The 57,245-nt window shown below is 55.5% G+C and carries 54 protein-coding genes and 3 pseudogenes (2 of these 57 cut by a window edge); 29 read left to right on the top strand and 28 right to left on the bottom strand.

Going from position 1 to position 57,245, the window contains the following annotated elements:
• The 6 genes from scpA to CTR2_RS13870 all read left to right on the top strand — a co-directional run.
• A protein-coding gene (gene scpA / locus CTR2_RS13895) for a methylmalonyl-CoA mutase (protein ID WP_087083303.1) crosses the window boundary here: on the top strand, positions 1–918 show its 3' portion. Its footprint begins 1,257 nt before the window's first position; 918 of the gene's 2,175 nt are visible here — the last part of the coding sequence; its start codon lies off the left edge, out of view; the stop codon is at positions 916–918.
• 37 nt (positions 919–955) lie between these two features.
• Positions 956–1,960 (top strand): methylmalonyl Co-A mutase-associated GTPase MeaB, encoded by a 1,005-nt coding sequence (gene meaB, locus CTR2_RS13890; protein WP_176391644.1) that lies wholly within the window; start codon positions 956–958, stop codon positions 1,958–1,960.
• An 80-nt stretch (positions 1,961–2,040) separates the two neighbouring features.
• The gene (locus tag CTR2_RS13885; RefSeq protein ID WP_003065036.1) at positions 2,041–3,576 is read left to right on the top strand and encodes an acyl-CoA carboxylase subunit beta; all 1,536 of its coding nucleotides are present in this window, start codon (positions 2,041–2,043) and stop codon (positions 3,574–3,576) included.
• 27 nt (positions 3,577–3,603) lie between these two features.
• Positions 3,604–5,652 carry an acetyl-CoA carboxylase biotin carboxylase subunit gene (locus CTR2_RS13880; RefSeq protein ID WP_087083307.1) on the top strand — a complete coding sequence of 683 codons (2,049 nt, stop codon included), beginning with the start codon at positions 3,604–3,606 and terminating at the stop codon, positions 5,650–5,652.
• Between the two features lie 145 nt (positions 5,653–5,797).
• Positions 5,798–6,610: a YdcF family protein gene (locus CTR2_RS13875; RefSeq protein ID WP_087083309.1), complete on the top strand. Its 813-nt coding sequence runs from the start codon at positions 5,798–5,800 to the stop codon at positions 6,608–6,610.
• A 69-nt stretch (positions 6,611–6,679) separates the two neighbouring features.
• Complete coding sequence (locus tag CTR2_RS13870; protein WP_012838377.1) at positions 6,680–7,144, top strand: VOC family protein; 465 nt, start codon at positions 6,680–6,682, stop codon at positions 7,142–7,144.
• A gap of 53 nt (positions 7,145–7,197) precedes the next feature.
• Here CTR2_RS13870 and CTR2_RS13865 read toward each other — a convergent pair whose 3' ends face one another.
• On the bottom strand, positions 7,198–8,298 hold the full coding sequence (locus CTR2_RS13865) for an OmpP1/FadL family transporter (RefSeq protein ID WP_254913336.1): 1,101 nt from the start codon (positions 8,296–8,298) through the stop codon (positions 7,198–7,200).
• Between the two features lie 187 nt (positions 8,299–8,485).
• Between CTR2_RS13865 and CTR2_RS13860 the strand changes: the two genes are divergently transcribed.
• On the top strand, positions 8,486–9,406 hold the full coding sequence (locus CTR2_RS13860) for an alpha/beta hydrolase (protein WP_087083311.1): 921 nt from the start codon (positions 8,486–8,488) through the stop codon (positions 9,404–9,406).
• On the opposite strand, the gene CTR2_RS13855 is transcribed toward CTR2_RS13860, so the two are convergent.
• Positions 9,376–10,482 (bottom strand): site-specific integrase, encoded by a 1,107-nt coding sequence (locus tag CTR2_RS13855; protein ID WP_087083313.1) that lies wholly within the window; start codon positions 10,480–10,482, stop codon positions 9,376–9,378. The genes CTR2_RS13860 and CTR2_RS13855 overlap by 31 nt on opposite strands.
• Before the next feature lie 455 nt (positions 10,483–10,937).
• Here CTR2_RS13855 and CTR2_RS13850 point away from each other — a divergent pair, with 455 nt between their 5' ends.
• From CTR2_RS13850 to CTR2_RS13835, 4 genes and pseudogenes are all read left to right on the top strand, one after another.
• Entirely contained in the window at positions 10,938–11,921 is a 984-nt protein-coding gene (locus CTR2_RS13850; protein WP_087083315.1) for a DNA-binding protein, read from the top strand.
• A 379-nt stretch (positions 11,922–12,300) separates the two neighbouring features.
• On the top strand, positions 12,301–13,986 hold the full coding sequence (aspT, locus tag CTR2_RS13845) for an aspartate-alanine antiporter (protein ID WP_176391645.1): 1,686 nt from the start codon (positions 12,301–12,303) through the stop codon (positions 13,984–13,986).
• Between the two features lie 44 nt (positions 13,987–14,030).
• Positions 14,031–15,632: an aspartate 4-decarboxylase gene (gene aspD / locus CTR2_RS13840; RefSeq protein ID WP_087083320.1), complete on the top strand. Its 1,602-nt coding sequence runs from the start codon at positions 14,031–14,033 to the stop codon at positions 15,630–15,632.
• 130 nt (positions 15,633–15,762) lie between these two features.
• Positions 15,763–15,927: pseudogene (locus CTR2_RS13835) on the top strand (IS481 family transposase); the annotation flags it as partial.
• Positions 15,928–16,123: 196 nt separating this feature from the next.
• On the opposite strand, the gene CTR2_RS13830 reads toward CTR2_RS13835, so the two are convergent.
• The 4 genes from CTR2_RS13830 to CTR2_RS13815 form a co-directional block, all read right to left on the bottom strand.
• A complete protein-coding gene (locus tag CTR2_RS13830; RefSeq protein ID WP_087083324.1) occupies positions 16,124–17,350 on the bottom strand; it encodes an MFS transporter in 1,227 nt (408 codons plus the stop codon).
• A 40-nt stretch (positions 17,351–17,390) separates the two neighbouring features.
• Entirely contained in the window at positions 17,391–18,899 is a 1,509-nt protein-coding gene (locus CTR2_RS13825) for an aldehyde dehydrogenase (protein WP_087083326.1), read from the bottom strand.
• A 228-nt stretch (positions 18,900–19,127) separates the two neighbouring features.
• Positions 19,128–20,282: an iron-containing alcohol dehydrogenase gene (locus tag CTR2_RS13820; RefSeq protein ID WP_254913337.1), complete on the bottom strand. Its 1,155-nt coding sequence runs from the start codon at positions 20,280–20,282 to the stop codon at positions 19,128–19,130.
• Between the two features lie 52 nt (positions 20,283–20,334).
• Positions 20,335–21,300 carry a Bug family tripartite tricarboxylate transporter substrate binding protein gene (locus CTR2_RS13815; protein ID WP_087083328.1) on the bottom strand — a complete coding sequence of 322 codons (966 nt, stop codon included), beginning with the start codon at positions 21,298–21,300 and terminating at the stop codon, positions 20,335–20,337.
• Between the two features lie 169 nt (positions 21,301–21,469).
• On the opposite strand from CTR2_RS13815, the gene CTR2_RS13810 reads away from it, so the two are divergent.
• Positions 21,470–22,432, top strand: a complete 963-nt coding sequence (locus tag CTR2_RS13810; protein ID WP_176391646.1) for a LysR family transcriptional regulator — start codon at positions 21,470–21,472, stop codon at positions 22,430–22,432.
• On the opposite strand, the pseudogene CTR2_RS27560 reads toward CTR2_RS13810, so the two are convergent.
• Positions 22,429–22,561, bottom strand: a pseudogene (locus tag CTR2_RS27560) (IS3 family transposase); the annotation flags it as partial. The gene CTR2_RS13810 and the pseudogene CTR2_RS27560 sit on opposite strands and share 4 nt — an antisense overlap.
• A 320-nt stretch (positions 22,562–22,881) precedes the next feature.
• Between CTR2_RS27560 and CTR2_RS13805 the strand changes: the two are divergent.
• From CTR2_RS13805 to CTR2_RS13745, 13 genes are all read left to right on the top strand, one after another.
• Positions 22,882–23,004 carry a hypothetical protein gene (locus CTR2_RS13805; RefSeq protein ID WP_254913338.1) on the top strand — a complete coding sequence of 41 codons (123 nt, stop codon included), beginning with the start codon at positions 22,882–22,884 and terminating at the stop codon, positions 23,002–23,004.
• A gap of 210 nt (positions 23,005–23,214) precedes the next feature.
• Complete coding sequence (locus tag CTR2_RS13800; RefSeq protein ID WP_087083333.1) at positions 23,215–24,108, top strand: ParA family protein; 894 nt, start codon at positions 23,215–23,217, stop codon at positions 24,106–24,108.
• A gap of 15 nt (positions 24,109–24,123) precedes the next feature.
• Positions 24,124–25,812 carry a hypothetical protein gene (locus CTR2_RS13795; protein ID WP_254913339.1) on the top strand — a complete coding sequence of 563 codons (1,689 nt, stop codon included), beginning with the start codon at positions 24,124–24,126 and terminating at the stop codon, positions 25,810–25,812.
• A gap of 16 nt (positions 25,813–25,828) precedes the next feature.
• Entirely contained in the window at positions 25,829–26,452 is a 624-nt protein-coding gene (locus CTR2_RS13790; protein ID WP_087083337.1) for an STY4526/YPO1902 family pathogenicity island replication protein, read from the top strand.
• A 49-nt stretch (positions 26,453–26,501) separates the two neighbouring features.
• Positions 26,502–26,948: a hypothetical protein gene (locus CTR2_RS13785; RefSeq protein ID WP_087083339.1), complete on the top strand. Its 447-nt coding sequence runs from the start codon at positions 26,502–26,504 to the stop codon at positions 26,946–26,948.
• Positions 26,949–26,960: 12 nt separating this feature from the next.
• The gene (locus CTR2_RS13780; protein ID WP_087083341.1) at positions 26,961–28,718 is read left to right on the top strand and encodes a hypothetical protein; all 1,758 of its coding nucleotides are present in this window, start codon (positions 26,961–26,963) and stop codon (positions 28,716–28,718) included.
• 161 nt (positions 28,719–28,879) lie between these two features.
• On the top strand, positions 28,880–29,332 hold the full coding sequence (locus tag CTR2_RS13775) for a hypothetical protein (protein ID WP_003054949.1): 453 nt from the start codon (positions 28,880–28,882) through the stop codon (positions 29,330–29,332).
• Positions 29,333–29,360: 28 nt separating this feature from the next.
• A complete protein-coding gene (locus tag CTR2_RS13770) occupies positions 29,361–30,485 on the top strand; it encodes a PFL_4669 family integrating conjugative element protein (RefSeq protein WP_254913340.1) in 1,125 nt (374 codons plus the stop codon).
• Complete coding sequence (locus tag CTR2_RS13765) at positions 30,439–31,050, top strand: hypothetical protein (protein WP_254913341.1); 612 nt, start codon at positions 30,439–30,441, stop codon at positions 31,048–31,050. Before CTR2_RS13770 ends, CTR2_RS13765 begins: the two co-directional genes overlap by 47 nt.
• Positions 31,051–31,116: 66 nt before the next feature.
• Positions 31,117–31,563, top strand: coding sequence for a single-stranded DNA-binding protein (locus CTR2_RS13760; RefSeq protein WP_087083347.1), 447 nt, complete (start codon positions 31,117–31,119; stop codon positions 31,561–31,563).
• A gap of 27 nt (positions 31,564–31,590) precedes the next feature.
• Positions 31,591–31,917 (top strand): hypothetical protein, encoded by a 327-nt coding sequence (locus CTR2_RS13755; protein WP_087083349.1) that lies wholly within the window; start codon positions 31,591–31,593, stop codon positions 31,915–31,917.
• 54 nt (positions 31,918–31,971) lie between these two features.
• The gene (locus CTR2_RS13750) at positions 31,972–32,256 is read left to right on the top strand and encodes a hypothetical protein (RefSeq protein WP_254913342.1); all 285 of its coding nucleotides are present in this window, start codon (positions 31,972–31,974) and stop codon (positions 32,254–32,256) included.
• Positions 32,257–32,405: 149 nt separating this feature from the next.
• Positions 32,406–34,256: a DEAD/DEAH box helicase gene (locus CTR2_RS13745; RefSeq protein WP_087083353.1), complete on the top strand. Its 1,851-nt coding sequence runs from the start codon at positions 32,406–32,408 to the stop codon at positions 34,254–34,256.
• Positions 34,257–34,319: 63 nt separating this feature from the next.
• Here CTR2_RS13745 and CTR2_RS13740 read toward each other — a convergent pair whose 3' ends face one another.
• A complete protein-coding gene (locus tag CTR2_RS13740) occupies positions 34,320–34,616 on the bottom strand; it encodes an H-NS histone family protein (protein ID WP_003065080.1) in 297 nt (98 codons plus the stop codon).
• A 252-nt stretch (positions 34,617–34,868) separates the two neighbouring features.
• Between CTR2_RS13740 and CTR2_RS13735 the strand changes: the two genes are divergently transcribed.
• Positions 34,869–35,306, top strand: a complete 438-nt coding sequence (locus tag CTR2_RS13735) for a hypothetical protein (RefSeq protein WP_087083355.1) — start codon at positions 34,869–34,871, stop codon at positions 35,304–35,306.
• A 222-nt stretch (positions 35,307–35,528) separates the two neighbouring features.
• Here CTR2_RS13735 and CTR2_RS27555 read toward each other — a convergent pair whose 3' ends face one another.
• The 11 genes from CTR2_RS27555 to CTR2_RS13685 are packed head-to-tail and all read right to left on the bottom strand — an operon-like array spanning position 35,529 to position 46,046.
• The gene (locus CTR2_RS27555; protein ID WP_087083358.1) at positions 35,529–35,834 is read right to left on the bottom strand and encodes a DUF202 domain-containing protein; all 306 of its coding nucleotides are present in this window, start codon (positions 35,832–35,834) and stop codon (positions 35,529–35,531) included.
• Between the two features lies 1 nt (position 35,835).
• Entirely contained in the window at positions 35,836–36,183 is a 348-nt protein-coding gene (locus CTR2_RS13730; RefSeq protein WP_087083360.1) for a YidH family protein, read from the bottom strand.
• A 40-nt stretch (positions 36,184–36,223) separates the two neighbouring features.
• The gene (locus tag CTR2_RS13725; RefSeq protein WP_087083362.1) at positions 36,224–37,717 is read right to left on the bottom strand and encodes an aldehyde dehydrogenase (NADP(+)); all 1,494 of its coding nucleotides are present in this window, start codon (positions 37,715–37,717) and stop codon (positions 36,224–36,226) included.
• Between the two features lie 2 nt (positions 37,718–37,719).
• The gene (locus CTR2_RS13720; protein ID WP_087083364.1) at positions 37,720–38,655 is read right to left on the bottom strand and encodes a YncE family protein; all 936 of its coding nucleotides are present in this window, start codon (positions 38,653–38,655) and stop codon (positions 37,720–37,722) included.
• 2 nt (positions 38,656–38,657) lie between these two features.
• On the bottom strand, positions 38,658–39,575 hold the full coding sequence (locus CTR2_RS13715; protein ID WP_310220480.1) for an SMP-30/gluconolactonase/LRE family protein: 918 nt from the start codon (positions 39,573–39,575) through the stop codon (positions 38,658–38,660).
• A gap of 9 nt (positions 39,576–39,584) precedes the next feature.
• A complete protein-coding gene (locus tag CTR2_RS13710) occupies positions 39,585–40,334 on the bottom strand; it encodes a cytochrome b561 domain-containing protein (protein WP_254913343.1) in 750 nt (249 codons plus the stop codon).
• Between the two features lie 12 nt (positions 40,335–40,346).
• Positions 40,347–41,801, bottom strand: a complete 1,455-nt coding sequence (locus CTR2_RS13705) for a sulfatase family protein (RefSeq protein ID WP_087083368.1) — start codon at positions 41,799–41,801, stop codon at positions 40,347–40,349.
• Complete coding sequence (locus CTR2_RS13700) at positions 41,801–42,784, bottom strand: Bug family tripartite tricarboxylate transporter substrate binding protein (RefSeq protein ID WP_254913344.1); 984 nt, start codon at positions 42,782–42,784, stop codon at positions 41,801–41,803. The genes CTR2_RS13705 and CTR2_RS13700 overlap by 1 nt, the downstream gene beginning before the upstream one ends.
• Before the next feature lie 47 nt (positions 42,785–42,831).
• Positions 42,832–43,755, bottom strand: coding sequence for a dihydrodipicolinate synthase family protein (locus CTR2_RS13695; RefSeq protein ID WP_087083370.1), 924 nt, complete (start codon positions 43,753–43,755; stop codon positions 42,832–42,834).
• A gap of 11 nt (positions 43,756–43,766) precedes the next feature.
• Positions 43,767–44,939 (bottom strand): L-rhamnonate dehydratase, encoded by a 1,173-nt coding sequence (locus CTR2_RS13690; protein WP_087083372.1) that lies wholly within the window; start codon positions 44,937–44,939, stop codon positions 43,767–43,769.
• Positions 44,940–44,999: 60 nt separating this feature from the next.
• Entirely contained in the window at positions 45,000–46,046 is a 1,047-nt protein-coding gene (locus CTR2_RS13685; protein WP_087083374.1) for a 4-hydroxythreonine-4-phosphate dehydrogenase PdxA, read from the bottom strand.
• Between the two features lie 151 nt (positions 46,047–46,197).
• On the opposite strand from CTR2_RS13685, the gene CTR2_RS13680 reads away from it, so the two are divergent.
• Entirely contained in the window at positions 46,198–47,157 is a 960-nt protein-coding gene (locus CTR2_RS13680) for a LysR family transcriptional regulator (RefSeq protein WP_087083376.1), read from the top strand.
• A gap of 718 nt (positions 47,158–47,875) precedes the next feature.
• Here the strand turns inward: CTR2_RS13680 and CTR2_RS13675 are convergent.
• Positions 47,876–48,966 (bottom strand): IS3 family transposase gene (locus tag CTR2_RS13675; protein WP_140401035.1). Its coding sequence is split into 2 segments (ribosomal slippage): positions 47,876–48,708 and positions 48,708–48,966, totalling 1,092 coding nucleotides; the frame shifts between segments, so codons are not numbered across the junction.
• A 278-nt stretch (positions 48,967–49,244) separates the two neighbouring features.
• Between CTR2_RS13675 and CTR2_RS13670 the strand changes: the two are divergent.
• A pseudogene (locus CTR2_RS13670) lies at positions 49,245–49,499 on the top strand (IS3 family transposase); the annotation flags it as partial.
• Between the two features lie 121 nt (positions 49,500–49,620).
• Here the strand turns inward: CTR2_RS13670 and CTR2_RS13665 are convergent.
• The 4 genes from CTR2_RS13665 to CTR2_RS13650 form a co-directional block, all read right to left on the bottom strand.
• Positions 49,621–50,523, bottom strand: a complete 903-nt coding sequence (locus tag CTR2_RS13665) for an amidohydrolase family protein (protein WP_087083380.1) — start codon at positions 50,521–50,523, stop codon at positions 49,621–49,623.
• A gap of 200 nt (positions 50,524–50,723) precedes the next feature.
• Positions 50,724–51,251, bottom strand: coding sequence for a carboxymuconolactone decarboxylase family protein (locus CTR2_RS13660; RefSeq protein ID WP_176391647.1), 528 nt, complete (start codon positions 51,249–51,251; stop codon positions 50,724–50,726).
• On the bottom strand, positions 51,248–52,213 hold the full coding sequence (locus CTR2_RS13655; RefSeq protein WP_087084599.1) for a Bug family tripartite tricarboxylate transporter substrate binding protein: 966 nt from the start codon (positions 52,211–52,213) through the stop codon (positions 51,248–51,250). The genes CTR2_RS13660 and CTR2_RS13655 overlap by 4 nt, the downstream gene beginning before the upstream one ends.
• Positions 52,214–52,240: 27 nt before the next feature.
• Positions 52,241–53,038 carry an SDR family NAD(P)-dependent oxidoreductase gene (locus CTR2_RS13650; protein ID WP_087083382.1) on the bottom strand — a complete coding sequence of 266 codons (798 nt, stop codon included), beginning with the start codon at positions 53,036–53,038 and terminating at the stop codon, positions 52,241–52,243.
• A 123-nt stretch (positions 53,039–53,161) separates the two neighbouring features.
• Here CTR2_RS13650 and CTR2_RS13645 point away from each other — a divergent pair, with 123 nt between their 5' ends.
• Positions 53,162–54,061 carry a LysR family transcriptional regulator gene (locus CTR2_RS13645; protein ID WP_087083384.1) on the top strand — a complete coding sequence of 300 codons (900 nt, stop codon included), beginning with the start codon at positions 53,162–53,164 and terminating at the stop codon, positions 54,059–54,061.
• Between the two features lie 21 nt (positions 54,062–54,082).
• Here CTR2_RS13645 and CTR2_RS13640 read toward each other — a convergent pair whose 3' ends face one another.
• The 4 genes in view from CTR2_RS13640 to CTR2_RS13625 are tightly spaced (at most 43 nt apart) and all read right to left on the bottom strand, a layout consistent with a single transcriptional unit that may run on beyond the window.
• Positions 54,083–54,688, bottom strand: a complete 606-nt coding sequence (locus tag CTR2_RS13640) for a hypothetical protein (RefSeq protein WP_087083386.1) — start codon at positions 54,686–54,688, stop codon at positions 54,083–54,085.
• A 43-nt stretch (positions 54,689–54,731) separates the two neighbouring features.
• A complete protein-coding gene (locus CTR2_RS13635; RefSeq protein ID WP_087083388.1) occupies positions 54,732–55,724 on the bottom strand; it encodes a tripartite tricarboxylate transporter substrate binding protein in 993 nt (330 codons plus the stop codon).
• Between the two features lie 21 nt (positions 55,725–55,745).
• Positions 55,746–56,729, bottom strand: coding sequence for a Bug family tripartite tricarboxylate transporter substrate binding protein (locus CTR2_RS13630; protein WP_087083390.1), 984 nt, complete (start codon positions 56,727–56,729; stop codon positions 55,746–55,748).
• Between the two features lie 22 nt (positions 56,730–56,751).
• Positions 56,752–57,245: the end of a tripartite tricarboxylate transporter substrate binding protein gene (locus tag CTR2_RS13625; protein ID WP_254913346.1), read on the bottom strand. It continues 496 nt past the right edge of the window; 494 of the gene's 990 nt are visible here — the last part of the coding sequence; the start codon falls outside the window, past its right edge; it ends in the stop codon at positions 56,752–56,754.

Raw genomic sequence — 57,245 nt, 5'->3', positions numbered from 1 at the left:
AAGGCCTGGGCCATCATCGAGGAAGTCGATGCCATGGGCGGCATGACTGCGGCCGTGGACAGCGGCTGGGCCAAACTCAAGATCGAAGCCGCCGCCGCCGAGAAGCAGGCGCGCATCGATTCGGGCAAGGAAGTCATCGTCGGCGTCAACAAGTACAAGCTGGCCAAGGAAGACCCGGTCGACATTCTGGAAGTGGACAATGTCAAGGTGCGTGACAGCCAGATTGCGCGGCTCAAGAATATCAAGGCCAAGCGCGATGCAACCCAAGTGGAAGCTGCGTTGGCTGCCATCACGGCAGCGGCAGAGTCCGGCGATGGCAATCTGCTGGACCTGTCCATCAAGGCCGTGCGCCTGCGTGCCACTGTAGGTGAAGTTTCCGACGCGATGGAAAAGGCGTTTGGTCGCCATCGCGCCGATACCCAGAAGGTGACCGGTGTGTATGCTGCCGCTTATGACTCAGCCGAAGGCTGGGACAAGCTCAAGGAAGAGATCAACACCGCTTCGCAGGCCATGGGCCGACGCCCCCGCGTGATGATCGCCAAGCTGGGTCAGGACGGCCACGACCGCGGTGCCAAGGTGGTCGCCACCGCCTTTGCCGACCTGGGCTTTGACGTGGACATGGGGCCGCTGTTCCAGACCCCCGAAGAATGCGCGCGCCAGGCCATCGAGAACGATGTGCACGCTGTGGGTGTCTCCACTCTGGCTGCCGGTCACAAAACCCTGGTTCCGGCCATCATTGCCGAGCTCAAGAAGCAGGGCGCGGACGACATCATCGTCTTCGTGGGCGGTGTGATTCCCGCCCAGGACTATGATTTCCTCTACAACGCGGGCGTCAAGGGCGTATACGGCCCCGGCACTCCCATTCCCGCCAGCGCCAAGGATGTGCTGGAGCAGATCAAGAAGGCCAACGGTCTTTGATCGGCCGGCAAGCATCGATAGCAAAGGCGATCGCGACGTGACACCTGAGCAAATGCAAGACGGCATCCTGCGCGGCAACCCTGCCGTGCAGCGCCGGGCCATGGCCAAGGCCATTACCTTGCTTGAATCCTCCCGGACCGACCACCGTGAACAGGCAGACGGCCTGCTCACCGCTCTGCTGCCGCATACGGGCAAGGCATTTCGCCTTGGCATCAGTGGTGTGCCGGGCGTCGGCAAATCCACTTTCATCGAAGCCCTGGGCCTGTACCTGATAGAGCAGGGTCTGCGTGTGGCCGTGCTGGCGATCGATCCGTCCAGTACCGTCTCGGGCGGCTCCATCCTCGGTGACAAGACCCGCATGGAGCAACTGTCCATGCGGCTGGAGGCCTATATCCGCCCAAGTCCCAGCAGCGGTACGCTGGGCGGCGTGGCCGAAAAGACGCGCGAGGCCATGCTGGTCTGCGAAGCCGCCGGTTATGACGTGGTCATCGTCGAGACCGTTGGCGTGGGCCAGAGCGAGATCGCCGTGCACGGCATGACGGACATGTTCTGCGTGCTCCAACTGCCCAATGCGGGCGACGACCTGCAGGCCATCAAGAAGGGCGTGATGGAACTGGCCGATCTGGTGGTCATCAACAAGGCCGACATCGACCCCCATGCCGCCACGCGTGCCCAGGCCCAGATCACATCGAGCCTGCGCCTGCTGGGTATGCACGGTAACCCCGATCATGCCAACACCGGCGCGCTATGGCAGCCGCGGGTGCTGCAGATCAGTGCCTTGCTGGGGCAGGGGGTGGAGGGTTTCTGGGCTGCAGTCAGCAGCTTCAGGGAGCTGCAAACCGCGAACGGCCGCCTGACCCTGCGTCGCGAGAAGCAGGCCCTGGCCTGGATGTGGGAGCGCATCGACTTCGGTCTCAAGCAGGCGTTTCGCCAGCATCCGCAGGTCAAGGCCATGCTCCCCGTCCTTCAGGACGATGTGGCAGCGGGTCGTATCGCCGCCAGTACCGCAGCAAGAAATCTGCTTCTAGCCCAAATGCAGTAGGCGCTAGCAGCTCTTATTACCATAGCATCGCAGCATCACCATTGCGAGACAAGCAACCCAAATCACGTTAGAGGACAAGCATGCAAGACGATATCCTGAAGCAGCTGGAAGCCAAGCGAGAACTCGCTCGGTTGGGTGGGGGACAAAAGCGCATCGATGCGCAGCACAAGAAAGGCAAGCTGACGGCGCGCGAGCGTATCGAGCTGCTGCTGGACGACGGCACTTTTGAAGAGTGGGACATGTTCGTGGAGCACCGCTGCACGGACTTCGGCATGGAAAACACCAAGATCCCCGGCGACGGCGTGGTCACCGGCTACGGCATGATCAACGGTCGTCTGGTCTTTGTGTTCAGCCAGGACTTCACGGTGTTCGGCGGCGCGCTGTCCGAAACCCATGCCGAGAAGATCTGCAAGGTGATGGACCAGGCCATGAAGGTCGGCGCTCCCGTCATCGGCCTCAACGACTCGGGTGGTGCGCGTATCCAGGAAGGCGTTGCCTCTCTGGGTGGCTATGCCGATGTGTTCCAGAAGAATGTGCTGGCTTCGGGCGTGGTGCCTCAGATCTCCATGATCATGGGCCCCAGTGCCGGCGGCGCCGTGTACTCGCCAGCCATGACCGACTTCATCTTCATGGTCAAGGACAGCTCCTATATGTTCGTGACCGGTCCCGAAGTCGTGAAGACCGTGACCCACGAGGAAGTCACGGCCGAAGAGCTGGGCGGGGCCATCACCCACACCACCAAGAGCGGCGTGGCCGACATGGCTTTCGACAACGACGTGGAAGCACTGATGATGCTGCGTCGCCTCTATAACTACCTGCCCTTGAACAACAAGGAAAAGGCTCCCGTGCGCGAAACCACAGACCCCGTGGGCCGCGCCGACATGTCGCTGGATACGCTGGTGCCTGAAAACGCCAACAAGCCCTACGACATGAAGGAGCTGATTCTCAAGACCGTGGACGATGGCGATTTCTTCGAACTGCAGCCTGAGTACGCCAAGAACATCATCATCGGTTTTGCCCGCATGGCCGGTCAGACCGTGGGCGTCGTGGCCAATCAGCCCCTGGTGCTGGCCGGCTGCCTGGACATCAAGTCCTCCATCAAGGCGGCGCGCTTCGTGCGCTTTTGCGATGCCTTCAACATCCCCGTGGTTACCTTCGTGGACGTACCCGGTTTCATGCCTGGCACTTCGCAGGAGTACGGCGGCATCATCAAGCACGGCGCCAAGCTTCTGTATGCGTATGCCGAAGCCACGGTGCCGAAGATCACCGTCATCACCCGCAAGGCCTATGGCGGCGCCTACGACGTGATGGCCTCCAAGCATTTGCGTGGTGACGTCAACCTGGCCTGGCCCCATGCGGAAATCGCCGTGATGGGCGCCAAGGGCGCGGTGGAGATCATCTTCCGCGAAGACAAGAACGATCCCGTCAAGCTGGCTGCACGCGAAGCGGAGTACAAGGAGCGCTTTGCCAACCCCTTTGTGGCCGGCGCCCGTGGCTTTATCGACGATGTGATCCAGCCGCACGAAACGCGCAAGCGCATCTGCCGCTCGCTGGAAATGCTCAAGAACAAGCAGCTGGACAACCCCTGGCGCAAGCACGGGAACATCCCCCTGTAAGAACAAGAAGAACCAGGAGATATATCCATGTTTACCAAGATTCTGATTGCCAACCGCGGCGAGATCGCCTGCCGAGTCATCGCCACCGCCCGCAAGATGGGCATCCAGACCGTGGCGGTCTATTCCGACGCCGACAAGGACGCACGCCATGTCAAGCTGGCCGACGAGGCCGTGCGCCTGGGCCCTGCACCCAGCCGCGAGTCCTATCTGCTGGGCGAAAAAATCATTGAAGCCTGCAAGCAGACCGGCGCACAGGCAGTGCACCCCGGCTACGGTTTCCTGTCGGAAAACGAGGGCTTTGCAAGGCGCTGCGAAGAAGAGGGCATTGCCTTCATCGGCCCCAAGTCGCATTCCATTGCGGCCATGGGCGACAAGATCGCTTCCAAGAAGCTGGCCGGCGAAGCCCAGGTCAATACCATCCCCGGCTACAACGACGCCATCGCGGGCCCCGAGCAGGCCGTGGAAATTGCCAAGGGCATTGGCTACCCGGTGATGATCAAGGCCTCGGCCGGTGGTGGCGGCAAGGGTTTGCGCGTGGCCTTCAACGACAAGGAAGCCTTTGAAGGTTTTGCCTCGTGCCAGAACGAAGCGCGCAACAGCTTTGGCGACGACCGCATCTTCATCGAGAAGTTCGTGCAGGAGCCACGCCATATCGAAATCCAGATTCTGGGCGACAGCCACGGCAATGTGGTTTACCTGAACGAGCGCGAATGCTCGATCCAGCGTCGTCACCAGAAGGTGATCGAGGAAGCGCCTTCGCCCTTCATCAGTGACGAAACCCGCAAGGCCATGGGCGAGCAAGCCGTGGCCCTGGCCAAGGCTGTCAAGTACCAGAGCGCCGGCACCGTGGAGTTCGTGGTCGGCAAGGACCAGGACTTCTACTTCCTGGAGATGAATACCCGTCTGCAGGTGGAGCACCCGGTGACCGAATGCATCACCGGCCTCGATCTGGTCGAGCAGATGATTCGTGTGGCCGCCGGTGAAAAGCTGGCTTTTACCCAAGCGGATGTGAGGCGCGACGGCTGGGCCATCGAGTGCCGTATCAACGCCGAAGACCCGTTCCGCAATTTCCTGCCTTCGACCGGTCGTCTGGTGCGCTTTGCACCGCCCGAGCAGACCATGTGGCAGTCCGATACCGAGCACCTGAACGGCGTGCGTGTGGATACCGGCGTCTATGACGGCGGCGAGATCCCCATGTACTACGACTCGATGATTGCCAAGCTCATCGTGCATGGCAAGGATCGCAACGACGCCATCGCCAAGGCCCGTGAAGCGCTCAACGGCTTTGCCATCCGCGGCATCAGCTCCAACATCCCGTTCCAGGCAGCTCTGCTGGCACACCCGGACTTTGTCTCGGGCAAGTTCAACACCGGCTTCATCGCCCAGCACTATGCCGACGGCTTCCATGCCGAGGACGTGCCCCACGATGATCCCGACTTCCTGGTGGCTTTGGCCCTGTTCCGCAATCGCCGCTATCGTGCGCGTGCATCGACCATCACCGGCCAGATGCAGGGCCACCAGGTGCAGGTGGGCGAGAAGTACACCGCCGTGGTTCTGGGGGCTGAAGGCAAGAATCAGTATGTGACTGGCGAAGTGACCGACTTCGACGCCCAGGCGCGCGTTTGCAAGGTAGTGATCGGCGACAAGGCCTACGAGTTCCGCAGCAATGCCGATATTCGCGACCTGGTGGTTCGCGGCGTCTGCAATGGCAAGGCTTTCACGTGCCAGATCGAGCGCGGCAACGGCAAGAACCCGCTGGCTCTGCGTGTCATCCACAACGGCACGCAAGCAGATGTGCTGGTGCTCTCGCCCAAGGGCGCCGAGATGCACAAGCTCATGCCTTACAAGGCTCCGCCAGATTTGTCCAAATTCCTGCTCTCGCCCATGCCCGGCCTGTTGGTCGACGTGGCAGTGCAGCCCGGCCAGAAGGTGCAGGCCGGCGAGAAGCTGGCCGTCATCGAAGCCATGAAGATGGAGAACATCCTGTTCGCAGCCCAGGATGGTGTGGTCAGCAAGATCAGCGCCGCCAAGGGAGACTCGCTGGCGGTGGACGACATCATTCTGGAATTCGAGTAATGAGAGCTTTTCGGGGCCTCTGTTCAGAACCGATCTGGTCTGAGCATAAGGCCCCGAAGCAAAAGCCCGCACGGCTTTGGCTCTGCGGGCTTTCCAATTTTCAATAAGATCGGCTCTATCCTTTATCCAGACTCAGATCGCAGCTATGACATTGAAAGCAGATGCAACGATTTCCCACCCTGCCAGATTGGCGCGTACGCTGCTGGCTCTGTTGGGGACGCTGCTGCTTGTCGATGCTCTGGTACTGATGGGCATGGGGCATTTCAATGTCGGCGTGGTGTTGCCCGCCATGCTGGGTATCGCGGCCTTGTGGCTGAGCTGGAAATGGCGGTCGGTGCAACACTGGCGTTCGATCAGACCCTTGCATAAAAGGCTCTGGTCGTTGGGTTGGGCTGGCTTTACGCTGTGGCTGATCAGCCTTTTCTGGTTCTGGAGCCACCTTTTCGGTCTGGGTCTTGCGCCGCAGCAAGTGCCGCCCGTGCAATCCATCGTGGTGCTGGGCAGCGGCACGCTCGATGGTCACCCCAGGCCGGTTCTGGCTACGCGACTGGATACGGCAGCAGAACTGGCCAAGCTGCAGCCCCAGGCCTTGGTCGCTGTTTGTGGCGGTGTCGATTGGGGTGAGAAAGAGTCTGAGGCCGAGGTCATGGCTCGCTATCTGCAGCAGCGTCACGGTATTGCTGCGCAGCGGCTGGTGCTGGAAAAGCTCAGTACCAGTACCGAGCTGAACCTCAAACTCAGCCGGCCCTTGCTGGCCGAGCGCGGCGTGGCCGCGGATGCACCCATGGCCATGGTCAGCAGCGACTTTCACCTGATGCGTGCCATGAACATTGCAAAGCGGCAGGATCTGCCTCAGGTCTATCCCGTGGCAGCTCCGACCCCTCTGGCCACGCGTTTCAATTCCTGGCTGCGCGAATACTTTGCCATGGCCAGCAGCTGGTTGCTGGGCGAGGTCTGATATTTCAATAAAAACCGGCTCTGGCGCTTATCAGTATTGCGTCTTAAGCTATCAATCAAGGAGTTATTCATGAGCAATCGTCCTTTCAAGGTTCTGGGCATTCAGCAAGTCGCCATCGGCGGCACCGATAAACAGCGCATGAAAAAGCTGTGGGTGGACATGCTGGGTCTGGAGCAGACCGGCACCTTTCAGAGCGAGCGCGAAAACGTGGACGAGGACATTCTGGCCATGGGGCGGGGCGCGATGAAGGTGGAAGTGGACATCATGCAGCCCATGGATATCGAGAAAAAGCCCGCCGTGCACGCCACGCCGCTGAACCACATCGGCCTGTGGATCGACGACCTGCCCAAGGCCGTTGAATGGCTGACGGCCAATGGCGTGCGATTTGCTCCCGGCGGTATCCGCAAGGGAGCGGCGGGCTATGACATCACTTTCCTGCACCCCAAGAGCAATGACGAGTTTCCGATTGCCGGCGAAGGCGTGCTGATTGAGCTGGTACAGGCCCCGGCCGAGGTGATCGCGGCGCTAGGCTGAGTGTTCCGGGCGCCGGCTGCCAGATTGCAGCAGCGTGATAGCTGCGATTGTTCTTAGAACTGATAGCCGAGCCTGATCCCGAACGCTGTGGCGGACTCGGCATCAAAATTCGCCAGGGTTGTGCCGCCGCTGGAAATATCTACCGAGCCCAGACGCTGGTAGCTCAGCCAGGGCGTGAGCTTGAACTGCCCTTGCTGATAGCTCACCCCCACTGTGTAGCCAAGGCGACCATTGGTGGGGCGCAATGGCGACAGCGCGGCCTTGTCGTTGTGCCTGTCATAAGCTATGGCGACAAAGCCGGACCAGTTCGCAGCCAACTTCTGTCCAAGACCCAGCGTGTAGGTGGTGGTGTCCTCCATGTCTGCCAGGCTGTGGCCTGGGAGTACCGCCGCCAGGGTCTGCGGATACAGCCTGAATTGCGACCAGTTGGTCCAGCGAATCTGTCCAAAGAGCAGGGTACCTGGCGCGATGCCTGTCTGAATATCGAGGTTGAAGCTCTGCGGAGCTGTCGATGCCGTGCTTGTTTCGCCCGGCCATAGGTTTTCACGGGTAGCGATCTTGTGCTTGATGGCTGAGTAATAGGTCGCAGCAACGCGCAAAGCCATATCGGGGCGCTCATAGCTCATGCCCAGCAAGTAGCCAGGCTCGGTACTGGGTCTGAAATCCACCCGGTACCCATTGAGCGCTCCAAACACCATTCCCCCCAGAGCCACATGTCCTTCGGTGCGCTGCAGGCGTAGCCCACCATGAACAGCCCAGTGCTCATCCAAGCGGTAGCGCATGGCCCCCATGAGCTCATGGCTGCTCACGCGGGCCTGAGTGCCGCCAAAAAGAGGCGATTGCAGAGGGCTGTAAGCAATGTCAAGGCCAAAAGGCTTGCTCAACATGAGCAGCACCGAGGTGCGTGGATTCACATCCTGCTTGTATGCAAAGCCCCATTGGGTGTAATCGTCGGCGACCTGACCGGTGGACTTGCCCAAGGCATCCGTGCCCTGGATCCGGGGCCGAACCGTATAGGTCTCCACGGAAAGATAGCGGCCGTTTTCAAACAAAGGCCCAAGGTCTTGGCCAGTTCTATCAAGGCCGCCGGCCTGGGCGCAGAGGCCCCACATCATGGCTGCGCAGCCAGCCCCCATTTTTGCTTTTCTCAACACCTGCTCCAACGCTCTGATTCCAGTTGCATGAATGTAATTTAATGTGTCTAAGTGACAGGCGTATAGGTCTAATTGGAGGATGCAGGCTCGTGCAGTTGACGCTTTCGGGGCTCCAAAGAGCTACCAGCGTGGCTTATGCTGTGCGCTGCGAGTGATCGCCGCCCGAAGCCCAAAGCCGCGCAGAAAAATGCATCCCATCTCGACCGTCCTCACGACTGCTTACTACGACCGCCAATACAACGCCCGTGCCAGCGTGCAGGATCCGCTTGCGTATCTGGCGCGCTACACGCAGGAAAGCCTGGCTGCGTTTGCATTGCCTGGTGCAGTTCGCAACCAGCGCTACAGCCCCAGGGCCGTGGATGTTCTGGATATCTATCTGCCCGCAACTCAGGCAGGAAAAGCACAAGCGGCGCCTGTTTTCATCTTCATTCATGGCGGCTACTGGAAGGCCTTGAGCAAGGATGATTCGGCATTCATGGCACCCGCGCTGACGCGGGAGGGGGCTATCGTCGTGGTTCCTGACTACGATCTGGCTCCGGCCGCCACGCTGGATCATATCGTCGAGCAGATGCGCCAAGCCTATGCCTGGGTGGTGCGCAATATTGCCATCTACGGCGGTGATGCCCACAATATCTGTGTCTGCGGAAGCTCGGCCGGTGGACATCTGGCAGCCATGTTGCTGGCCAAGGAGTGGCTGCAAGACTATGACCTGCCAGCGCAGGCCGTGCCTCGGTCGGTATTGACCTTGAGCGGTCTGTTTGACCTGCAGCCGCTGCTGACAACCCATATCAACGGCTGGATGCAGCTGGACGATGCTGCAGCCATACGCAACAGCCCGCGCTTTCTACTTCCCGATGCGAGTACGCATGGTCAGTGTCAGCTGCGCGTGAGCTGTGGCGAGTTTGAAAGCCATGAATTCAAGCGCCAGTCGCGCGAATACTTGGCTGCGTGGCAGGCGCGTTGTCTGCCGGGGCAATGGGTGGAGGCGCCGGCTACCAACCACTTTGATTTGCCGCTGCAACTGGCCGATCCGCAATCTGCCATTCATCAGACTGCGCTGCAGTTGATGGGGCTTGATCAGTCCTCGTCCAGCATACGCGCCGCCTGATTGTTGAGCGCCGAGTCGGCCCGGAAGTAGCCGAGTACCGTGTTCACGCTATGGTGCCCGGTCAATGCCATGGTGTCAGCCAGCGGCAGATTGCGTCTGCCGGCCTCGGTCACAAATCCCGAGCGCAGCGAGTGTGCCGAAAAGTCTCCTTCCACACCGGCCAGTGCACAGCGTTCCTTGACGATGTTGCGCACAGCAGCGGGAGTCAGTGGCTCTGCCACATGGCCTCCTTTGCGGATGCGCCTGAAGATAGGACCTTCGGTGATGCTTGCTGCGTCCAGCCATGCTCTCAGGGCGATGGCTGCGCGTCCGGTGACGGGCTTGTGATTCTCGGGGGCATCGGTGCCGCTCTGGTTGGTCTTGCTATGGCTCAGGGTGTAGATGAACTCGCCACCTGCCACGGCGCGCAGGAAGCGCATATCAGCAGCGGCCACTTCGGAGCGGCGCCGCCCGCCGCTGGCCCAGGCAAACAGCAGCAGCGCCCGGTCGCGCAGGCCGCGCAAGCTATCGTCACAGCTGGCCAGCAGCGCCTCCAGCACGTCTCGCGTCAGCGCCTCTTTTTTCTGGGGCAGATCACCGCGTCTTGCATAGGCCTTGCGCGTACGTGACATCAACTCCCTGACCGCCCCATCCTGACAGGGGTTGGACATGGCATGCACCTGATGTGCCTTGGACATCACGGCCATGCGGTGCACCAGCGTGTTGTGTGAAGGTGCCCCTTTTTTACCCTTGTAGCCGGCAGCTACCAAGGCTTCATCGATTTCGGGAGGCATCTCATGAAGCAGGCCGGTACCACTCTGCCTCTGGGCATGGTCAATGATGAACTGCAGCACCGTGGAAACCTGCAGCGGCAGTTGCATGGGCTGGCCCAGACGCAGCAGATGCCAGGCCGCCCAGTAACGCATGGCACTTTGATAGCTGTTGCGCGTGTTGCGGGATTCGCCTTCATGCATCAGTTCCTTGATGGCTTCATGCGCTTCGGGTGCCAGGGCGGCTGGTGGCATATCCCGCATCTGTAGGCGGTTGGCATCAAAGGCCGCTGGAGCAGGGAAGGGCGAGGGCTTGCGTGAATCCATGACGCTATTTTCGCCCTGACTTTGCACGCCAGCTGAAATCAATGTGCCGGCAAAAGGAGGCCCAGCACTGCGGCCCCTGCTGTCCTTACTCACGCGTCCTTACTCAAGAGTCCTTATTCACGCCCTGTCAGGCGGGCGCAACTCTGTTGAGAGCCTGCGAGCTGATGGCAGGCATCGCGTACATCAATGGCAGCTATCAGGCACAGCGCGCCCTCATGCCAGCCTGATCACAGGCTTGGCAGAACCACCAGTATGCAAGCCAGCGAAATTGCTCTTGCTTGAACTCAGAACGGACTTCATCCGAAAAAAAGGGGTTGAAAACGGGTTAATGTACGTTGTCATCTGTATGAAAATTTCATACGTAATATTTAATACATAAGATGTATTGTGTATTACGTATTTGTAATATAGATAACGATAACAATCACTTATCGTTATTTATTTGAAGAATAGGTATGAATACAAGCAAAACTACGTCTAGAGGTGTGCAGGAGTCCGATGTCTGGGCTGCAGCGGATGCTTTGATTGCTCAGGGACTGCGTCCGACCATAGAGCGGGTGCGCCAGCAGATCGGGCGAGGCTCTCCCAATACGGTCAGCCCTATGCTGGAGACTTGGTTTGCCACGCTGGGCCGTCGTCTGGGCGTGGCAGGAGAGCAGGACCCTTCCGTGTTGCAATCGGTGCCAGACCCTGTGCAGCGCCTTGCCGAAGAGCTCTGGAATACGGCGCAGGAAGAGGCGAAAGCCGCAGCCAGCAAGGCTTTGGATCTTCGCGAACAGGCTTTGAAAGCTGCGGAGCAGGCATTTGTGGCGCAACAGGAGCAACTCGCGCAGCGCCAGGCCACCATGGAAGCGCAAAAAGATGCGCTGAATCAGGCCCTGCAGGCAGCTCAAAATCACGCCCAAGACTTGGCCCGGCGTCTTGACGAAATGCAGCAGACGCTACAGGAACGTGATCAGCGCCTGGAAGAACTACGTGATGAGCTGAGCAATGCCGTACGCCAGCGTGAGTTGCAGCAGCAAAAGCACAGCGAGGAAATTCAGTCGGCCGCCGCCGAGCGCCAGCGCATGGCCGAGCAGTACGCGGGCAACGAGCGCCATATGCTCAACGAGGTCGATCGTGCGCGGCAGGAACTCACTGCAGCGCGAAAAAGCCTGCAGGACCAGGAGCGCAAGGCAGAGTCTCGCTATCAAGAGCTGCAGACTCGCTTTGAACAATCCGAGCAGGAGATCCTGAATCTGCATGCCCAGTTGCAGACCGCTCAGAACACGGCTGCATTGGCACAGGAGCGTGCAGCCGATCTCAAGAGCCTGCTGGAGGCGCAGCAAAGACTGGCGGCTGCAGCCAATACAGCTGATCCAAATGTGGCTCAACCCCTGGCGCGTCGAAGCAATCTGGCGGCAACCCGGCGCTCCATTAACCGGCGAACCTTGCGCTAACCGGTAGCTGGCTCCTGGTCTGCGATCCCGCTCAGTCTCGGCGCCACAGACTTGACCGCCGGCTTCTGCCGGCGGCTTGTCAATATTGGCGGTCAATGCCAAGCCTAATTGAAGAGTCCTGAGTATTTTGAAAAGAATAATCGGCAACGTCCTACATTTCGATACGCATTTGTCTTTAATAGTGGGTGGAAATAGAAGAAGACAAGAAACTATCCAGCTAATGGACGTGGCATCAGTTTTGAGATAGGCGATCTCGATCCACGCTTCCCAGTAGCAAACCGCTTTCTCCTGAGTTCAAGCATTTCCAATGCCTCCCTCTTTTGGGGGCTAGGGCGGGCTTTCCGTTGCTTGATCCTTTTATCCGGAAGTCGAGGTGGCCGTGGAATTACTCAAAAGCATCTTTCACCAATCACCGGAAGCCGCACTTTTCGCGTCTCTGGCTCTGGGGTACTGGGTCGGCAAGTTCCGCTTCGGGTCATTCCAGTTAGGTGGTGTGGCTGGTTCGCTATTGGCAGCGGTGTTGATCAGCCAGATCGGCATTCAGATCGATTCAGGCATCAAGGCTGTGCTTTTCGCCTTGTTCATATACGCCGTAGGCTTCGAAAGCGGCCCGCAGTTCTTCAATTCTTTGGGGCGTCATTCGGTCAAGGAAATCATGATGGCCGTCGTGGTGGCCTTGTCCGGCTTGATCACGGTGGTGGTGATTGCCCGGATATTCGGGCTGGACAAAGGCCTAGCTGCAGGCCTTGCCGCCGGCGGACTGACGCAGTCGGCAATCATTGGGACGGCTGGCTCTGCCATTGAGAAACTCGGACTCTCGGGTGAAGAGGTGCAGCGCATGCAGGCCAATGTTGCCATCGGCTATGCGGTCACCTATATATTCGGCTCTTTCGGCGCCATCATCATGTGCGTCAATGTCCTGCCATGGATTACCGGACGCAATATCCGGGATGACGCGGTTCAAGCCGAGCAGGAGCAACTCAAGGGCGTTCGGGTTTATGGCGTGGGTGAATCGCCAGCGGCACCCGATCTGGTGGGGCGTATTTTCCGCGTCGCCCAATCAGGCAAAACCGTGGCTGATCTCGAAGCCGAGGGGACTCAGGGCAGGGTGACAGTGGAGCGCATTCAGCGAAAGAATGCGCTGGTCGGCGTAGACCCCAGCCTGGTACTCGAGGCTGGCGACATTATTTTGCTGGTCGGACGCCGCTCCGCCGTGGTGTCTCTGGGCAAGTCGGTAGGCGATGAGCTGCCCGGTGCCCAGGGCATGGATGTGGTGATGGTGCGCCGCGATGTGGCCATTTCCAATTCCCGGTATCTGAACCGCAGCGTCAAGGACATTCTGGACAGCCTGTCTCAGGATCTCAAGCACGGCGTCTATGCCGAGGGCTTGATACGTGCGGGATCGCCGGTTCCCATCACTGCGCAGACCATGGTGATGCCCGGCGATGTGGTCACCTTGTTCGGCACACCTCAGGACGTTCAGAAGGCTGCTCAGGCCGCCGGTCCCATCATTGTTCCCAGCGACAAGACCGACTGGGTGTTCCACGGCTTCGGCATTGTCGTCGGCCTGCTGATCGGCCTGCTGGTGCTGCGCATAGGCGCTATTCCCATCACCTTGGGCAGCGGTGGCGGTGCCTTGCTCTCGGGCCTGCTGTTTGGCTGGTGGCGCAGCCGCAAGCACACCATGGGCAATATGCCGACAAGCGCCTCGACATTGCTGCGCGATCTGGGGCTGGCAGGTTTTGTGGCCATGGTGGGCCTGCAGTCCGGCCAGCAGGCGGTCAGCACGGTCATGGAGCAGGGCTTGACGTTGTTCATGCTGGGCGTTCTGGTCACCATCATTCCGCTGCTGATTGCCATTTTGTTTGGCAAGTATGTGCTGCGTTATGACAACGTTGCCGTGTTCGCGGGCTCGCTGTCCGGCGCACGCAGTGCCAACCCCGCGTTTGGCGAGGTTCTGGACAAGGCCGGCAATTCAATCCCCACCACCCCGTTTGCAATCACTTATGCGTTGGCCAATGTGTTCCTGACTTTGTTGGGTCCGCTGGTCATTGCCTTTGCGTGAAACCCCTGCACTGATTCACTAGGACGAATGGAAGGAGTTGCGATATGAGCAAGGATTATCAGAGTCTGGCGAACTTGAGCCCGTTCGAGCTCAAGGATGAGTTGATCAAGATCGCCTCGGGCGACGGAAACCGCCTCATGCTCAATGCGGGGCGGGGCAATCCCAATTTTCTGGCAACCACCCCGAGACGAGCATTTTTCCGTCTGGGCTTGTTCGCGGCTACCGAGTCGGAACTTTCGTATTCGTATATGACCACGGTGGGTGTTGGAGGCCTGGCAAAGATCGAGGGCATAGAAGGTCGCTTCGAGCGCTATATTGCCGAGAACCGCGATCAGGAAGGCGTGCGCTTTCTCGGTAAATCCCTGAGTTACGTGCGCGATCAGCTGGGTTTGGATCCGGCCGCCTTCCTGCACGAAATGGTCGACGGTATTCTGGGCTGCAACTACCCCGTTCCCCCTCGGATGCTGAACATCAGCGAAAAAATCGTGCGCCAGTACATCATCCGTGAAATGGGGGCCGATGCAATTCCCAGCGAGTCCGTGAACCTGTTTGCGGTCGAGGGGGGAACGGCCGCCATGGCATACATCTTCGAGAGCATGAAGGTCAACGGCCTGCTCAAGGCTGGTGACAAGGTAGCCATCGGCATGCCGGTTTTCACTCCGTACATAGAAATTCCGGAACTGGCCCAGTATGCGCTGGAGGAGGTGGCCATCAATGCCGACCCGGCCCTCAATTGGCAATATCCGGATTCCGAGCTGGACAAGCTCAAGGATCCGGCCATCAAGATCTTCTTCTGTGTGAACCCCAGCAATCCGCCATCGGTAAAGATGGACGAGCGCAGTCTGGAGCGTGTGCGCAAGATTGTGGCCGAACATCGACCGGATCTGATGATCCTGACCGATGACGTTTATGGCACGTTTGCCGATGGCTTTCAGTCGCTCTTTGCGATTTGCCCGGCCAACACTTTGTTGGTCTATTCATTCTCCAAATACTTTGGTGCCACTGGCTGGCGTCTGGGTGTCGTGGCCGCGCACAAGGAAAATATCTTCGACTTGGCATTGGGCAAGCTGCCGGAGTCCGAGAAAACAGCGCTCGATCATCGCTACCGTTCACTGCTGCCCGATGTGCGTTCATTGAAATTCATAGATCGCCTGGTTGCCGACAGCCGCGCTGTTGCCTTGAACCACACGGCCGGTCTGTCCACTCCGCAGCAGGTCCAGATGACCTTGTTCTCGCTGTTTGCGCTCATGGACGAGAGCGACCAGTACAAGCACACGCTCAAGCAACTGATACGGCGTCGTGAAGCAACGCTGTATCGCGAGTTGGGAACGCCTCCGCAAAGAGATGAAAATGCGGTCGATTACTACACCTTGATTGACCTGCAGGACGTGACCTCGAAGCTTTATGGCGAAGCGTTCTCGAAATGGGCGGTCAAGCAGTCCTCGACCGGCGACATGCTGTTCCGGATTGCCGACGAAACAGGGATCGTGCTCCTGCCGGGGCGCGGCTTCGGCTCGGACCGTCCATCGGGACGCGCCTCCTTGGCCAATCTCAACGAGTATGAGTACGCGGCCATAGGTCGTGCGCTGCGACAAATGGCTGACGAGTTGTACGCGCAATACACCCAGCAAGGGAACAAGCGCTGACGGTGAGGGGCTTCAAGGCTTGCGGCACCGCCAGCCGAAAAAATATCAGCCCGGCCACCAATGCATTTGAAAAGAGGCTTCGGCCTCTTTTCTAGTTTTCTTATTCACCGAGCCGTCAGGCCGATTGTCTGGCAGCCGCCAGCCCACAGGCGAGCATGAGTTTGACCAGCTATGCCAAGCGCTGGAGATCGAACATCGGCTGACCAGGCCCAAGACACCGCAGATCAACGGCATGATTGAACGCTTCAATGGACGATTGAGTCATGTACTGCGCTCACCCCACTTCAACAGCGGCAAGCGCTCAAAAAAATGGAGGATGAAAGTGCCCGATTTATTCGTCAAGAACGTGCGCAATCATCCGGGACCTGACGGGTAGGTCCAAGATCAGAGCCAAGATTTGGGCCTAGTCGGAAGCTGCCCGAGGCTGTGCCGCGCAGAGGAGGGCAGCGTTTGTGGTTTTGAGAACCCCGAGCAGCTACCCGATCCGGGATTCATGATTTGGCAGCGAGGCCAGATGACCAGCGTAGGAAGATCCAGAACCCGCTGACTGCAGCCAGAACTTGTGAGCAGACGAGTAACGAAAATCCTCCCGCTACGTTTCCTTTCATCATGGAGCCCATCGCCATTGGCATGAATGCCGCCGCAAGATTGCCCACACCATTGATGATTCCGTATGCACTTCCTACGCTGGCCGCTGGAGAGAGGGCTTGCACGATCGAAGGGATCGCCGCGCCCTGCAGGGCCCAGCAGGCACTTGCGATAAGAAGATAGACAACGGTAGTAGCGGTATTGTCAGCGCCCATCAGCATGAAGACTGAAAGCGCAGTGGCTAACCCCCCAAATGTGAAGATCAGCGGAACACGTTGCTGGGGCAGTAGGTCGACCAGGAGCCCTCCTAGAAAGTTGGCAACGATGCCAACTACGAACGGCAGAGAAGACATCCACCCCATCTCCTTTAGCGAAAAGCCTTTATCCTGAACCAGATAGGCTGGAAGCCAGGAGCTGCTGCCCCATAGGTACGCTAGCGTGAAGACTTCTACTGCAAGCATTGCAATCAAGTGAGGCATTGTGAATGCGCCACGTACAGTTTGCTTCAGACCTATATTTGGCTTGGTGGAAGCTACTTTTGCTATTTGCGGATTTTCATGAATGAACCAGTAGATCAGTGGCAGCCCCAGCAATAGATTGAGCATCGCAAGCATTTCAAACGATGAATGCCATCCATGCTCTCGCAGCAGCCAGCTGATCAGGGGAAAACCCACTGCTAGCCCCAAAGACACTCCCATCGAACTCACCGCATTTGGTTTTCCCCGTTCGTTAGCGGAGAACCAATCTCGCACGTACATGGTCTTGAGTGAGAATAGCGGCCCCTCGCTCATGCCTAGTACGGTGCGTAGAATTAAAAATGCAAACAATGAGCCTGTCCAGGGGGCAATTGCAGTTAAAACTGCCCAAGCCAGCATGCTTACGAGTAGACCACGGCGATATCCTAAGAAGCGCTCATATAAAGGCGTCAGGATAAGTGCTGAGATCCCATATCCCAGAAGGAACGTTGTCATCATCGAACCTTGGCCTTGACGATCTCCTTCGATACCAAAGGCACGAAGGAAATCACTATCGACAATGAGCACGGAAACGTTCACGCGGTCGATATAGGCAATCACCACGACCATCATCAGCGTGAGTACACCCCACCAGCGATTGAAACTTTTATTCATGATGCCAATCCTCCGGGACTTACAAACTAGTTCTATTCAGTTAGGAAAGGTTGGCCCATGGGAGCGGCATTTCGTTTGTACCCCAGTACATGCCTTTCTGCTCCATATATTGAAAGATTCCTGCGCGTCCCTTTTCGCGTCCAAGGCCTGAGTCGCGCCATCCTCCAAACGGTGTTGAAGAGGAGAGTTGCTTGTATGTGTTGATCCATACGGTACCTGCTTGTACAGCCCGCCCAAGCTTCCAGGCACGTTTGAAATCGCGGCTCCAGATGCCTGCAGCAAGCGCATAAACGCTATCGTTGGCCTCCTCGATCAGCGTGGCCTCGTCTTTGAAGGGCATCGCAACCAATACTGGTCCGAAAATCTCTTCCTGTGCCGTGCGGGCTTTATTGGAGAGTCCTTCGAGGATAGTCGGCTCATAAAAATAGCCGTTGCTCAGCTTGCCCAAGAGCCTGTCGTTGCCAAGGCGAGAACCGCCTGTCCGAATACTGGCCCCCTCCGAGACACCCAGTTCCACGTAACGCTCGACACTATTTCGATGAGAGGATGAAATCAGCGGCCCCATCTGCGTGGTGTCCTGAGACGGGTCACCTACGCGAAGTGCCCTAGCGCCGGCAGTGAGGCGGCTTAGGAACTCGTCGTAGATCGGCTCAGCAACGAATAGCCGTGACCCTGCGATGCAGGACTGGCCGGAACTGCTGAAAATTCCATAAAGCACTCCGGCAACCGCGTGATCCAGATCCGCATCTTCCAGCACCATGGTTGGAGATTTGCCCCCAAGCTCCATGGACACTGGCATCATCTTTTCGGCTGCAATACGAGCGATGTGCTTTCCCGTAGAGGTACCTCCGGTGAACGAAACTCGCTTGACAAGAGGGTGCTTGGTGATTGCATCGCCAATGACAGAGCCCTTGCCCGGCAACACACTGATGAGTCCTTTGGGTACACCTGCTGCTTGGCAGATGCGTGCTAGCTCTAGGGCCAGGACTGGTGTGATTTCTGCAGGCTTTAGAACAATGGCGCAGCCGGCAGCGAGTGCTGGGGCCATCTTTTGGGCGTCGCTGACGATAGGAGAATTCCAGGGAGTGATAGCTGCCACGACTCCCATCGGTTCATGCACACTCATCGTTACGTAGTCGCCCCTCGATGGAGTGATGGAGTCTTCCAATGTCTCACAGGCCGCGCCAAAAAACTGGAAGGTGCCCGCAGCACTAGCGACCAAAGCGCGCGTTTCTTTAATCGACTTTCCATTATCAAGTCGCTGCTTTTGCGCCAGCTCCTCAGCATTTTCCCGGATAAGCTGAGCGATCCTGAAAAGCACTGTTGCCCGCTCGTGAGGGAGTTTTTTCGCCCAGCCGCTCGTAAGAAATGCCTTGTGCGCACGCTGAATTGCCTCCTCGACATCAGCTAGTGATGCTGCACATAAACGAGCAACAACCTCACCTGTCGCGGGATAGATACTTTCATAGACCTCGCCTCCACCAAGGCGCCATTCGCCTGCAATGCAAATTGGAAGCAATTTTTCGGATATTAAAGTTGTGCTTTTCATGGTTTTTGCTTCGTTTCGAGATAAGTTATTGGAGAAAATTGCTGGTGATCAAGGTGAAATATAATTAATACTCAGTTGCTACGTTGCTTGTTGAAAGTATTGCAATGATTTATATAGGGAGCGACGATCTCTTAACGTGATTAGTGCTGTCATGCATTAATACGGAAAAAATGAAAAATGAAAAATGAATTAGATGTAAAGAATTGAAATCTTCTCGGGTAAAAAGGATCAATACGCCTCGTTGTATATTTGCAACGCGTCTGAATATCCGACCTCACGAGGGTTGTTGACTAATAAGCGCTGGACTGTCATGGCGGCATCTACCAGCTTTGGAAGATCGGTTTTACGAATATCCACGTCGCGTAACCGCTGTGGGATCGGCGCCTTGGTCACATGCTTTGCGATTGTGATCATGAAAGCTTCTGCGGCTACGAAGTCGGTCGCTTCGCGTAGTTCAGGATGCAGAGCGCGCGCTAGTTCCGCATACTGAAGTTCTGCCGCAGGCAGATTGAAGCGTAGGACCGGCATCATGACCAGTGCGTTGGCCAAGCCGTGCGGCAGATGAAAGTGGCTGCCCAAGGGATGGGCAAGTGCATGTATGGCAGCGACAGGAGAATTCGCAAAGGCGACACCTGCCATCAAAGAACTTAGAAGTAACGCTTGTCGGGCCTGGAGATCAGTGCCGTCAGCAATAGCGCGGCCCATATAGGTATGGGAGAGCTGCAGCGAGCGGATCGAAAATTGGTCGGAGAGGGGGTTCTTTCGATTACGTGAGGTATATGCCTCAATGGCGTGCACCATGGTGTCAATACCAGTCGTCGCTGTAGTTGCTGGTGGCAAGGTCACTATCAAGCCTGCATCGAGCACTGCTACGTCGGGAAGCAGCAACCGACTTATGACTCCCTTCTTTTGGTGGTCTGGCGTGGAGACCACAGCCGTTGGTGTTACCTCGGAACCAGTTCCTGCCGTAGTTGGAACTTGAATCAATCGCAACCGTGATCCTCGGGCTTGTTGGCTTCCGTAGATGTCCTTTAGCGACTGCGGAGTAGATGCCAGCAGGGCCACCAATTTAGCGGTGTCCAACGAACTGCCGCCGCCGAATCCGACGACGCAATCGGCACCAGCGCTTCGAGCAGCTTCAGCCGCTGCAAGTACGACATGCTCGGATGGATCTGGCTTTACCCCGTCATAGACTGTGACGTTCACTCCTGAATTAATTAGTGCAGCGACTGGCTGTTCAATAATTCCCGCTTGCACCAAACCGCTATCGGTGACAACGAACACATGGCGGCAATCCTCCAAGTAGGAATTTAACCGTAGAGATGCACCCAATTCACAAATAATTCGAGGTGCAGGTTCGAACTGAAAATTAAAAATGCCCATGGTGAGATTTAAGCAGTTATTGGAGAGGATCTACTATTCATCAGACGAGGTTTCAATTAGCCGATATTTTTGCTCTCGCCATTAACTCGCCAAAGTTCTTATAGTCACGATGCAGCTCGGCGGCCAAATCCTCAGGCGTGGACGAGACACTCTCAAATCCCATAGATTGAATTTTTTCGATAGATGAGGTCTTCATTAATATCTTGTGGATTTCAGAATTCAGACGACGAATGACTTCAGGTGGAGTTCCCGCGGGTGCAAATACTCCGTGCCAACCATTGATCTTTTCCATTTCTGGTATTCCAAGTTCACGAAATGTCGGCACATCGGGTAAAGCACTCGAACGCTTGGGGCCGATCACGGCTAGGGCTTTTAACTTTCCTGCTTTCACGTAACTAGCGCTGCCCGAGTCGAAGGTGAACTGCACTTGGTTGGCTAAGAGGTCTTGAATAGACGGGGCGAGTCCCTTGTATGCCACATTGGTGGAGGTAGTTTGCGTCTCGAGGTTAAGCAATGCGCCGGCGATGTGGGGAAATGAGCCATTGCCTGTTGAGGAGTAATTCAACTTCCCAGGTGAGCCTCTCATCTTGTTCACCAGCGAGGGTAGGTCAGACACGCCTACAGATGGATTAACAAGAAGGGACATGTTCAAACCGGCAGATTTGGCGACGGGCGCGAGATCTTTAAGTGGATCGAATGGTAGTTTGCCCATGACATAGGGGCTCAGCACGAGGGTGCTGGACGCGAGCATCAGGATCGTATGGCCGTCAGCGGGGGCACGACGCACATAGTCTGCAGCGATGGTGCCGTTTGCGCCTCCACGGTTGTCGACAATGACTGGTTCACCAAGACTGTCTCCAAGGTCCTTCGCGACCATCCGTGCAATTGCGTCAATAGTGCCTCCCGCAGGCACCGAGACTACAAGTGTCAATGGCTTACTGGGAAATCCACCCGCAAAGGAGGAGGATGATGCTGCTGCGCAAAGTGAGAGAGAAATGAGTAGTTTTCGCATCGTCATTTGAATCTGGTGAAGAGGGATCGAAACAAGACCTTGAGTTTCCAAGCAAGGTGAATTCAGGCATGTACTTTTTAGAATTCTAGAAATTCCCGTTGATTAGAGCGATCTATATCGTCAACTTAAGGTATACGATTCCAGCTACACATTCGGGATGACTCTGACACTGCTTATGCGCTCTTCCACTTCTCAACTTAACGGACGTCACTTTCAAGTGTTTGTGGTTGTCATGCGTAGCCGAGGGCTTGGCGAAGCCGCTCTTAAACTCGGCATTACGAAGGCAGCGGTGAGCAAGTCGCTCAGACTTTTGCAACGTGAGACGGGTGTGGAGTTGTTCGCTCGGCGAGGAGGGCGCCTTCAGCCGACTGCCGCTGCGCATCAACTGCTTCCCCGTGCAGAGCAAGTAACTCAGCACCTCGAATGGGCACTAGAAGAGGCTGCGGCATTACGTCAGGGAGCCTCTCGTACAGTAACGGTAGCCGCTCACACCCCTTCGTTGATTGCGCTTCTGCCAGGAGCTATTCAGCGGATGCAGCGCACCCATCCGGAGGTAAATGTATGCATGCGAGCGGCAACACCCATTGAGGTGCTTCGACAGGTTGCACACCATGAAGTCGACCTAGGTGTCACCAATCCACCTGCACCTAACACCATAAGCGCGATACAACTATGCAAGCGCAAGACTATTTCTGAGGATCTATTGGTGGTGGCACTGCACAAACACCATCCATTGGTAGCAAAATCGATGGTTAGGCCGGAGGATTTAGCTGGCCACATGGTGATTGCGTTGCCCGAGGAGTCGCCAACATCGGTCTTGGTCCGCGCGACGCTCCAAGAGGCGGGCATAAAGCTCAAGACGGGTGTTGTTGCTAGTACATCCATGGGAGTTTGTGCTCTTGTCCATCGAAATGTAGGCGTCGGACTAATCAATCCAATGGTTTTGTCCACCGGTGTCTTTCCGGATATTGTTACGCGCCCCTTTCGTCCGCGAATAGACCTTCTGACGGAAATCTATTGCTCGTCTCTGAAAGAGCTCAGCAATGAAGCGCTAATTTTTTATCGTTACATCGAGGAGATCGCTGCAAATCGAGATATGAATACTGAGCGGCTACCGGTCTCGTTGAAACCGACTTAAGCTTTTTGAGCTTGTTCGAGCTGTATGGGACTGAGATACGCGAGCGTCGAATGCCGACGCGTCGGGTTGTAGAAGCACTCGATGTAGTCAATCAAACACGTCTGAGCGGGCCTGATCTTGTGTCTTGTACGCTGCACTGCTACACGACATAGCCAAGCCCATAAAGGATCTGCACATCCTCTGGCGCGGTGGCACGATGAGTGAGCCCGGTATCTTGCGAGCAATAAGTGGGCTTACTGGCAGACATCGTCAAGCGTGCCTACCAGGCCTCCACCAGCTACTGTTCTTGTCTTCGAACGAACGAAAATCAGCTTGCCGCCATAGAAGCACCAACCTTGCCAAGCCTGGTCAGGCAGCTTCATGCGGTTGAGCAGGCGCAGCAGTCTGTACGTCGAATACGGGATGTCGTGCTCGCCGGATTCCCAGTTATGTACAGTCCTGGGCGACACATGAAGAAACTGCGCGCAGCCATGCAGATCCATGCCCAGGCTTCGGTACATGGAGCGGAAATTCTGAGCAAGCTGGGAGCGGGTATCACGGTCGTGACGCCTCTGTCCGAACTTCTTTTTTAGTAGATACGATGTATATTTTCTGACACTTTTTAAAGCTGAAAGTCAAGGCTTTTTGCATGATTTTCAACAAAAAGTTACGAAATAACCATCGATCAATGGTGGCTTCTGAAGGCCAGTGCGGCCTCAGTTTTGGTCGCAACGGCCTACCAATGCGCGAGCGAACTTCAGCTCCCGTTGAATGGATCAACAACCATTCAACGAGGAATTTCAATGTTCACAATCACTGTTCTGGCTTCCAAGGGCGGAGTCGGCAAGACCACTACAGTCGCGAATCTGGGCGGCCTGCTGCACGACATCGGCTTCCGTGTGTTGCTTATCGACGGGGACATCCAGCCGTCGCTCTCGCGTTATTACGAGCTTTCCCACAAGGCTCCTTTTGGGCTCACCCAGCTGGTGCAATCAGGTGCGCTGACGACTGACTGCATCTCGCATTGCCAACTGCCTCCGACTTCCTATCAAGGCAAGCTTGAGAAGGCACCCAAGAGCGAGGGCGGTTGCCTGCATATCGTTCGCTCTGATGCCAAGGACTCGTCTCTGCAGGTCTGGATGGCCAATCGCAATCCATTGAGCATGCAGTTCAGCTTCAAGAATCCCTTGAAGCACCCCACGATCGCTAGCGCATACGACGTGGTGATTATTGATACCCAAGGTGCTGTCGGCCATCTGCAAGATGCTGCTGTGGTTGCTGCTGATCTGCTGCTTGTGCCTGCAACGCCAGACATGATCTCGGCTCGCGAGTTCATCGCGAATGTGAAAGCACTCATTGAACGCCACGATAGCGTGTCTACCATGGGCTTGAAGATGCCTCAGATGAAGGCATTTCTCAATAAAAGCCAAAAGACCAGCGATAGCAAGGAAATGTCCGCAATGATTCGCGAAAGCTTTATTGAGCTGAGCGGAAAAATCACGATGCTGGATACTGATGTTCCCGATGCAACGGCTTGGAAAAAAGCGGCCAGTGCCGGAGTTCCAGTGCATTGGGTTGATCCAGTGAAAGCATCCAACACGCTTCATTCCCTTCTTTGGGAAATTGTGCCCAGCGTGTCGGAGATGTACGCATCTAACCACCCCCAATATCTCGATCTGAACGCACCCTCCAATTAATTTTAGGAGGAAAGCATGCGTACACCTGAAACCATGACTGCTCGCGAACGGGCAGCCTCACTAAACCTAACTACGTCCCCTGGAAATAAGCAAGGGACGTCAGCTATGACTGCACCAGATAAACCAAAGCTCACTCCAAATCAAGCACGTCTTGAGGCGGCTAAAGCAGCTCTTCATCGAGACTCTGAAAGATCAACTACCAGTTTTGATCCGATGGATGAGATTGATGGCTCCATCATCGTCTTGGATGTTTTTGATATTGATGAATATTCGCTGAATCCTCGCAAGAAAGCTAATTCCCAGCGGGCGGAAATAAAAGCGAGTATGAAGGTCGATGGCATCACCAATATGTTCTCGGTGACGCGTCGTAATCCTACGGAGAAGTATTTCCCATATGGCGGCGGAAATACCCGCGTAGAGATCGCAAAAGAGCTGGTGAAAGAAGGCGTTGAGAAACTGCGGCGCATCCATGTCGTTACCAGGAAGTGGCCTGGCGAGGCCGCTGTCATTGCTGCGCACTTGAGCGAAAACGACAATCGAAGTGATATTTCGTTCTGGGAGCGTGCTCAGGGCGTGATGAATTACAAGCGCGAAATTGAGAAGGAAACCGCTAGATCTTTCTCGGCAACCGAGCTGAATAAAGCACTTAAAGAGGTGGGATTGAGCTATGGGGTGCGGATGGTTCAAAACTTCATCTTCGCTGTCGAAAATCTCGCGTTGATTGGTAATTGGCTTCAAACGTCTGACGTCAATATAAATATCCGTCCTACCGTTTCGGCACTTCACGAAATGGCATCGAAGTTCGACAAACGCGAAGAAGTCAAGGAAGCTATCGAGGAAATCTTCTTGATGCACGCTACCGATCTTGAGGCGATGGAGCAAGCGAACTCCGAGGCCGATCCTGCAAGCCGGACAGAGGTGAAGTTGGATGTTCCATCGCTACTCACTCAGATCCAGTCGGTGTCCTCGAAGCATTTTGGCATTGCCGCCGACCATATCGAGTCAGTCGTTCAATCCTACCTCCAGGACCCGAAGCTTTCAGTCGATGACATGCGCTCGATAGAGAGCGCGAACAAGAAGGTGCAACAGCAAGCCAAGCAGGCGCCACTGTCGGGAATGCTTGGCGGTGTGTCGGCTGCTGCATCGCCTAGCAACAAAAGATCCACGACAAAGCCAGATCAACAAGGTGCGGGAGCTGGCCCAGCAGACAAACTGGCAGCGTTTTCTGCGCGGCTATCGCAGAATCTTGTGGATCTGAATGCTGTCGTACCGCTGTCGGACTTCGTGAAGCCAACGCCGGCATTGCCATACGGGTTCTTAGTGGATATTCCAGAACGTATGGCGTATTTGGGCGATCAAAAGCTCTCCGAAGATCTCGAAACTCTGCGTGTGTATCTTTGGCCATTTCTTGCAACGCAAACCGGGCAGTGCAATTCAAGCCTACTCTCGAAATGCGACCCAGAAAGCCGCTGGGTAAGGGCTATTCAGGCTGGTGTTGATACGTTCCGTCAGGAGTGCACAGATAGAGCGATTCTGTGCGGGAAGAATGGGCAGATTTATGTCACTTCTGACCATTATGGATATCTCTTCGGCAATGCGGCGGTTGCTAGATGCTTGTCTGCGCTGATGCAAACACTCGCTGAGTTCAATATCGCCGGGCCTGAGGATAGCCGCGAAGCCTATAAACCGTTATTTACGGAATAAACACGTTAGATAAGCAATGACAGATCATATTGTTCCCGTCGATATCCACACGAATCCGCAGTTGAATTTTCTGCTGCTGACGGAGGTAATTCGTGCTATCGAAACCGAGGATGGAATAGATCAGTTATTGCAGATGGGTTGCGATGCAGAATTGATCGACCAACTTCGGCATCGCAAGACCCGCGATATTCTGGATATTTCTACTAAGTTAACGAGGGTTAAGCTCATATTTTCTCCTGGCGAACTCAGGCAGCATCTAGAAGGCCTGGACCGACAAAGGCAAGACGATGCACTTTGCGAATATTTTGTGCGCAATGGTGCCTCGCGTGCACTGATTACGCGGCTTTTTAAGCGCTCCGCAGACGATATTCGTAGGTTACGTGAATTGGTCGGCGGAAGCGTCACGGGCGGGAGGGCCAAACTACCAAAGCAGTTTGATGTTCGGGATCAGATTCATCAAGCTTGGGCGGAAATTACCAGCCAATCCACGCCTGGGCAATCTCTACGTGATTGGATTTTCGAGCTGCATTCTCGTTTTGCGGAGTACACCATCGACTCGCTTTATTCAACGCTCAAAGAGTTTGAAGACGAGGATAGCCTGGCTCTTCCCAGGAGAAATGCCTTCCCGGTGGGCAAATAAATCAGCCGCAGGACGTTCTATTTACAACCATTATCGATAAAGCTTGAACATGAAGAACACCAAGAACTTACCCGCCCAGCTGTCGAATAGTGATAGTGAAATTCTGAAGTCCGCACTGTTTCTGGAACTTATCGGCCAAGAGCCCATCACCATCAACCGCGCCTTCGTGGATCTCACCGGTAACGTCTTGAGCGCACTCTGGCTTACCTATGCGATGGAGCGCGAACGTCGCAGCGAGTCGGAGGACTTTCTCGAAATCCTTATGTCATCGTCATGCTGCACCAAGGACACCGGCATAACGAGGGCACAGCAGCAAACCTGCCGCAAGACCCTCGTGGACTTGGGCATCCTGCATGAGCAAGCTGGTCAGGGCCGCATCATTACCTATCGGATCTCGAAGCGGCGCTTGCTTGAGCTTTTGCAGCAGCAAGCCATGCCCTTGGCCAGCGCAATGCGCAGTGCAGCGACAACCTCCGTAGCCGCAGCTGCGCACTGATGGAGCTTGTCAGTGCGCGGCTCTCTTTCACTCGCAGCAATTCCAACAGTTCGTTATGAACTGCCGGAGGATGCGCCGATCCACCAGGGTGCCGAGCAAATTTTTCTGCATCTGGACGATCGAGGTTTCGTTCCATTTCATCCGGTGCTGGCTGAAAAATTCGGCCACAAAGCCGCCATCTTCGTGGGCATGGCGCTCTACTGGACGCGCCACAGTCTCCGCAACCATCCCGAGCGCGGTGGCTGGTTCTTTATGTCCTTGCAGCAGTGGAAGTCGGCCATTGGGCTGACCCGCACCGAGCAAGCCAGTGTGCGCGAGCTGCTGATGGGCGAGGGCGTTCTCGAAGAGATGCTCGTTGGGCGTCCTGCGGTGCTGAACTACCGCCTGAACGTACCTGCACTCGCCAAGGCATTGGCAATGCGCGGCAAGGGGCAGAAACTTACGTGGGACTTGGCAAGTAGCTGGTTCAAGGGCTGCAAGGTCTACTACAAGCCCCTGGCTGATGTGGCTGGAAGCATCGCAGGCGGGCTGTACTTGGCCTATCTGCTGCAGCGGCACCGGGAGTGTCTGAAGCTAGGCCAGCTCACCGATGGCGCTATCCCGGTCAGCCAGGATGAAATCTCAACAGCGCTTGTGCTCGGTCCGAAGGTCCAGCGCAATGCTCGGGAGCGGCTGAAGAAGGCTGGATTCATTAACGAGGTCGGCATCGGCGGAGCTTTGGTACGCATTAACTTCGACGCCATTCTGCTGTGCCTGCGTGGGCAAAGCATCAAGCCTTTGCCTCGCAAGGCTGACGCGGACAAGGCTACTCCTGCGGCGTCAACGAAGGCTGCACCGTCAAATAGCGCTCCAGCCACGAACCAGACGCTGGACCTGTCCGGGCTTTCATTCGCGTTCTCGCAAGCGATGCTTGGACTGTCCGCGACCCCTCCTGCTCCCCGCCCGCGCGATCTCTTGCTGTCTTTTTTGAACGACGATCTGGTGCCTCACAAACCTGTCGAAATCCGACAAGCTGGAGCTACTTCTTCGATCAGTGAGCAGCCCGCCAAGTCGGAGCAAATCTCCAATGCCAGCAAGGAGTTAGCGAAGAGCTTTAGCGATAAGGGTAGCGAGGGTGGAGCGAAGGAATCGTTTGCCGTTTCCTGCAAACAAGAGCCTGACTCTTTGGACGAAACCTACAGGCTTGATCTGCCGTTTCCCGCAATCAATATTCAAAGGACTTCTATTCAATCCACTACTACTTCGCCGGTGAACACCAGCAGCACGGCTGACGTTCAGGCAGGTGAGGGTGGTAAGTCTTCGAGTTCGGACAAGCTGAATGCCGGACTTGCCTCTGGCCTCATCTTCCCCACCTGGATTGAGAAGTCACTGCACGCGTCCCTCTCCAAGGTGCTGGCCAAGTTTCCCCTTGAGCAACAACAGCAAGCGTTGGACGAGATGGAAGGAGCGAACCGGCGATTTCATAAAGTGAAGTCGCCAGTGGCCTGGCTAAGCAGTGTGGTGAAGAAATATAGAGCCGGCGAATGCATCTGGGCGTATGCCCCCGTCATCGCTGCAGAGCGCATTGAGTTAGCCAAACAGGCCGATGCTCAACAGGCCCAGAAAGAAGCATCGCTGAAAGCTTTTCACGAAGGATCGGCCAACGCCGACGCCAATCCAGTGCGAGTGGCGGTCGAAGGCAATGGGCCTTTGGGCAAAGAAGCGGCGCGTGCCAAGTTGCTTGCTCTTCGCAATGAGCGGGCAGCAAAGGTCGGAATGGCGAAGAAATGAGCTGACTTCCGAATACCCCGAGATGGGCCATATGGCACTCAGTGCCAAGTAGCTCGAAATGAACCACACGGCACGTAGTGCCATGTAGCTCGAAATGAACCACGCGGCACTTAGTGCCATGTAGCTCGAAATGAGCCACAGCAATTTTCAAGAGAAGCAATATGAGCTATCAGAAATCAGGGAACGATCTATTTATTCAGCTCGTTCAGCAATTCAGAAGCTACACGGATGCTGCGGTTCTTTGGGTCTTACTCAAAGAGCGGGGGGATATTGGAGAGATCGCCATTACGTCTGGGTCGATCACTGAAGTCGAACTGTGCAGAACCATTCCATTACCCACCGTAAAACGAACTCTCCAGCGGTTGCAAGAGACCGGATTTATCAATGTCCGCGTGCAGAAGAACACGAAAACGCTGGTGACCGTGAATCGCGATGCGGTACTCGATTTGCTAAGACAGCCCATTGCCGAGCGGCTGCCATCAGTTAGTAAGAAGCACTTTCCATTTATCGACGGTTGGAATGAAGACATCGCTAAAGAAGCTGCGCAAGTGGCAATAGAGAACGCCAGTGCCGACGAGGGCGGCAAGTCGGGAGAAGTCCCGGACGCTGGATAGACGAAGTATTTAATTTAAGGAGAAGACCTTGGCTACTGATCGAATCAAAACAGACCCCGGCTTTCAGCCAGTAATGCTGGCCGGTGTATTGGGTGCAGGTGCACCAGGCATTAAATTCGCCACCGACCCGAATTCGCCATTTCGTGACGGCTACTCAATTGCTGGTGAAGAAGCTGCTTTGGCGGCATTCATCCAGGCTGGCGCGTCTGAAGACGATCCTTTGTTTGATCGCTATGTAGAGCTGGAAGATCGCAAAGAGCAATTCCAGAAGATGCAAGCGGAGCGACGCGATCGTCGTGGTGCGGACGCGGTGGTGACGAACTCCGAAGCACAAGGCATTGATGAACTCGGGCCGCTGACGAACGAAGGCGTGGACCAGATGACGATTCACACCATCGAGGCCCACCGACTTTTTCAGGGGCGATCTGGGGAGCCTGAAAAGCGCTTGAACGCGATCATTGGTGGCAAGCGCGTTGCTTCCTCTCTGCGGAACCTTTGGGTACTGACGAGCCGTGACAACCCATATGCGGATTGGGCACTGGTACGCCATGAGTACGGCATCTCGCAAGTTCAAGAGTCGTTGCGCGCCCAAATCGCTAAAGCCGAGGAGTTGCTGGAGAGCCAGCGCAAGCGCGGCCTGAGCTTGAGCATCGTTCAGTCCGCTCGCCCTATGACCCTGAACCTAGGCTTTCGCAGCCCATATGGCTATGCGATCTCCATGTTGATCGTGGACTACGACTACTTTGTTCGTATCCAGAAAACGCTGCAGCGCAAGAACTTGCTGAGCGATGAGCAGGCGCGTGCTGTGCTGAGCGCAATGAGCCGCGCCATCCTTGGCGTGTTCTACGGCACCGCCCGATTCGACAAATGGCTTGGCCGCCCAGAGATTCGGGAACTGAGCCGCTCCGACTGGTTCAGTGCCGACCCGGAAGCGGCGAAGCGCATTCAGTTCGTGGTGAGCACGTTTGGCGCAGTGCCAGCACAAATCTACAAGGCCGAGGTGAAGCCGTCGCATTCGCGCAGACTCATCAACATCAGCGAAGCAGAACGTGCGTTGCTGCAGCAAGTTGGCGACCAATTGCAGCAGGCGCAAGAGCATGGCTCCGATGCATCTGGATCTACTGGCCCAGAAGCTACAGCCACCGCTGATTAAGACAGAGCGCAGTCGTTTGGAACTGATATTGAAAGGGATTGGTGTGAAAAGGGATCTGGAAATAAAAGGGGCTTCGCAGCACACCGGTCGTGGCCGAGTCGTCAACAACGTGCTCTGGGGTCGCCAGGCCTTGGCGGATCAGGACTGTCAAGATCGAGCTGACGTAAAGGCCCTTACGGGTAGGGGCACCCTGTCCAGATTGCGCCAGAAACTTGACGGCATTGACGCAATCCTGAAGCAGATGCGCGATTTGTCCGAGAAGTCGAAATCTGTTCCAGGACTGAGCTTCTATCTGGTCGTGCACCAGAAAAACACAACGGGCTATGTCTTTCTGCGCTGGCGCCAACGCCTGGGGTCGAACCGCCATTTGAGCTTTGAAGAGGTCGAGCAGCTTGCGTCAGGCCTATCCAGTGAACTCCGTCAATGGTGCATGGCAGCGTCCCAGCGCGCTGTGGCCTTGAATGAGGAGCACCAGCAGACGCGTGGCGATATCAAGCGTATTCGCGTGAGCGTGGACAAGGCTCCTATCTTTCTTTATCCACGCTCCCCGATTTCGACCGTCTGAGTCCGCGCCTGGGCTGACTTGGTGCAGCAGCTCTGGCATTCAACACGCACTGCAAGGAAATTGGATATGTCGCAATTGTTTATCGGCAAGGGAAACCTGGGTAGCTCTCCTAGTTTCAGGACGCTCAAGGGTGGGCCTAACGGCGAGTTTGATGTCGCCAGTATGCGTGTTCGGTTCAGCCGATACGGCCGCAACGATGAAGGTGGAATCGAAGAAGTGGGCGGTTTTTGGCGCGAGGTGGAAATCTACGGCGCGAAGGCTCGTGATGCCGCGCGGCTCCTGCGCAAGGGAGCCAGAGTGCTAGTGATGGGGGAAGAGCTTGAGTACATGGCGCGCGATGAGGCTACTGGCGGCCAGGTGATGGTGTTCAAGATCGAGGCCCAGGATGTCGCACTTCTGCTGTCGCGTGTGAAGACCATTGAGTTCGAGGCTCCACGCCGATCGTCCACGGAGCAGTCGGATGGACCCACGGGCGAAGTGCAAGAACCCTACCACGCAGGCCAGCCTGCTTAACGACCGTTTTTAACCAAGGAGCACATCTTGACTTTACATCCCGATCAACAGGCCTCGGACGACATCACATTGCTTGTCGATGGTCGATTCACCATGGTGGTTGCACCATCGCAAACTGTGAATGAGGAAAATGCACCAGCTTTCTTAGTCGTGCGAGATTCCAACGGCAAGGATGTATGTGTGGGATATTGCAAGCTCCAGTTTGATGGTACCTGGCACACGCGTCTCACGGTCACATACGATGAGTCGTCGCAGTCGGACTCTATGCTGATTGGCGACTTTGATAGTCGCGTTGATGCGGTGGTGCAGTTATGGCTTGTCTGTCATGACTTCAGCTACCAGATGACAGAATAAATATCGGTTTTCCTGTGGCGCATGCTCAGTCGCCAATTGAGTCCACAGGAGAATATGGTGCAAAAAAAATATCAATTTTTGGGGCTCGTTGTTCCCGATCCAGTCGATACGAATTTCGATCCTGTGGCATGGGCCAATACTTGCCAGGATGTGTTCAATAAAAATATCGCTCTGATCGGGAAGTCCTACGACACTTTTATCTTGAAGTGTTCCAGCGATTTTGATCCGCTTATATCGGGGCTGCAGGTTTCTGATTCAACGCTCACATGGGCGCTATGGATGGCCGAAGGTTGGGGCTATGAGTCACCAGCAACAAGAGTTGTTCGTGAGGGGCTTTGATGTTGCCTAGGCCCGTCACGATCCGCCCGCCGGATCTCCTTATCAAAGCCGTCTCGGATGGACGCAGGCTGGGCCTGCAGCTCCTGACAGTTCCAGGTGTGAGCCGTCCACTAGCAAACTACGATGCTTGGTGGAGTGGAGCTCGGCGCATGTGGCTGCTTCAAACTACCGACTCCAGTTATGCCGACGATGTGATTAAGCATGCGTTTGCTGGGCACTTCGTGGATATGGAGCAGCTCGATGTGCAACTGCGCGCCGCTGTCGCAGCTCCTGATCCCGACTACTTCTCGCAGTTGCTCGATGTGCAGATCTTCCCGCTGGTGAAGGGAGACCTGGCACGCGGTTCATGGGCGGTTAGCTTTACCTACGACCCGCTATGCGTGAAGGCGATGCGCTCGTTGGGCGGCTACTTCCACAAGCATGCGTCAGCGTGGCAGGTCAGAGCCGATCCTGAGCTCATCATGGAGCGGCTGGCCAACATTGCCGGCGTGTCGTCGGAGTTCGTATTCGTCCATGAGCAGCCAGTGGTCATCGAAGAGTTGACCACAAGCGGCAACGAAGGCTCGCCTATCAGCGTGCCCGCTGCATCGCCACCGCTGGGCGGGGGCGGCGGGCCTGGTGAAGAAGAGGGCACCGGTTTCCTGTCGACCGAGCATGGCCACGTCGATGACATGCCGTATGACCGGGTGGCCCTGGCCAGCCTGGTCGCCTGTGGCGTTCTGCGCGACTACCAGGCCGAAGGGGTCGCGCACATGCTGCGCCAATCGGGCGCCTGCATGGGCGATGACATGGGCCTGGGCAAGAGTCGCCAGACGGTGGTGGCATCCCGGATGGCTGCCGGCAGAGGCCGGGTCCTGATCGTATGCCCTGCATCCTTACGATTGAACTGGGAGCGAGAGATCAAGATGGTCTACCCCGACGCTCGCGTCGGGATGATCGGTGAGGACCGGATTTCTACGCTGGCTGGCTGTGACTGGGTGATCGGCAACTACGAACGTATGGGCGGTCTAGTGCGCGAGACTGAGCTGGAGTTCGCGGTGATGGCCGTGGATGAAGCCCACTACCTGAAGGAATACAAGAGCGGCCGCACGCGCAATGTGTTCCTGCTGGCCGCACGCATTGAGCGGTGCTTTGTCGTTACCGGCACGCCGTTGCTCAATCGTGAGATCGAAATGCACACGCTGCTACGCATTACCGGCCATCGCCTGGGAAGCCTCACGCTTGCCGAGTTCCGTAAGAACTACGCTGGCACTGCGGAGAAGAGAGCCGCGCTGGCCGCAGCCATTCAGGGGTGGATGATCCGTCGCAGCAAGGACGTGCTCAAGGATCTGGGTGACAAGGCGAGGCAGTTTGTGCCTTTGTCGGCCGAGGGGCTCGATGTCTACAAGGAGATCTATGGCGACATGACCCTGCAGGCCATGCCCAAGATCGTTCGCCTGCGTAAATGCCTTGAAGGTCTGAAGGTTCCGTACCTGGTCGAAACCGTGCAGGCCATGGGAGAGAACGACAAGCTCATCATCTTTTGCGAGTACATGAGCACCGTGGAGGCCCTTAAACAGGCCCTGGCCAGCCTCGGCGTGGGCTGTGTCTCGTTGGTCGGCTCAGATAGCTTGAAGCGTCGCCAGGCTGCGGTAGATGCGTTCCAGGGGGACGCAAGTATCAAGGTATTCATTGGCACAACCATGGCCGCGGGCGTGGGCATCACGCTGACGGCTGCCAACATCGTGGCATTTGCGTCCATGCCGTGGACGCCAGCCTTGATGCGCCAGGCTGAGGACCGGGCCTATCGCTTGGGTCAGATCCGCGATGTCCTGGTCCTCGTGCCAATCATCCAGGGCACCATCGATGAGGGCGTGCTGCAGCTGCAGGAGAACAAGCACACCACAGAAATGGAAGTGGTGGAGGCAGCCAAGAAAGCATTGCCTGGCCAACAACGAGCGGCTGTAGAAACTGTGCCAGATGAAGTTCGCGAGGAAGTGCTGGCACTTGAATGTGCCTAATCTATTTTAAGCAGCCATAAAAAATGGCCACTTAGTGGCCATCTAATATCAAACCTGCTGCAATCATTTGATTTCGAATTGCGAGCGATCCTTATCTTTGATCCAGACAGGAGGCTTGCCACGGCCTGTCCAAGTTTGACCTGTCTCAGGGTCACGATACTTGGGGTCAACAGAGCCGCGAGTTGCTTTTGCTTTCGCTTGGGGGAATATATCGTCTTGGGTCAATCCATATGTCGCGATCAAACCCTTAATCTGTTGCACGGCTGTGCCGATTTCGCTTTTACGTGCTGCTTCAATCTGGGCTTCGAGTGTTGCGCGTTGGGCCAGCAGATCCTTGTACGACACCGCAGAGTTAGACATCAATATGCTCCATTAAAATGACAGAACATATTATGAGGCATTTTAAGAGATGATGGTTGATTTGCTGGAAGCAAGGATTGCGTTGCACTCAGTTTCGGCGCTAAAATCATCGCACACTGGCTCTTCGGAGCCTTGTAGCATCTGAGTCCTTGAGAGATGCGCATCAGCTCACGCTGACGAGGACATTCTTCAACCCCACGGGATAACACAATCCCGTCGGGGACCGTGTTGCCCAACATCTAGGAGCAACACATGCATCAATCTCAACGTTCTGCCAAGAAGCCTGCGTCCTCGCCTTTTGACGTGGATCGCCAGTTGCTGGTGAACATGATCTCTCGCGTCAACGACCCCGTCGTAGCACGCATATTTCTCAACACGTTGGATATGTACCCGGATCTGAAACTTCAGTTCCTAGGTGCCTATCTGATGGCGGAAGAGACGGTCAAGCGCTCGCAGATTCGATACGCAAAGGCTCATGACTTGGGTCAGGCTACTGCGCGAATCAAGCGAAAGTGTTTGGAGTTGCTTGGTGCCCTTTGGTCACTTAGCGTTTGCTGCGCTCATTGGGCGCGTGACGCACTCCATGAGCATAAGCGGCACAAGTTCCAGCAATCGGCTAAGCCGCAAACCCCTTCTACAAACGTCATCATGCTGCCGCTGTCTCGCAAGGCAACCGGCACAGATCACTAAGCAGAAGCTCTAACCAACCCACTACCCGAAATTCGTCGGGTAGTGGGTTTTTCCAAGGACCGTCTGTAGATACGCAGGCTATGCATCAGTAAAAGCACCTTGAACTTATTTTCAGAAATATTCAAATTAATGGGAAAGCACCGGTTGCCAGCTAAGTGACTGCTTCTTTAGGAATATTCAATGTACGATTTTTTAAATCGACAACGCGGCTATCCAGGTTAGTCAGTTTCCCGATATGTCCCACACGGCTGCCAAACTTGCCGACAAAGTGAGTAGGCTGAAGGTCGCATTGGCAATAGGGTTATTCACCATTGGCACTTTGGTTTCGGAAAATTGGCGTTGCCTAAGCATACTGAGGTAAATTGCGAAAAATGCACATAATAGGAGGAGTGCGGAAATTCCCATCAGTATCGCTTGGCCGTGTAAAAGGCCTTGGCGACAAAAAATGGCAGAGTTAGCTGCCAGCGCGAGCGCAGTGCGCCGCCAAGAAAGCACAGTACGATCTTGCTGAAGTCCAGGATCTCGCATGCTAGTGAAGAAGCAGCACTCCGACCATTAGGCTTACCGCAACGAACAACATCACTATCACAGGTAGCACTATTGTGTACGGCAGCGGATAATTGAAGCGCATTGCAATCTCGTTTGTTCGCCAGCGGAAGTACGCAGTGACAGAGCAAAATGCTGCGCCTAAAACCAACATCAGCGCAGTCAGTAGTATCAGGCCTCTAGGATATGCGGGCCCCAGTTGATCTAGCAAAATACCGCTTGCCAGCAATGTAAGAGAGGTTCTGATCCAGGCCAGAAACGTACGTTCATTCGCTAGTGTGAAACGGTAGTCTGGGTCTTTTCCTTGCCGATGCCAATTAGTCAGCGCCATTTTTTCCTCGAAGTGAATATAGACGTCTTTTCGCAGGAGCTTAAGAGTGCAACCGGTAGCGTGCTAAGAGCCACTCTGGTGCATCTTGAAGGGCAAGTGGTCGAAGAAATCGGTCCAACGCATCATCCCCAACGGAAGTGGTGAATGGCGCTGTAGAAGCCGGAAATGGGCCTCCATGGTGCTGTGCACGTGTGACGGCAACTCCTGTGGGAACGCCTGAGAACAACACTCGCCCAGCCACAGCCTGCGCTGTTCGCACGAGGTGCTCTGTCGGTCCGTCAGGACAGTCTTGGCCTGACGGCACTCCCCAAAGCGTCACAGTCAAGGACCCGCCAATAGCATTTAGTACGGCGGCGGCTTCATCAACAGAAGCTACACGTACAACGAGGGCAGCAGAACCGAAAACTTCCTCGTGAAGGCGATGGTCTTCAAGAAAATCGATAGAGGTTACTTCTCCGAGAAATGGCCCGGGATGCGGATGGCGTGCGTTGCTACTATCCACGAGGACTTTAAGCTTGGCGATGCTGCGCCAACGACGGATACCATCTTCAAAGCCGGCCCTGATACCTGTCGAAAGCATCCCATGTGGAGATAAGGCGGACAGGCAAGATGCTAAGGCGTGTACAAAGGCATCTCCTTGCGCGTCTTGGCCAACCACGATTACACCGGGGCTTGTACAGAATTGACCGGACCCCATGCATATAGAGTTAGCCAGTGCCTCGGCTAATGATGCTGCTTGATTACCTTCGAGGGCTGACGGCAATACTACCAGGGGATTGACTGAGCCTAATTCACCGTAGAAAGGTATAGGGCGTGCTCGGGCACCTGCCACCTTAGCCAGCGCCATGCCACCCCTGAAAGAGCCGGTGAATGCGACTGCTGCAATAGCGTCCGACTCGACAAGCATGACCCCTACATCCGTAGAGTTGCCATGGACAAACTGTATAACCCCTGGAGGCAACCCTTGCTCCCTCACCACCTGCTCTGCCAAAATTATTGTGGCTCGGGATAATTTAGGGTGCCCAGGGTGGCCCTTGACTACCACAGGGCATCCGGCCGCCAGCGCCGATGCGGTATCACCACCGAGCACCGAGAAAGCAAATGGAAAATTGCTTGCAGAAAACATGGCGACTGGACCAATGGGCACCCTAATTTTGGTCAAGCGCGGTCGACTTGCTGGTGGCGCACCGCTTACTGCTGCATCATTGCTTGCGTATTCGCACACGCCGTCACGCAGCAATGCAGAGAAGCGTCTCAGTTGAAACGTTGTTCGATCGAGCTCGCTATGCAGCCGTGGCAATTCGAGTCCGGTTTCGTTGTTTGCTAGGGCAATCAGCGTATTGCGATGAAGCTCAAGTGCGCGTGCAAGAGCTTCTAAAAAGTCCGCTCGAGCGTGTGAATTCAGCAACGAGAATGGGATGGCAGCGGCAGCCGCACGTCCTACTGATATATCGATTTCTTGCTTACTGGACTCTGGGCAAGGCAAATATTGCTGTTCGCTGGTATGTAGGTTTACGGCTATAGGTTCCAACATTTTCAGATTTCCATCACGATGAGCTGGGACACGTCCGGTTCGCGCTGCGTTGCGAAGAATCTTTCAAATTTCAGTGTTTCCATGTTGAATATGCCAAGCTTGTCGTTGTCCTGACTCACGAAGGCAAGTGGTCGCGTAGGGTGGTAGCTCAACGCAATGGGGCGTGCTTCCATTGGGATATGTGTTAGTTCCTGAAGCGTTTCGGGATTAATGATGGAAAGGCTGCGCTCTCCGTAGTTGGTTACCACCAGCCTTCCATCCCTGAATTGGTAGAGGCGAGTGGCGTCTTCTCGTGATTGGGCACTACGGATGACTTTCATCGTATCGACATCAATAGCGCTGATTGTGTTGCTCCATCGATTGGTGACGAACAGCGTTTTTTCGTCAGCACTCAGAGCGTAACCTTCTGGTTTTTCACCAGGCGAGCACGCGATCGGCGCAAAGGTTGCATCATGAGGTTTTAGTTTGGTCACTGTGTGGGACAGAAGGTTCATAGAAAAGGCCGTCATTCCGTCCCGTGTCAAAGCAAATAGGTGGCTTTTTATGCCTCCCGTTGGCACCGCACGCCGGGGTGCAGTGTCGGTTGCTGGCTTCTGGATAACGACTAGTTGCGCGCGCTCTTCACTTAGAGCGTAGAGTCGGCCCTTCTGATCCATTTGCATGCCATGCAGCCGATTGAACGGTGAGATGTCAATAGTGCGAGCTAATTTCCGATTGGGTAAATCGATCTGAAAAATTCTTGTCCCGCCGGCACCAGGATGGCCAGAGGTTTCAACGCCATAGTGGCCGACATACGCAAACTGCCTTTCCTCGTCAACCACGAACTCGTGAGGGAAGTCTTCCAGCTGAATGCTGTGCAGGCGTTCACCGGTCGAGATGTCGTAGTAACTAAAGCAGTGGCTGCATTTTTCTACCAACAGAAGGATTTCGCGGATCATTTTTAAAGCTCTTCGGTGTTGAGGACAATCAAGTAAAGCGAGGTGCTCGCAGCGATGTAAAGGTGGTTACCTTTTGGTCCACCGAATGTTAGATTTCCAACCTTTTCTGGCACAGGAATGCGTCCCAATAGGCTTCCTTCAGGTGTGAAAACCTGCACAGAGTCTTCCGAACTTGTGTAAATCCAGCCGTTGTCGTGAACTCGAAACCCATCTGGCAAACCAGGGTTGACTGTCGCGAGAATCCGCATGTTTTCCAGTGCATGCCCTTTGACGTCGAATGCGACAATGTGATGGTTACCTTCGCCTGGCCCCTTGAATGCTGCCGAGGTGTCGCTAACGTAAAGTAAGGACTCGTCGGGTGAAAAGGCCAGACCGTTGGGTTCCTCAACCTCCGCGGTGACTGCGTGAAGGATGCCTGTGGACGGATCGAAGCAGAACACGTAGTTGGCATCCTGCTCCCTGGGGGCTTGGTGGCCTTCGCGATCGCTCAAAATTCCATAAGGTGGATCGGTGAACCAAATGGTGCCATCGCCTCGAACAACCAAGTCATTGGGTGAGTTGAGACGACCTCCACGGTACTTGTCGATGACGGTTTGGTCTGGGGTCTCTGCTTGTATCCGGCCAGCAGCCAGTGGCGTGCGCATGATTGCCCTTTGACCATGGGAGCAATGCAGCAGGTCACCATTGACATCTCGCGTATGGCCGTTCGTGAACTCCACGTTGTCTCTCCAAACTGTCATGCCGTCAGTGCGTGACCAGCGAAGCATACGGTTGTTTGGAATGTCACTCCATAAAACAGATTCGTCTTCTGCAATCCACACAGGTCCCTCGCTCCAGCTGGCCCCTGAACACAGTTTCTCCAGTGACGCTCCGGCAAAAGCGCGGGCGAATCTGTTGTCAATAGTTTCGATGGGTTCCACAAATGTCTTTCAAAGATGACGGGTACCAGGGCGTTCGCGGCGAATGCCCCATCCGATGACGGGCATGTTGTTTCCTGGATGTGTGTCGTCGGGACCCCAAATGGCTTGGTAGGTATCCAGGCAACGTCCATTGGCCTGGAGTTTTGCGCCTACGCATGCCAATCCCGCCCACCACAACCCAATTCCAATCCACATCCAGCGAGGTGCATCTGCTGTCCAGAGTCCCAGGTACATAGTGCCGGCGGCTAGTAACAACGCCATATAGCCGAGACCTTTATGGAAGCGCTCAAAGTGCACGCGCCTCGGCGTCATGTCGTAATGATCCCCATGGAGATCTATGAACTGGCCGTCGGAATCTATTCGAGGGTCTGTCGGTCCGCCCTTTGTGCCACGCAAATTTCCGACTAAGACTTGCAATAGACCTGACACTACGATGGTCCAACCCATCCATTCATGCATCTGTCGAGCTAGACCACTATATGAATCATGGTTCAGCACAAGCAACCCAGCGATAAGGCTCGCGGCAACCGCGGTGTAATTCAATGCACGATGCCAAGTCCACCAGGTCTTGTTGTCCAGTTGATGTGGCCATTGTTGCCTGGGTGTCACCTTGAAAAATCTGGCTATGAGTACAGCCAATGGAATCGCGACGCCCCAGCAAAGCACCATGATTCGTCCATGCCAAGCGACTACAGGTTGGATGAGGTGTTCAGTTGTTCCACTAATGGGCGTCAATAGCCAAGCAACGAGTTCAGGCACTATCAGCTCCTGTCAATGTCCATCGCTCATCAGCTTTATTGCTTCCCCGGGGATCGGGGTATAGCTGCTGCCGCCCCGGTTAAGGATCTTTTCGACTCCACCATGCATGCGAATCAAAGCTGCTTGGTCGTGTTTAGCAGCCAAGTCCATAGCGACTGGATCGCAGATGATCTCGAGTTCGTGCTGAAAATTTTCGAGAACGCTCGACATTGTTGCGTCTGTCGCCAAGTCGATGACCTCGTCTGGATCTTGGGCGAGATTGAACAGCTCAGGCTTCAACCCGGTGTAGTGGATGTATTTGAAGTCACCCTTGCGCAGCATATAGGCGGCACTCACGCCACCTGCTGCATGGTATTCGCTGAACACAGTTCGCTTGTCATCGTATGGCTTGTCGGCTATGTCGAAAATGGAGCGCCCAGGCAGATCTTTGGGGGTTAGGTCTTCTGATCCAACCGCTTGCATGAATGAAGGGAAGCAATCCACGTGCGAAACTGGTGTTTTGACTCGCCGCCCAGCCTGGATACCAGGGCCGGAAGCGATCATTGGAACTCCGCATGACTCTTCATACATCGTCGATTTTCCCCACAGGGCACGTGATCCCAGGTTGTCACCGTGATCTGATAAGAACAGCACTCGAGTGTTCTGAGCGAGGCCTGTCTCCTCAAGTGCATGCATGATCTTGCCTACGTTTGAGTCGAGGAAGGAACAGAGGCCGTAATAGGACGCGATGGCGATGCGCCTGTGCTCGTCGCTTTCAAAGTACGAGTCAAACCCGTAACAGTCATTCCAAGCCTTTATCCAAGGGTGATAGGGCACTCGCTTTGACGGCAGAACAATGTCCTTTGCCGGATACATGTCGTAGAACTCTTGTGGAGCAATTAGGGGCGAGTGAGGCGCCATAAAGGAGCTGTACAGTACCCACGGCTTGTCATGCCTTTTTTTCCCCGCTGTTCGAAGCCAATTGATCGTTTTTTCAGTGATGTCGCGGTCGTAACGGATATAGCTGCTTTCCCCGGGGCCGATGCTTCTTGCTAAGTCCGCAGATTGATGACGAGTAGGAAGTGGATCGCGGATCAACCCGAAAAGGTCACCAACGCCGGCTTCAATATGCATTGGAATGATTTGCTCCGTGAAGCCACCATCAATGTCCTCGCCGGTGTAATGAAGCTTGCCAATGGAGGTGACGAGGTGGCCTGAATCGCGCAGTACATGAGCCCAACTAGGCATCGAGCCGTCATATGCGATGGCATTGTCCCAGCATCGGTTGTCATGCACGTACCGGCCAGTAGCGAACGCTGCTCTTGCTGGCACACATATAGGTGAGCTGGAATATGCCCGCTCATATGTGGTTCCACCAGACGCCAGCCTGTCTAAGTTGGGCGTTTGGACAACTGGATGGCCGTTGTATCCAAGCACGTTCTTGTTGTGCTCGTCGTCCATGATGATTAGAAGGTTCTGTGCTTCCATTATTTGGCCTTGAGGTTGTTGTCGCGTACGACTTTTTCCCAACGTGCTGTTTCTGTTTCCATGGTCTTCGACAACTGCTCGCTGTCGCCTGTGGCAGGTTCGGCGCCAGCTCGGGTGAACTGGTCTTTGATATTTGGCATCACGAGAGCTTTTCGCAGGGCAGCTTCTAGTGCCGTACGAATAGGTATTGGTAGATTGGCTGGTGCGAGCAATGCATGCCAGTTGTCGATTTCAAAGCCAGACAAGCCAACTTCCGCAGCTGAGGGGACTTCTGGCATCGTTGAGGTCCGTTTCGATGACGTCACCATAATTGGAGTGACCCGGTTTCCCTGCGCTAAGCTGGTTGCTGCTGGGATGCCTGCGAATGCCATCTGGACTTCGCCAGCTGCAACAGCGGTCATTGCGGCTCCACCACTCTTGTAGGGAACGTGAGTGAGCTTGGTGCCAAGGGGTTTTTGCAGCAGTACTCCGGCGAGATGCTGCGGCCCACCTACACCAGGCGATGAGAAATTGAATTCTCCAGAGGCTGATTGCTTCACCTTCGCTTGCAGCTGTGCAAATGTCGTGGCACCAAGAGAAGGCGTTACGACTAACACCAAGGGAACAGACGCCACCATTCCAATGGGTGTGAAGCTCTTGAGTGGTGCATACCTCACTGGGTAGAAAGACGGTGCTAGAGCAATGTTTGACACAGTGCCCATCAACAATGTGTATCCATCAGGGGGAGCTGACGCGACAGCTTGCGCTCCAATGGTTCCCGCTGCTCCAGCCTTGTTGTCGATGATGACCGCCTGCCCCAAAGTGGTCCCCATTTCGCTGGCAACCAGACGAGCCAGTACGTCGGGGGCGCTCCCTGCTTCGGAACCAACGACAATCTTGATTGCACGCGATGGAAATTTATCGCCGGCAGAGGCAACCCCTGCTGCGAAAATTGTGACGATAGCTGCTGCGTGGCGAGTGTTATGCAGTAGTTTTGATTGCATTTTTGTCTCCTTTGGTTAGTTTTTTTCGTTGATCTGCTACTTCAAATTTACCAACGCAGCACTAGCGGATCCAGCCGGCGTGCGATGTCCAGCAGTTGACGGCGCACCTCGGGATGCAGGGGTGGCCAGGGCGCGCGCGGTGCATCGCAGGTGATCACACCCCCAGCTTTCATCAGCGCCTTGGCCGCCAGAAAGCCGGCCTGACGGTTCTCGTGGTTAATCAGCGGCAGCCAGCGCTGGTATTGCTCGAAAGCCTTGTCCTTGTCGCCGTTGCGGTGGGCTTCGATGATGGGGCGAATGCCGTCGGCAAAGCCACCGCCGGTCATGGCGCCGGTGGCACCGGCCTCCAGGTCGGCCAGCAAGGTGATGCCTTCCTCGCCATCCCATGGGCCTTCGATGGCTTCGCCGCCCAGGGCGATCAGCTCGCGCAGCTTGCCGGCCGCGCCGGCCGTTTCCATCTTGAAGTAGCTGACCTGCTCGATTTCCTTGGCCATACGGGCCAGGAAGGCCGGTGGCAGCGGCGTGCCGGCGGCCGGGGCATCCTGGATCATGATGGGAATATCGATGGCGTCGGACACGCCCTGGAAGAAGGCCTGGATCTGTGGCTCACCGAAGCGGAAGGTGGCCCCGTGGTAGGGCGGCATGACCATCACCATGGCCGCGCCCATGTCCTGCGCACGGCGGCTGCGTGCGGCGCAGATCGCGGTGCTGGCGTGAGTGGTGGTGACGATCACCGGCACGCGGCCCGCCACATGTTCCAGCACGAGGCGGGTGAGGATTTCACGCTCCTCATCGGCTAGCAGAAACTGCTCGGAATAGTTGGCCAGAATGCACAGGCCGTCCACGCCGGAGTCAATCATGAAGTCCAGGCAACGCTTCTGGCTGGTCAGGTCCAGCGTGCCGTCCTCGTGAAAGGTGGTGGGCACAACGGGGAAGATGCCCCGGTAACGGGGATTAGAGAGTGCTGGCATGCTGCGGCTCCTTACTCGATGATATGGAACTGGTCGAGGTACTCGGTCTTGAGCGTGAGGCCCAGGCCCGGCACGTCGTCGCGCAGCTGCAGGAAGCCGTTGTCGGCCACCGGTTCGCCGTCGAAGATGTACCAGAACAGCTCGTTGCCCACTTCCACATCGAAGATGGGGAAATACTCGGCCATGGGCGAGGCCAGGGTGCTCATGGTCAGGTGGTAGTTGTGCATCTGGCCGGCGTGCGGGATCACGGGCACGGAATAGGCTTCGCACAGGGCATTGATCTTGTGCGCCGCCGTGATGCCGCCCACGCGATTGGTGTCGTACTGCACGACGGAGACGGCCTTCTTGTCGAGCAGCTGCTTGAAGCCGTAGAGGCTGAACTCGTGCTCGCCGCCCGAGATGGGAACGATGTTCATGGCGTTGAGCTCGGCGTAGCCGTCGATGTCGTCGGCGATCACGGGCTCTTCCAGCCAGCGCGGCTCGAACTTCGCCAGCTTGGGCAGCATGCGCTTGGCGTATTCCAGGTTCCAGCCCATGTAGCACTCCAGCATCAGGTCGGTGTCGTAGCCGATCACTTCACGGATGGCTTCGACGGACTTGAGGTTCTCCTTCACACCTTCTTGCAGATGGGCGGGCCCGTAGCCAAAGCGCATCTTGAAGGCCTTGAAGCCCTGATCCAGGAATTTCTGTGCCTCGTCCTGCATCTCCTTCAAGTCGGTACGGTAGAGCTTGCTGTAGTAGCAGGGAATCTTTTCCTTGGTGCGCCCGCCCAGCAGCTTGAACACGGGCTTGTTCACGCTCTTGCCCAGAATGTCCCAGATGGCCAGGTCCACGGCCGAGATGGCGGCCATGGTCACGCCCTTGCGGCCCCAGGCATGGGTGGCGCGGTACATGCGCTGCCACAGGTATTCGTAGTCCCAGGGGTCCTGACCGATGACCAGGGGCGCCAGGTACTCGTCGATGATGGCCTTGGCTATTCTTGGTGCCAGGGCCACATTGCCCAGACCGATGATGCCGTCATCGGTTTCGATCTCGACCACGGTCCACGAATGGAAGCGGAAGGTGCTCATGGACTCGGTGTTGGAGTACACCAGATCCATGGCGTTGGAGCAGAAGTTTCCCTGGGGCGGAACGGTCTTGCCCTTCCATTCATAGACACGGGCGCGGACGGACTTGATCTTCATACAGACCTCGGAAGAAAAGAGTGAGTAGGACAGGCGGCCCAGGCCGCCAAGAAAACGGGCTCAGAGGGCTGGGGCAGCCTGGCGATCGCGGTGGGCAGCCCCCATGCGCGCGGCAATCTGCAGCGCCTGCCAGGTGGCCTCCACATTGGCCTTGCCCTGGCCTGCGATGTCGTAGGCCGTGCCATGGGCCGGCGTGGTGATGGGAATCGGCAGACCGCCCTGCACCGTCACCCCGCGCGAGAAGCCCAGCAGCTTGATGGCGATCTGGCCCTGGTCGTGGTACATGGTCACGATGGCCTGGTACTCGCCGGCCTGCGCCTTGAGGAAGATGGTGTCGGCCGGGAACGGGCCGTGGAACGGCGCATCGCTGGGCCAGTCGCGCGCCTGCAGGGCCTGGACTGCGGGCGCGATGATGTCGATTTCCTCGCGGCCGCAGGTGCCGCCGTCGCCGTTGTGCGGGTTGAAGCCTGCAATCGCCACCTTGGGCGCGGCCACGCCGCTGGCTCGCAGGGCGTTGTAGATCAGCTCGGCCGCCTGAGTGATGCGCTCCACGCTCAGGTAGCTGGCCACATCCTTGAGCGGTACATGCGAGGAGATGCGTGAGGTCCACAGCTCGCCCAGCGTGTTGAATTCGCAGAAGTAGCCCTGGGCCCCCAGGTACTCGGCGAAGTGGTGCAGCTCGTCCTCGTGGTGCAGTCCGCCCATCTTCATGGCCTGCTTGTTCAGGGGTGCAAAGCATATGGCATCGATATCGCCCGCCAGCGCCGCATCCATGCAGCGGTTGAGCACCTGCAATACCGACTTCCCTCCCGCTGCGCCGACTTGGCCTTGCACCACATCGCTGGGCGACACTGTCTCCATGGCGATGAAGGCGGGCAAGCTAGCGTCGTAGCGATGACGCACTTCGGCAAGGTTCTCTGCGGGCACGGTGGCAACCCGTACGCCGGCTACGCGCTGGCCTTTTTCCCACAGCCAGGGGTCTCCGATCAGCACGAGGTTGGCATGCTGTGTGGCTTCGGGTTTGGAAAGGAGGCGAGCAACGAGTTCGGCGCCGATGCCAGCAGGATCGCCAAGGGTCAGCGCGACAACGGCTAGGTTCTGCTTCATATCGTCTCCATGAGTAGGTTGTCTCGTTGTAGGTAGCCTGTCTTCAGGCGTTTTCTCGGTATCTGGCGCTAAAAACCCTATGTATGTGATCAATCTTACGGACTACACTGATTCCAAACTACTGAAAAAATGGCAATAGTTGATTGCAAAAATGGAATCAAGTACTTTCTCGCCAACTCCACCTGCGCAGCTGCTAAACCGCCTTCGAATGCGTCAATTGGTATTGCTTTTGACGATCGCGGAGCAGGGGACTCTGCGTGGAGCCGCAGCTGAGCTTGGCATGACACAGCCAGCCGCCACCAAGATGTTGCATGAACTCGAAACGGCCATGGGTCACCCACTGTTTGTACGGATGGGGCGCCGGCTGAAGATGACGGAGGTCGGTAAGTGCGTGACCTCCTACTTTCGCGGTGTTCGAGGAACATTAGAGGCCATGGCTGCTGAAGTGCGAGAGATTCAACGCGGTGGACCGCTATTGCTGCGGGTGGGAAGCATCATGGCCGCATCCCCAGAGCATTTGACGAATGCCATACTGAAAATCAAAGAAGAGTATCCGCGGCTTTCCATAATAATAGAAGTCGGAACAAGTAATAAATTGATGGAGTATTTAAATGATGGATTAATTGACTTGGCGATTGGTAGGTTGCCAATAGATGACCACTCTAACTGCATATTTCAACCGATGGCAGCAGAAGAGCTCAGTATAGTGGTAGGTCCTCACCATCCACTTGCAGAATTTTCGAATATTAGTTTTCATAGTTTGCTCGGGTACCCCTGGGTTCTGCAGCCGAAGGGAAGTCCCATGCGCGATGTCGTCGAGCAGGAATTTAGTGCTAATCATTCAGCGTTACCGTCGCCATTGATTGAGACACCATCGGTTTTGACAACAACAAACCTCATAAAAAAGTCAAATTTAGTTGCTGTGATTTCCAAGACTATTGCGGAACAATATGAATCTGCAGGAATTCTTAGAATTATTCCATACAGAATGAAACACGAATTGGCATTGTTTGGAACGATAATTAAAAGAGACAGGCCGGTCAGTATTTCTGCAGCTAGGTTTATAGATTTACTCCAGATGCAAAAAAATCAGTTTGACAGCAATGTATAATAAATTAGTTAAGATCATTGAAAATTTTTGTGTACGGCGAGGTAAATTTTTCGGAGAGGTCTTTTGTCATATTTTATTTTCAGAATATATTCTATGTAAATTCTATTTATGCATGGCTCTTAGTAATGCTCTTTACATCGATAGTAGGTGCCTCTATCGAAAACAAATCAGAAACACTCAGTTTTTAAGCTGAAGCATAAAATCACCGCAGACTGATTGATAACCAATTTTCGCTCAACGATAGGATGATCTACTGAGCTTTCCTTAAATATTTTAAGTTGATTTCTTGCTTCGTACATGTGGTAATATTTTCCGCAAATGGAAAAACTGGGAAAATTTAATCTATTCTTTTTTGTTATCTATTCTTCTTATCGAATCTTGAAAATTTTTAAAACTGCACTTCACCATATTAGATTTTTAATAGATTTAATGTTATTTAGTATATTATTACTCTAGGCAGACTTTCTACTTCAAGGTATTAAATGCCTTAACAGTCGAAATATTTCTAAGATTGGTTAAATAGATCTTTCAATAGTATTTTCAAGAGCCCATAAAAATGGCGTGAGCCACTCTAAACGGAACTAAAAGAATGTGTTGGTGTATAGAAGTCTATCGACTGCTGCTAGACGAAATCACAGTATCTCTATGATGCTGTGCTGCTTCGTTAAGCTTCGACGTCCCCCCATTTTCAGTAGCACTGGGCTTTGGAGTCCGGGGATTAATTTAACGGGTTGTGCATCAGCCTTTGGGCATAAGCTGCCGGCGTCAGTCCGCCAAGGACCTTCTTCGGCCGCTCCTCGTTGTATTCCCGGCGCCAAGCCTCGACGATCACGCGGGCATGTGCCAAGCTGGTGAACCAATGTTCGTTCAGGCATTCCTCTCTGAAGCGGCCGTTGAACGATTCGATGTAGGCGTTCTGGTTGGGCTTGCCAGGCTCGATGAGAAACAACTGAACACCCCTGGCGTGGGCCCAGTTCAGCATGGCTCGACTGCAGAACTCCTTGCCGTTGTCAGTTCGGATCGCTTTGGGCAGTCCCCTTGTGATGGCGAGTTGATCCAGGACGCGCACCAACTGGTTGCCACCCATTGCTCGCTCGGCCACGATGGCTACCGCCTCGTGGGTCGAATCATCGACTACCGTCAGGCTCTTGATGCTGCGTCCTTCTGCCGTGCGGTCAAAGACAAAATCCATCGACCACACTTGGTTGGCTGTTACCGGACGCTGTAGCGGGTGGCGATCAGCCTGCGGGATCTTCTTGCGCTTGCGTTTCCTTACTTGCAAACCAGCCTCGGCATACAAGCGCTCCACCCGTTTGTGGTTGACGATCTCACCAGCTTGCCTGAGCTTGAGATAGATCATGCCGGCGCCGTAACGGCGATGGCGTTGTGCCAGAGCGATGATCTTGTCCTTCAAGGCACCGTTTCGGTCTTCAGCGGGCTTGTAACGGTAGGCGCTGGCGCTCATGCCGATCACGAGCAGTGAGCGGCGTTCGCTGAGCCCGCAGCCCATCATGTGGCGCACCAGCTCGCGCCGTGCAGGTGCGCTCACCACTTTTTTCTCAAGGCTTCTTTCGTCACCTCGTTCTCCAGCATGGACTCGGCCAGCAGCCGCTTAAGACGTGCATTTTCAAGCTCTAGCTCCTTGAGCCGTTTCGCGTCCGAGACGCTCATGCCGCCGAACTTGTTACGCCAGAGGTAGTAACTAGCCTCAGAGAAACCGTGCCGACGGCACAGCTCTGCCACTGGCAGTCCAGACTCCGCTTCTCGCAGGAAGCCAATGATCTGTTCTTCTGTAAATCTCTTTTTCACGTCCAATCTCCTGTCTTCGGGATTGGACTCCAGAGTCAGACGCTACTCAAATCCGGGGGGACGTCGGCTTTACTGGTGCTTTTGATCTGATTGATCACACCGATCGAGATTAGCCAACTGTCAACACTGTTTGACGAGTGCATATCTAGCGTTTATTCTCATGCCTCTGAACGCCCTTGGGCACACATAGATGGCTGAGTGTTGATTTCCACCCAGTATTGACCCACTAGCCCCCGGTGGGGGTGCGGACAAAAACTTGGACTACCAGGAGGTAGTTCATGTACTCATACGCAGACAGGATTCGTGCAGTTGAGCTTTACATCAAGCTTGGCTTGCGTGTCAGAGCCACGATTCGCCAGTTGGGGTACCCAACCAAGAACGCATTGAAAGGCTGGTATCAGCACTACCTGAAGCATCAGGATTTGCCAGCAAGCCAAGCTCCAAGAGCACCGAAATATTCGCTGCAGCAAAGGCAGGTGGCTATTGCTCATTACCTCGCCCATGATCGCTGTATTGCTGCAACGATGAGGGCCGATCCCAAAACGCCGAGCTTAGAGGTGAGAGCGGGAAATGCAACCTCCTAAAAAAGCGCGCCAAGATACTCTGGAAAGGTTAAAAGCTAACTCACGTCCAGGAACCACAAGAAGGAGATGCTCAATGCGCCTGAAATCGATAAAGCGCCTGCGGATTCTTGACAAGTAGGTGTTCAAGAAGATTGGAGCTGTTAGCTATTTCAGACAGTGCATCAACTAGTACTCCATCGTCGGGAATGTGCGTGTGATTGGGGTGGGGCCAGTCTGTCCCCCAAACACAGCGCTCTGGAAAGCGCTCTACAAGTATGCGTGCCAGTGCTATTCCGTTGCGGTAGCGTTGCTGCGGAGGTGCATTGGCATCAATACGGTCAATTCCACTTACTTTCACATAGAACTGGCTATTGTCTAGCAGTTTGAGAAGTGCTTGAAAATCAGCATGGCTAGCCCCGCGCGTAGCGTCCACGCGTCCCATATGATCAATCACTACCGGTACATGGCTGCGCTGCAGGGGCTCGGCAAGTTCATGAATCAGTTCGCTTTCAAAATGCACCTGCAAATGCATCCCCACAGCGGCAAGGCGTGGCGTAAGCGCTAAGACTTTGTCGACGGTAACCCCCCCGTCGATATGTCTCATGAAGTTAAAGCGCACGCCGCGAAAGCCCACCTGTGCGAGGCGTTGAAGCTCGGTGTCGGGGATGTCTGGATCAACCAGTGCAACACCGAGGTAACGCCCCCCTCCAGCAGCAATTGCATCCTCAACAACCCGGTTGTCCGTGCCGTGTGTGATCGACTGAACGATGACACAACGTTCGATGCCCATTTGACGATGCAAGGCAAACAACGTCTCCTTAGGCGCCTCAACTGGAGTAGCCCGACGCTGGGGGTTGTAGGGGAATCGGGCAACAGGTCCTAAAACATGGACATGGCTATCGCATGCCTGTGGGGGCAGGCGCAACTTTGGTGCCGTCGGGTGTTCCAGGTAGGTACGTACAGGGAGAGCAAAGTCGGAGGTCAGGGCAGACATACAGGTCAATGGTGAGTTGAGCAGGGGGGGAGCGCTTAGGCGTCAATTGGTACACCATGAAGCTTTGAACCTCGGTAGTGTTAGGCCATTAGCGAGCTCATAGGGCAGGCATGTAGGCGGCTCCAAGCACTACCCCATTGGAGGAGCAGCGATCGAGCTTGCGACGGCTGGCTCGCTCTGGTTGAGGGTGCTTGCGTGCTTCAATGCGAGATGTTGAGTGCCACCAGGAAGCGAGACACCATGTTGTAGGCCGCTACTGTCGCCACAAGTTCAACCACCGTCTGAGGATCGTGGAGTGCGTTGATGCGCTCCATCAATTCTTCTGGCACTTTGACATCGCGTGTCATGCGGTCGGTGAGTTCCAGTAGCAACAGCTCTTGCTCAGTGAAGACTCCTTCTGGAGTCGTACTTTTGAGCGCGTCAATCTTGTACTGCGGAAAGCCGGCTTTGAGTGCGTGGGGGATATGTGCGTCGAACTCGAAGGCTGCATCGTTCAAAACGGCAACTCGAAGAATGATCATCTCGCGCAGGTCTGCCGCAATCCCTGTTCGATTGCGCACGGCGGTCAACATAGCCTCCCATCCCGCAGCAATCGGTGCGCTGTTGAGCAATGCCTGATACAGCAGTGATATGCGGCCACGTTCGGACTGTATGCGTGCTTCTACCTCAGCTAGTTCAGGTTTCGAGCCTGGTACCACCAGGGGCACGCGAATATGAGAGGTTGTCATTGATCTGCCTTGATGTTGCGGGACTTGATGATGGCGCCCCATTTATCCGTATCCGCCTTCAGCAGAGCGGCTAGTTCCTGGGAGGTAGAAGATTTCGGTTCTGCGCCCCCTTGCAACAACCTAGCACTGACATCTGGATTCGCGATCGCGGCACGCACCGCTTTGTTCAGTTGCTCGACGACGGCGGGAGAGGTCTTTGCGGACACGAACAAGGCATACCAGTTATTGGTGTCGACAGCCTTGATACCTTGTTCTTCGAACGTTTTCACGTTTGGAAGCGAAGGATGTCGCTTCTGTGCTGCTAGCCCGATGGCTTTCAGACGTCCCCCTTGGACGTGGGGCATGATGGCTGCGACGTCTGCAAAAACGCCCTTTACCTGTCCACCCATGATGTCGGTCATCGCTGGTGCCATTCCTTTGTAAGGGACATGCAGGAACTTCGCCCCTGTGGACTCTTCCAACTGGATAAGAGCCAGGTGAGGGATGCTGCCGGATCCTGAGGAAGCCATGGGTGTTGACTCCTTAATGCCCTTCGCATTTTTTACGAACTCCGCTGCATCCTTTGCGGGGTCCTTAGAGCTGACCACCAACACTTCTACGTTGTTTGCCACTAGGGAAACTGGTGCAAAGTCGCGCTGTGTGTTGTAGGGCGCCTTTTCCTGCAATGACGGGTTGATTGCTGCGGCCCCCACACTGGTGATCCATATAGATGTCCCATCGGCTTCTCCTCGCAGAGTCTCCATTGCGCCTAATGCACCATTTGCACCAGGCTTGTTCTCCACGATCACTGAGCGTTTGAGTTCGCGTCCTAGCTGATCAGCCAGGGTACGCGCAACAAAATCGACAGGACCCCCTGCGCTGAAAGAGGTGATGATGCGCACGGGTTTTCCACTGGACTGCGCATAACTGATAGGTGCCAGCGAGAGCGCTGCCGCCGCGATGAGGATGTGTCTTTTGTTCACGAATATGTCTCCTTGCACTGGCATTGCTCAGTCGCAGCGAGCAGTCATGCCACCATCCACGACCAGTTCCGTTCCTGTAATGAACTGTGCTTCGTCACTAGCGAGATAGAGTGCAGCACTTGCCGTATCGCGACCGTCACCCATGAAGCCAAGAGGAATACGCTTGACACGTGATGCCAGCAAAGACTCCACATCGCCTCCCGTGCGCTGCTTGGCTAGGCGCACCTCAACCATAGGGGTGTGCAACTGACCTGGGACTACCGTATTCACGCGGATCCCATCCGGAGCATGCTGAACGGCAACTACGCGAGAAAGATGGATCACGCCGGCTTTGCTTGCGGCGTAAGCAACCTGAGCGCTGCCAGTCCAGCGAAGGCCTGATGTGGACGCCACATTGACAATGGCGCCGCGTTTGTGCTCCACCATGTGTGGCAGCACATATTTGCAGGTCAGGAAGACGCTTTTGAGGTTGATGTCAATCTGACTGTCCCAGGCTTCCTCGCTCAACTGCACTGGCCCTCCTGCAGCGGAGCCGCCTACGTTGTTGATCAAGATGTCCGGGGCACCATAAGTCGACAGACATGCTTCGACCATGGCTTGTACGCTTGCAGAACTGGTCACATCACAGATGCAGGTCGTGATGGAAGAGGCTGCATCGCCCGCTAGAGATAGCGTTTCATTCAATCGATCCTGGTCGCGATCGACAGCCAGTACTTTGGCGCCTTCCTCGGCGAGGCGAACGGCCATTGCACGACCGTTGCCCCAGCCTGCTCCGACGCAACCGGCGCCCGTTACGATGGCGATTTTGGATTCGAACCTTCTCATGCTTGCTCCTGTCATTGAATTAGCTGAGCAACCGTTGTTGCGGATGCTGCATGGAAATCAGTTTGCGCTTTCGAGTGGGTAAGTTAAACTCGATAGCTCCTATATCAGCTATGTCTATTTCCTATGGATCTGCGGCAGCTTGAATACTTCGTCGCTGTTGCTGAGCAAGGTAGTTTCAGCCGTGCCGCAGCGACCCTCAACCTTGCGCAACCCAGTGTCAGTCGGCAGATAGCCTTGCTGGAAGAGGAGCTTGGACAACGTTTGTTGGAACGCACCGGGAGGGGGGTCACTGCGACAGCTGCCGGTCATGCGCTGCTCGCTCATGCGCGCGTCATGCTCAATGCGGCCAGCCAAGCACTGTCGGACCTTAAGGAGATGCATTCAGAACCCGTTGGACGAATCGTCGTTGGCTTGCCTAATCGAGTGGCCATGGGCTTGGGGGTCCCCCTGATTCGGGAATTTCGGCGTCGTTTGCCGAATGCATTGTTGTCCGTAGTCGAGGGGCTTAGTCTTTCGCTGCGCGAAGGCTTAATAGCAGGTCGTATCGATCTGGGTTTGCTATTTGATCCAGCACCCACGCCGCTGCTGTCGTATGAACCGTTGATGCGCGAGCGGATGGTGCTTGTTGCGCCGAAAGGCTACCGATTACCGAGGCAAGTTAGCCTTGAGGTGTTGGCCGACTTCCCGTTGGTGCTGCCAGGGTCGCACAACCCGATCCGGAGTCTGGTGGATTCGGTGCTTCTGCCCCACCGCATCGTGCTGAACGTCGTTGCGGAGGTTGGGGCAGTGCATACCGCATTGGCGGTGGTGGAGGACGGCCTAGCTTGTTCTATTCTTCCAGACAGTGCCCTGTGCTTGAGCAGTAGAAGGTCAGAGATCCAAGCAACTCCGATTGGACCGCCAGCCATTCACAATCTCTTAGTCCTCGCAATGCCGCGTGCTCGGCCCGCAACACGTCTGGTCGCAGAGACTGCCAAACTGCTGCGAGAGTTGGATTTCCGTAACGGGGCACGCTCACTTTGAGCCATACGCGCTTGCTCACATTCACAACTGAATGGTGAACATGGTCCGAATGGTGTTGGTGAAATGAGGGCGCACGCGATCACTCCAGGAAGTTTGGCGGACCGCTAGCCATTCGGGTGAAGCCAGAGCTTGTTCGTCGACTAGGTCGTAGCATGCGAAAGACCGGGGTCCTTCGTCATGGTTCCAGAATCTCTGTGCCTGCACGCATCCAGGAGTCCGAGAAAGACCCGGGAGATGTTCCATTACATACCATCTCTGAAGCTCCAACTCCCAGCCCGTTTCAGGCGTCGTTTCCACAACGTAGTGAAACGACGCCTGTCTTACCAAGCTAGCTCCGGTCAAGCTATCCATCAAAGTCATGCGACTGGCAGATAGGCTTATGCCGGGCATGGATGGGCATGTCAGAGTATCCAATGTTTGCTTCGCGAGAGACAAACGGTGGGGCAGAGCAAGATAAACATAAGCAGTTTGGGAATGCTCTACCCAGGCCTTGCGCACGATTGAGCCCCGCAACTCTGCATTGAGGGGATTGGCCATCACGTGCAGTTCGAGGCCGGAAATCATGGATTGCTGCGCGCCCTTCATGCGCAGCAAAATCATGTCTGTGGGGAGGAATTCACTGGACATATGTTCACGGAGGGGACTTACGGAGCGATGAAGGATTGAGGCTTCAGTCGATAGTGACTTTGCCAGCGATCACCACCTTACGCCAGCGTGCCTCCTCGGCGCGCATGAACTGGGTCATTTGCTCCGGCGTATTTACCGCTACCGTCAACCCTTCGCGAGCAAGGCGCTCGCGATAAGCGCTTGTTTCTGCAACTTTGCGTAGAGCTGCATTAATCTTCGAAATGACTGGTGCTGGCGTTCCCGCAGGTGCAAACGCTGCGTACCAGACATCGGCCTCATACCCTGGCAGGGTCTCTGCAATTGCTGGAACCCCTTTGTAGGCTTCGCTGCGTTTTGGAGAGGTTATGCCGAGCGGTCGCATTGTGCCGCTAGCAACCATTTTTGCCACTCCACCCGCCGTACCGAACAAAAGGTCGACTTGACCGCCAATCAGGTCGGTGTAAGCAGGGCCAGCTCCTCGGTAAGGCACATGCGTGATATCCACGTCAGCCATGGTCTTGAACAGTTCGCCAGCCAAGTGGACGGCAGATCCGTTGCCCGACGATGCATACGTCAGCCTTCCGGGGGCTGCTTTCGCGGCAGCAATGACGTCAGCGACGCTTTTGAAGCGGCTGTTGGGGGGGGTGACCAGGACGTTAGGCCCGCTGCAGACCCGTGCCACTTCAGTGAAGTCCTTTTGCGTCTTGTAGGGGAGCTTCTTGACCAGAGAGTCGTTGATCGCAATAGCTGAGGTCGTAAGAAGCAACGTGTAGCCGTCGGCAGGCGATTTGGCCACGATGTCTGTGCCTATGATGGTGCCGCCACCGGGCTTGTTGTCAATGATCAAGGCTTTTCCAAGTTCCCGCTGCATTCCTTCCAGCAAAGCCCGCCCGATGACATCGGTGCCCCCGCCCGGGGCGAACGGCACGATCACACGTATGGTGCGTGTCGGGAAGTTGTCGGCAGACCAGGCTTCCAAGCTTATAAGTGACGAAGCCGAGGCAAGAGCTGTACCGGTCCGCAGAACCTGGCGACGTGTGAAAACAGAGTGCGACATTTATGAGTTCCTGGCTGCTAGTTAGAAGTCAATTCGAATCTCAGCTTCCTTGACCGCTTTGCCGATTTTCAGCAAGTCTTCTGCGATCAGCTGCCGAAATTGCGAGGGGCTGGACTTTGTAGGCACAAATGACAGCTCGGCAAATTTGGTCTTTAAGGACGGTGCTTCGACGGCCTTGGCGATCTCTGCATTCAGTCTGTTGGTAACTTCGACTGGCATGTTGGCTGGGCCCCATACGCCATACCAAGACAACAACTCGAATCCCGGGACAGTGCTTTCAGCTAGCGCCGGAACGTCTGGCAGTGATGGAGCTCGCGTTTTGCTAGTCACCGCCAGCGGCCGCAGGCGGCCAGCCTGAACAAAGGGTGTGACCCCGGGCATAGGCGAGATCGCGGCGGAGACATGGCCACCAACCACGTCAGTCAATTGAGGCACAGCGCCCTTGTAAGGAACGATCTCCATTTGCAGACCAAGTGCTCGGTTGAGCATTTCTTCACTCAAGTGACTGGTCGTACCTAAGCCTGAAGTTGCCCAAGTGAATTTCCCAGGGTTGGCTTTGGCCAATTTGATGAATTCTTCGATCGTTTTGGCTTGAACCCCGTTGTTTACGGCAACGATTAGCGGCACGTACCCTATCTGCGCCACAGGAGTGAAGTCTCGCTGCGGGTCGTAGGTCTTCTTGGCAACTACGAGCGGCAGGTATGCCTGGCTGGAGGCGTTGAACAGCAAAGTGTAGCCATCGGCCTTCGCGTTCTTCACATGCATGGAACCAAGGAGGCCAGAAGCGCCTGGTGTGTTTTCAATGACGATCGGCTGACCGAGTTGGCGCTGCAACTGGTCAGCTACCAGTCTGCCAACGGTATCGATGGATCCTCCTGGAGTGTAGGGAATCACCATACGGATGGTCTTGCTCGGATAGTCTTGCGCACTAGCTATCGCGCTAATTCCAAACAAGGCGCTTGTTAGAGCAAGTCTCAGGGCGAGCGAGGTATTTGCTTTGTTCATGCTTGTCTCCCGTTATGGCTTCTTATTTCGTGATCACGTCTGCCTTGACAAGCTTGGACCAACGGGCAATCTCAGTTCGAACAAATGCTTCGTATTCGGTTGGAGTGCCCGTTTGGGCCACCATGCCTTCATGAACCAACTTCGATTTAAAGAAGTCGCTCTGAGCCGCTTTACGGGTCGCGGCATTGAGTTGTTCAATGATGGCGGCAGGCGTGCCGGCGGGAGCATGCAGGCCGTACCAACCCTCCGATACATATCCTGCGACACCGGCTTCAGCCATGGTGGGTACATTCGGGTAGGCGCTCGAGCGAGTCGCCGAAGTCACCGCTAGCGCTCTTAGTTTTCCGCTGTCAATGAATGGACCAACAGAACCCGATGTGCCGAACAGGATGTCGGTCTGCCCGCCCAGCAAATCAGTGAGGGCAGGGGAGGATCCTTTGTAGGTGATGTGCTGAATCTGTAGCTTAGCCAGATCCGCAAAAAGAGCTGCAGCGAGGTGAGACGAAGTCCCGTTAC

The organism is Comamonas thiooxydans, from assembly GCF_002157685.2.
GTDB lineage: Bacteria > Pseudomonadota > Gammaproteobacteria > Burkholderiales > Burkholderiaceae_C > Comamonas > Comamonas testosteroni_H.
Note: the sequence above shows the minus strand (reverse complement) of the source record. Positions and strands in the feature narration are given on the sequence as shown.

Coding starts and splice junctions, on each gene's coding strand:
- CTR2_RS27555 (WP_087083358.1), bottom strand. CDS start 35,834: ATGCGAGATCCTGGACTTCAGCAAGATCGTACTGTGCTTTCTTGGCGG.
- CTR2_RS13725 (WP_087083362.1), bottom strand. CDS start 37,717: ATGTTGGAACCTATAGCCGTAAACCTACATACCAGCGAACAGCAATAT.
- CTR2_RS13645 (WP_087083384.1), top strand. CDS start 53,162: ATGGATCTGCGGCAGCTTGAATACTTCGTCGCTGTTGCTGAGCAAGGT.
- aspD (WP_087083320.1), top strand. CDS start 14,031: ATGAGCAAGGATTATCAGAGTCTGGCGAACTTGAGCCCGTTCGAGCTC.
- CTR2_RS13820 (WP_254913337.1), bottom strand. CDS start 20,282: ATGGGCATTTTTAATTTTCAGTTCGAACCTGCACCTCGAATTATTTGT.
- CTR2_RS13690 (WP_087083372.1), bottom strand. CDS start 44,939: ATGAAGATCAAGTCCGTCCGCGCCCGTGTCTATGAATGGAAGGGCAAG.
- CTR2_RS13680 (WP_087083376.1), top strand. CDS start 46,198: ATGGAATCAAGTACTTTCTCGCCAACTCCACCTGCGCAGCTGCTAAAC.
- CTR2_RS13640 (WP_087083386.1), bottom strand. CDS start 54,688: ATGTCCAGTGAATTCCTCCCCACAGACATGATTTTGCTGCGCATGAAG.
- CTR2_RS13660 (WP_176391647.1), bottom strand. CDS start 51,251: ATGACAACCTCTCATATTCGCGTGCCCCTGGTGGTACCAGGCTCGAAA.
- CTR2_RS13790 (WP_087083337.1), top strand. CDS start 25,829: ATGACAGATCATATTGTTCCCGTCGATATCCACACGAATCCGCAGTTG.
- CTR2_RS13705 (WP_087083368.1), bottom strand. CDS start 41,801: ATGGAAGCACAGAACCTTCTAATCATCATGGACGACGAGCACAACAAG.
- CTR2_RS13830 (WP_087083324.1), bottom strand. CDS start 17,350: ATGAATAAAAGTTTCAATCGCTGGTGGGGTGTACTCACGCTGATGATG.
- CTR2_RS13695 (WP_087083370.1), bottom strand. CDS start 43,755: ATGCCAGCACTCTCTAATCCCCGTTACCGGGGCATCTTCCCCGTTGTG.
- CTR2_RS13805 (WP_254913338.1), top strand. CDS start 22,882: ATGAAGAAACTGCGCGCAGCCATGCAGATCCATGCCCAGGCTTCGGTA.
- CTR2_RS13630 (WP_087083390.1), bottom strand. CDS start 56,729: ATGAACAAAGCAAATACCTCGCTCGCCCTGAGACTTGCTCTAACAAGC.
- CTR2_RS13635 (WP_087083388.1), bottom strand. CDS start 55,724: ATGTCGCACTCTGTTTTCACACGTCGCCAGGTTCTGCGGACCGGTACA.
- CTR2_RS13880 (WP_087083307.1), top strand. CDS start 3,604: ATGTTTACCAAGATTCTGATTGCCAACCGCGGCGAGATCGCCTGCCGA.
- CTR2_RS13875 (WP_087083309.1), top strand. CDS start 5,798: ATGACATTGAAAGCAGATGCAACGATTTCCCACCCTGCCAGATTGGCG.
- CTR2_RS13785 (WP_087083339.1), top strand. CDS start 26,502: ATGAAGAACACCAAGAACTTACCCGCCCAGCTGTCGAATAGTGATAGT.
- CTR2_RS13740 (WP_003065080.1), bottom strand. CDS start 34,616: ATGTCTAACTCTGCGGTGTCGTACAAGGATCTGCTGGCCCAACGCGCA.
- CTR2_RS13800 (WP_087083333.1), top strand. CDS start 23,215: ATGTTCACAATCACTGTTCTGGCTTCCAAGGGCGGAGTCGGCAAGACC.
- CTR2_RS13850 (WP_087083315.1), top strand. CDS start 10,938: ATGAATACAAGCAAAACTACGTCTAGAGGTGTGCAGGAGTCCGATGTC.
- CTR2_RS13855 (WP_087083313.1), bottom strand. CDS start 10,482: ATGGATTCACGCAAGCCCTCGCCCTTCCCTGCTCCAGCGGCCTTTGAT.
- CTR2_RS13665 (WP_087083380.1), bottom strand. CDS start 50,523: ATGTCTGCCCTGACCTCCGACTTTGCTCTCCCTGTACGTACCTACCTG.
- CTR2_RS13760 (WP_087083347.1), top strand. CDS start 31,117: ATGTCGCAATTGTTTATCGGCAAGGGAAACCTGGGTAGCTCTCCTAGT.
- CTR2_RS13685 (WP_087083374.1), bottom strand. CDS start 46,046: ATGAAGCAGAACCTAGCCGTTGTCGCGCTGACCCTTGGCGATCCTGCT.
- CTR2_RS13650 (WP_087083382.1), bottom strand. CDS start 53,038: ATGAGAAGGTTCGAATCCAAAATCGCCATCGTAACGGGCGCCGGTTGC.
- CTR2_RS13870 (WP_012838377.1), top strand. CDS start 6,680: ATGAGCAATCGTCCTTTCAAGGTTCTGGGCATTCAGCAAGTCGCCATC.
- CTR2_RS13730 (WP_087083360.1), bottom strand. CDS start 36,183: ATGGCGCTGACTAATTGGCATCGGCAAGGAAAAGACCCAGACTACCGT.
- CTR2_RS13885 (WP_003065036.1), top strand. CDS start 2,041: ATGCAAGACGATATCCTGAAGCAGCTGGAAGCCAAGCGAGAACTCGCT.
- CTR2_RS13810 (WP_176391646.1), top strand. CDS start 21,470: ATGCGCTCTTCCACTTCTCAACTTAACGGACGTCACTTTCAAGTGTTT.
- CTR2_RS13735 (WP_087083355.1), top strand. CDS start 34,869: ATGCATCAATCTCAACGTTCTGCCAAGAAGCCTGCGTCCTCGCCTTTT.
- CTR2_RS13745 (WP_087083353.1), top strand. CDS start 32,406: ATGTGGCTGCTTCAAACTACCGACTCCAGTTATGCCGACGATGTGATT.
- CTR2_RS13795 (WP_254913339.1), top strand. CDS start 24,124: ATGCGTACACCTGAAACCATGACTGCTCGCGAACGGGCAGCCTCACTA.
- CTR2_RS13765 (WP_254913341.1), top strand. CDS start 30,439: ATGCATCTGGATCTACTGGCCCAGAAGCTACAGCCACCGCTGATTAAG.
- CTR2_RS13720 (WP_087083364.1), bottom strand. CDS start 38,655: ATGATCCGCGAAATCCTTCTGTTGGTAGAAAAATGCAGCCACTGCTTT.
- CTR2_RS13700 (WP_254913344.1), bottom strand. CDS start 42,784: ATGCAATCAAAACTACTGCATAACACTCGCCACGCAGCAGCTATCGTC.
- CTR2_RS13815 (WP_087083328.1), bottom strand. CDS start 21,300: ATGACGATGCGAAAACTACTCATTTCTCTCTCACTTTGCGCAGCAGCA.
- CTR2_RS13750 (WP_254913342.1), top strand. CDS start 31,972: ATGGTGCAAAAAAAATATCAATTTTTGGGGCTCGTTGTTCCCGATCCA.
- CTR2_RS13775 (WP_003054949.1), top strand. CDS start 28,880: ATGAGCTATCAGAAATCAGGGAACGATCTATTTATTCAGCTCGTTCAG.
- CTR2_RS13825 (WP_087083326.1), bottom strand. CDS start 18,899: ATGAAAAGCACAACTTTAATATCCGAAAAATTGCTTCCAATTTGCATT.
- CTR2_RS13860 (WP_087083311.1), top strand. CDS start 8,486: ATGCATCCCATCTCGACCGTCCTCACGACTGCTTACTACGACCGCCAA.